The following is a 56,821-nucleotide window of genomic DNA, read 5'->3' as shown; positions in this document are numbered from 1 at the left end:
GAGTTTAATGATGAAAACACCTAATTTTATACATGAAAAAACCAGCCAGGTAAGCCTGACTGGTTAATATATTTTTATTCTAAAATCTGTCAACCTATTTTAGGACGACTCATTTGAAACAATTTATTGTTATAAGGCTAATTTCTTTTTAGTGTCTTTTAAAAGCGCATCTTTATGAACCATTACCGATATCGCTTTAAGTTTCATATAAGGAACGCTCATATACACATAACCGCCATTGGCAACTCTGCTGGCATCGGTTCCCCAGGAATTTTTTACTTTATAGTAAACAGTTCCTTTCTGATCCTTTACTTTTCCAACAATGTGCATTAAATGGTCGTCCTGGGTAGAAAGGTTTTCAAATTCTGCCTGACGGAATTCCGGAGTGATTGCTTTTTCCGGTTTGATCTCTGTTAAGATCGTTTTGTTATCCTCGCTGTTTTCCGGGATCACGGCAACACCGTATTTTCCGGAAAAGGTAGGCTCACTTACGTCACAATCCAATTCAACGGTATAACCTGTTGCCAGTGCATTGTCGATATTGCTGATAAATTCATCCAGCGGCATGTTGTAAAAACTTCCGTTAGAAAAGTTATCTGGCACATTTAAAATAAACGTACTGTAATTGGGTACATGGGTAAAAGAAGTGATGGTAACATACTCTTTAGGATTGATTTTGGTCATTGCCAAAAAGCTCTTCGGCGTATATTTTTTACCTTCATAAGTAAACTCGGTTACATTCTTACCTATATAGATGTCTAAAACGGCACTGATGGCTTTTTTCCAGTTTGGGGAAAGTTTTTTTTCCGGATTGTCAACGTAGGTTTTTAGCATGCTTTCGATAACGGCAACCATTTCGGCGTGATTATAGGTGTCTGACGTACCGTTTAATCCGGTAAATGCCTCATTCGGAACAATTCCGTATTCGGCAACACTGTTAATCACATCATGTGCTAAACCGCCTTCTCCAAATTGTGCTTTTCCCTGGCGCATTACATAGTTTTCCGCTTTTTTCGGATAGGTGTTGCGCACCTGGTACATTTCCGAAAGGTCAATTTTCTTTCCGGTCAAACGGATTACTTCCGACTCTAAAAAAGACGAAGCCGAAAAACTCCAGCAGGTTCCGCTATTGCCCTGACTGATTACCGGTAAAGCTTCTAAGTTAGTAACTGTTTGGAATTCATATTTTTGAGCCTGTGCTGAAAAAATCAACCCTAAGAACGCTACTGAAACAAAAATTTTTTTCATTACATTATAATTTTTTGGAAGTGCAAGATAATGCAAAAAATGATTTATTTTTACGGTAAAATTTAAAAATATGAATACAATAAACTGGCAGACAGTTCGGGAATTCGAAGATATAACCTATAAAAAATGCAATGGAGTAGCGCGTATCGCTTTTAATCGTCCGGATGTCCGTAATGCTTTTCGTCCTAAAACAACCAGTGAATTATACCAGGCATTTTATGATGCCCAGGAAGATACTTCCATCGGAGTAGTGCTGCTTTCTGCAGAAGGGCCATCTTCTAAAGACGGTGTTTACTCGTTTTGCAGCGGCGGTGACCAGAAAGCAAGAGGTCATCAGGGATATGTTGGCGATGACGGCATGCACCGTTTAAATATATTAGAAGTACAACGCTTAATCCGTTTTATGCCGAAAGCCGTTATCGCGGTGGTTCCGGGTTGGGCTGTTGGCGGCGGACACAGTCTGCATGTGGTTTGCGACTTAACGTTAGCCAGTAAGGAACACGCTATTTTCAAACAAACGGATGCCGATGTAACCAGCTTTGACGGTGGTTACGGTTCTGCATATCTTGCCAAAATGGTTGGTCAGAAAAAAGCCCGTGAGATCTTCTTTTTAGGCCGCAACTATTCGGCACAGGAAGCTTTCGAAATGGGAATGGTCAATGCGGTAATCCCGCATGCCGAACTGGAAGATACCGCTTATGAATGGGCACAGGAAATTTTAGCCAAATCGCCGACCTCTATAAAAATGCTGAAATTTGCGATGAACTTAACCGATGACGGTATGGTAGGACAGCAGGTTTTTGCCGGTGAAGCGACCCGTTTGGCCTATATGACAGACGAAGCTAAAGAAGGAAGAGATGCGTTCTTAGAAAAACGTAAGCCAAACTTTGAAAAGAAATGGCTGCCTTAACAGCGTGAAAAGCAATAACATTAGAATTGGCTTGTGAATTTTCATAAGCCAATTGTTTTATAACAAATACAGACCCAAGAATGGAGCAATTTACCAATACCCCTATCGATACCACCACACTGCCCAGGTTTGAAACCGTACCGTTTACCGCTTTACATCCGGATTATAAAAAGGTCATCATACTGCATATTGCCGTTTTTATACTCGTTTTAGTAGCGATAGCCGGGATATTGCTGGTGGTGAATCCGGAATTGGCTTCCCGGGAATTATTGCTGGGAACAGGAATCGGAATAGCGGTTTTCGGAGCAATTGTGACCTTCTTTTCCCTGTTGAGCTTCCGTAAAAAAGGATTTGCTTTCCGCCAGCATGATGTATTGTTCCGAAGCGGGGTTATTGCCACCAAAACAATCATCATTCCTTACAGCAGAGTGCAGCACGTTGCCTTGCATCAGGGATTCGTTTCCGGAAAACTGGGACTGGCCGCTATTGAGATCTTTACTGCCGGTGGCGGAGACAGCGACATTAATATTCCCGGAATTGAAAAAGAACATGCCGAAAACATCAAGCAACTGCTGATGACAAAACTGAATCATACCACTAAAGAAACAACTGCCATAACGCCGTCTGAAGATGAACTTTAACCAACCGCAAAGACAGTCACTTATTGGCGTGTTGGTCATGTTTACCGATTCGTTCCAAAAAATAATCAGGGGTTTATGGCCGATACTGCTTGTCTGGCTTTTTAAATTTAACGAGGTAAACAAAGTATATGTGGTGCTGGGTATTGTTGGGATTATAGCGGTGATCGGTGTTTTTGCCTACCTGCAATACCGGAACTTTACCTTTCATATTGATGAAGAAAACGAAGAGTTTATCATCAATAAAGGCGTACTGAATAAAACAAAGATTGCCATCCAGCTCAACAAAATCCAGCAGGTCAATATTAACCAGTCCTTTATACAAAAAATAATAGGCGTGCATGCGCTGGATGTGGATACTGCCGGAAGTGCCAAAAAAGAAGCAGTCATAAAAGCGGTTTCGGAAGAACTGGCACAGGCATTAAAAGCAAGATTGCTCAAAGGAGAACAAACCGCTGCAAAAACGGTACAGGAAAGTGAGGAAACCACTGTTTTGCCGGAAAAGGAACCTTTTATCAGTATCAGTTTTTTAAGCCTTGTCAAAATAGGACTGACGTCTAATTACGTTAGAAGCCTGGCATTACTGATTGCCTTCTTCGGAACGGTTTATGAAAACATTCAGAACTTCACCAAAAGCAACGAAATAGAAGGCGACCAGATCAATAACTATATTGATGAAAGTTTAGCGATGTATTCGGCAACTATTTTTATTGTCATGCTGCTTGGATTACTACTGGTTATCAACCTTGGCAGAACCATCATCAAGTATTTTGACTTTAAAATGGCCAAACAGGGACGCTCGCTTTTATTGTCTTACGGATTGCTGAATACAAAAAACACCATCATCCGGCCGGAAAAAGTACAGTTGGTTACCACCAGCAGAAATTTTCTGCAAAAGAAAATGAATGTACTGAACATAAAAATCCGTCAGGCTTCCGGTAATGCCGATGCGCATGACGAAAAAGACAAATCGGCAATTGAAATACCGGGATGTAATGAACGGGAACGCGATGAAATACTAACCTTGCTGTTCCGGGAAATTCCCCAAAAAGGAGTGGCATTACTGCCCAATTACAGACGATTGGTAGTGGCTGTGGTTCTTTATATTATACTACCGCTAACGGTTTTGTTTTTCTTAGACCGGTATACCATACTACCAATTCAGGAATATCTTATTTTTGTACCGCTATACATTACGTTTACGGGAATATTGCTGTATTTCAGCTTTAGAAACAGTCGCCTGTTTGTGACAGAAAATTTTATAATCAGTCAGCAGGGCGCCTGGGACATAGAACATCAGATTATCGAACCGCACAAAATACAGGCCATCAGTACCAGTCAGCTATTTTGGCATAAAAGTGTGAATATCGGAAGCGTTACGCTGCATACCGCCGGTGGTAATGTGTCGTTCCATCTGGGAAATTATACCCATATTAAAGAGCTGGTTAATCTCTGGCTGTACCAGGTGGAAGCATCAGATAAAAACTGGATGTAAATAAAAAGAAATTATAAGTTGTAAAAAATAAAAAATGAATGCAAAAATATGGCTTGAAGCCGCACGATTAAGAACATTACCGCTTTCCATTTCAGGAATATTAGTGGGCACTTTTTATGCTTACAAACAATATTCGGATAACACGAATTACTGGCTGATTTTCGGATTGGCATTTTTAACTACTTTGGGCTTACAGGTGCTGTCAAATTTTGCAAATGACTATGGCGACGGGGTAAAAGGTACCGATAACAAGGACAGAGTAGGACCGCAGCGTGCGATACAGAGCGGAGCGATCACGCCGGAACAGATGAAAAAAGGAATCATAATCGTTTCTGTTGCTACGCTGATTATTGCTGTAGCGCTGATTTATGCTTCTTTCGGAAAAGATAACTTTGGCTTTTCACTTTTCTTTTTTGTATTGGGATTAGCGGCGATCACGGCGGCGATCAAATATACCGTTGGAAAATCGGCTTACGGATACAGAGGATTGGGCGATTTGTTTGTTTTTATCTTCTTCGGACTGGTAAGTGTTTTAGGAACCAATTTCCTTTTTGAACAGGCGGTTGATTATAAGCTTTTGCTGCCGGCTGTTGCGATTGGCCTGTTGAGTGTTGCCGTTCTAAACCTGAACAATATGAGAGACCGGGAATCCGATATAAAAGCAGGTAAAAATACACTGGTGGTTAAAATTGGTGCTCAAAATGCCAAAAATTACCACCTGTTTATAGTGGTAACGGCCATGATTTTAGGATTGCTGTTTGCCTACCTTTCCGGTTTTGAGTGGAAACAATACCTGTTTGTACTGTCCTATATTCCCTTATTGAAACATTTAAAAACAGTAGCCGCCAATAAAGAACCCGGAGCATTGGATCCGGAACTTAAAAAGGTCGCTTTAAGCACCTTTCTTTTTGCGGTTTTATTATCTGTAGTATTAACCTTTTAACCTCACGACTATGAAAATTACTTTTTACGGACACGCTTGTTTAGGAATCGAGATTAGCGGTAAACACCTTCTTGTTGACCCGTTTATTACCGGAAACCCGAAAGCGGCACATATTGATATTAATACACTTCAGGCGGATTACATCCTGCTGACACATGCCCATAGCGATCATATCCTGGACGTGGAAGCCATTGCTAAAAGAACGAATGCGGTAATTGTATCGAACTATGAAATCGCCAGCCATTTTGGCAATAAAGGATTTTCGTATCACCCGATGAATCACGGCGGAAGCTGGAAATTTGATTTTGGTACCGTAAAATATGTAATTGCCTTACACACCAGTTCCTTCCCGGACGGCAGTTACGGCGGACAACCGGGCGGATTTGTGATTGAAGGCGAACATAAAAACATCTATATTGCCGGCGATACCGCATTGACAATGGACATGAAACTGATCCCGATGCGCACCAAACTGGATCTGGCAATCTTACCGATTGGCAGTAACTTTACGATGGATGTGGAAGATGCCATTATTGCTTCCGATTTCCTGGAATGCGATAAGGTTTTAGGCTATCATTTTGATACGTTTGGCTATATCGAAATCAACCACGAAGAATCCATCCGCAAGTTTTTCAATAAAGGAAAAGATTTGATGCTGCTGGAAATAGGGGCTTCAATTGATTTATGATATTAGAAGTTAGAAGTATCATTAATAGAGTTTGATATTTGATATATGAGGTTAGAAGTAAGTATCCTAACTTCATATATCGTATATCGTAAATCAAACCTCACAAATCATATATCGTAAATCAAACTTCGTATATCATCCCTCATAAATCATATATCGTATATCTTCCCCATGAAAGCATCTTATCAAAAATACACCCTGCAATTCAAAAGACCATCCGGGACATCCCGCGGTATACTGACTGAAAAAGAAACCTGGTTTATCCTGCTTGAAAAAGACGGTAAAAAAGGAATAGGCGAGTGTGGCATATTGCGAACGCTCAGTGTGGATGACCGGCCGGACTATGAAGAAAAACTGCGTTGGGTTTGCGGGAACATCCATTTGGGAGAAGATAAACTCTGGCAATCATTGCAGGAATTTCCGTCCATTCAGTTTGGAGTGGAAATGGCATTCCGGTCGTTAGCCGCTCAGGATCCTTTTTTATTATTCCCGTCTGATTTTACCGGATCCCGGAAAAGCATCCTGATAAACGGTCTGGTCTGGATGGGGGAAGAATCCTTTATGAAAACGCAGATCGAAGAAAAACTGGCCCAGGGATTCCATTGTATCAAGCTGAAAATTGGTGCTATTGATTTTCAGAAAGAACTGGATCTGCTGGCTTTTATCCGGAATAACTTTGATGCCGGAACGGTTGAGATCCGGGTAGATGCTAACGGTGCTTTTTCTAACGATAAGGCATTGGAGAAATTACAACAACTGTCCGAATTTGAACTGCACAGTATCGAACAGCCGGTTAAGCAGGGCAATGTTGCCGTAATGGCACAATTGTGCCGGGAAACTCCTTTTCCGATTGCGCTGGATGAGGAGTTGATAGGTATTTTTAAACCGGAAGATAAAGAAGCTTTGTTGGTACAGATAAAACCGCAGTATATTATTTTAAAACCGAGTCTGGTTGGCGGTTTCCGCGGTTCAAAGGAATGGATAGACCTTGCGGAAAAGCATAATATCGGCTGGTGGATAACCTCGGCACTGGAAAGCAATATCGGGCTGAATGCTATTGCCCAGTGGACGTTTACGTTACAAAATCCGATGCCGCAAGGATTAGGTACTGGTGCTCTATATACGAATAATTTTGAATGCCCGTTAGAAGTAGTTGACGGCCAGCTTTGGTATAACCAGGGTAAAACCGGCTGGGAAACAAGCAGCGTCTTTATTTCCGGTTAAGATATCGTTTTTTACGGATGATGAAAACAGTAATATTGGAAGCTACAATAATCAGCGTAATAATGATCGTCAGCAGTATGATTAATGTATTGAATAATTCTGTCGTAAAATCCAGATTATCAAAATAAAAATAAAGCTGCGTAAACGAATAGATAGCCATTAAAAAGTATACAACCGTTAGTCCTCTTGATTTCATTGTAAATTCGATTTTTATTAGAACAAAAATAGTGGATCACTAAAAGACAAAACAGGGGAAAAATCCCCTTTTTTTTATGGATTAGCTATTAATTTTTCATGAAAAGCAGAGAATAATAACAATTTATACTACAAATTGTTTGTTTTTAATGTTTTAGTGAATATTGAGTATACCGGCAGACAATAACAGATAATACTTTATATTTGATCCCTTTCTATAATTATATGATAAAAAAATACTTTCTGATACTATTTTTATATACATCAGGCTTATTTGCCCAGGGAGAAGCCAACAACTGGTTTTTTGGAGCCGGAGCCGGAATACATTTTGATGCCAATGGAGTGGTAACCTCTCTCACGAACGGACAGATTCAGACCAACGAAGGATGCAGTTCCATTTCTAACGCAAACGGCGATTTACTTTTTTATACCGATGGCCGTACTGTCTGGGACAGAAATCACGTGATTATGCCAAACGGGGACTACTTTGGTGGTAAAGGTTTATTTGGCGACCCGTCCAGTACACAATCGGGGATAATTGTTCCCAAACCGAATGACCCGAATACCTACTATATTTTTACGGTCGATGAGCCGCATCATGATAATGCTGCCACCTATCCGGCCCGTAATACGGGATTTACAGAAAGCCAGGACGATGGCTACAATAACGGATTCAATTATTCCACGGTTAACCTGCAGTTAACGGGAAGTAACGGAAGTATTGGTAATATTACCAACCGGAACAAGCATCTTATTACTTATGATACCAATCCTAATGGTGATGAAATAAAATACAAATGCTCCGAAAAAATTACGGCAGTAAAAGACGCTTCCGGCGGTTATTGGGTTATTACCCATTTCATAAACCGTTTTTATGCTTTCAGAGTTACCAGTACCGGAGTTTCACAAACACCGGTGGTCTCGACAGTTGATCCGTATATTACACTAAGCGGTTACAGGAGAAACGCTATCGGGTATTTAAAAGCATCGCCCAATGGTCAGAAATTAGCCATAGCCCATTCTCAAAACGGTACGGAAACAGGGGAGACAACTAATGACGGATCGGTTTATTTATACGATTTTGATAAAAATACCGGAATAGTTTCAAATCCTGTTGCCCTGATTAATTCCGTTAATGCGTATGGAATTGAATTTTCGGCAGAAACTAAAAAACTATACGCCAGTATTAGAGAAAGCAATGTTAATAGTATTGCCCAGTTTGATCTGGAAAGCGCTAATATTCCGGGTTCGATATTGAATATTTCGAATACTACGGCTACAGGAGCGTTGCAGCTGGGACCGGATAAAAAAATATACTTTACCAATTCCGCAACCATACACCTGAGCGTTATCAACAATCCGGAAGAGACGGGTAGTCTTGCCGGTTTTGTTATGAATGCCATTACGTTAAGCAGCGGACTGGCAACATTAGGGCTGCCGCCTTTTATAACCTCGGTATTTTATCCGAGTTTTCAGGTTGCCAATACCTGTTTTGGCGATACGACAACTTTCACTATGCCGGCCTCACTAACCAATCAGGCCTATACCAGTATCGAATGGAATTTTGGAGATGCTTCACCGGTTTCAAATGCCGTAGCGTCCACGCATGTGTATGCGGCACCCGGAGATTATCCGGTTTCGGTGACCGTAGTGATCAATGGTAATGCGGTAACCAATTCCGAAACGATTACCATCTATGAGGTTCCGGTGGCAAATCCGGTTGGAAACCTGCAGCTTTGTGATTCCGACAGCGACGGCCTGACCCAAATCAATTTACAGCAGCAAACCGGCAGTATTTTAGGAACGCAGTCACCAACGGTTTTTGAAGTACTGTATTTTCTGTCTCCGGCAGATGCTGCCAGTAATCAGAATGTAATAGACCCGACGAATTTTACCAATACGGTGCCGTCGTTTACGCTTTATGCCCGGGTACAGAATAGAAGTAATTCCGCTTGTTTTGCTGTGACTTCTTTCCAGGTTACGGTAACACCAAAACCGGTTGTCACAGTACTAACCGATTATGCCCTTTGTGACGACAGCAGCAGTAATGGTTTTGAAACATTTGATTTGCAGACAAAAATCGCAGGAATTTTAGGAGCCCAGAATGTCGCAGATCACGCCATTAGTTTTCATGCAACACAGGCCGATGCCGATGCCGGATCGAATGCACTGCCGTATCTGTTTACAAATACCAATGCAAACAGCCAGGAAATTTATGTGCGGATAGAAAATACCACTAATACCAATTGCTATAATACCAAAAGCTTCTTTTTAAAGGTCAATACACCTCCGGTCGTGTCACCGGCTACCTTGGTACAATGTGATTTCGGATTAAATCCGGACGGGTTTACCACTTTTAATCTGAATGAAGCCGATGCCGTACTGACGAACGGAAATGCTAACCGGATAACAACCTTCTTTTTAAACAATGCTGATGCAGTAGCGAATACGGCTCCTTTAAATCCGGTTTATACCAATATTTCCAATCCGCAGCAAATATCAGTAAGAGTTACCGATACCCAAACCGGCTGCTACAGCATTACAACGCTTTCGCTGCACGTGAATACGATAGCTACACAGGAACTGGTTATGAATGGCTGTTCGGATAATGGCTATTATACTTTTAACCTGACAGGTTTAGGACTGGAAACCAGTACCAATACCGTTAAATATTACAGCTCGGTTACGGATGCTCTGCTGGAGCAAAACGAACTGAATACAGCCTTTACCAATACAACCGTTGGCTTCCAGACGGTTTATGCCCGCGTTGAGAGTAATAACGATTGTGAAGGCGTGCATGAAATAAAATTATACATACGAAGATTGCCGGCACTGGCTGTTGATGCTTCACCAAAATTATGTACAGACCAGCCGGTAACCCCGCTAATATTAACAAGCGGTATTGCCTCGGCTAACGGTTATCAGTTTTTGTGGTCAACCGGAGCGACAACTCCAACGATCAGTGTGATCACGCCGGGTGTCTATACGGTTGCGGTGACCAATGTTTATGGCTGCTCGGCTATCAGGACATTAACGGTAGAACCGTCCAATGTGGCTACGGTAACGGCTATAGAAGTAGAAGACTTAACAGAAAATAATACCATAACGGTTTATGTAACGGGAAGCAGTAACCATTATGTTTATGGAATGGATGCACCGGACGGACCTTTCCAGGACAGCAACTTCTTTGACAATGTTGCTACCGGTATCCATACCGTTTATATCCGGGATTTTAACGGCTGCGGTACGATTGCAAAACAGGTGGCCGTATTGGGCATTCCGAAATACTTTACGCCAAACGGAGACGGTTACAACGATTTATGGCGTATTAAAGGCGCTGCAAATAGTCTGTATAAAAACAGTATTGTCAATATTTTTGACCGTTACGGTAAATTATTAAGACAGATGAAAGCTTCCGAAGGCTGGAACGGTATTTACAACAACCAGCCGCTTCCGGCAACCGATTACTGGTATGTGGTTTATTTGCAGGACGGAAGAGAAGTAAAAGGCCATTTTACGCTGAAAAGATAACTGTTTTTCAATATTCAAAACGGGTATGGTCGTAAGCTTACAGGCGGTATACCGGAATAAATTCAGAAAATGAAAAGACACATACTTGTTGACGGGGTACGCTTAAACGTGTACACGGCCACTATTGACCATACGAAACCGTATATCGTTTTTCTACACGATTCCCTGGGTTGCATCACCCTATGGCGCAACTTTCCGGATATACTGGCACAGGCAGCGCAGTGCAATGTGATGGTCTATGACCGTCAGGGTTATGGCGAATCGGATGCTTTTACAATCATTGAACGCCATAACGACTATCTTGAAAAAGAAGCCCAAACGCTGGACAGTCTTCTGGCAATGCTGGCTATTGATGTAGCAATCCTGTTCGGGCATAGCGATGGCGGTTCGATAGCTTTGCTAACGGCGGCAATGTTTCCTGAACGGATTAAAGCGGTGATTACCGAAGGAGCTCACGTGTTTGTAGAAGATATTACGCTAAACGGCATCAGGGCAGCTGTGGAAGCGTATGCAACCACCAATCTGAAAGAAAAACTGTTCAAATACCATGGCGATAACGTGGACGGACTGTTCCGCGCATGGACGGAAACCTGGCTCTCGGACCGGTTCAGAAGCTGGAACATTGAAAAATATTTACCCAATATTACCTGCCCGGTACTGGTGCTTCAGGGCGAAAACGATGAATTTGGCAGCACAAAACAAGTGAGTGCCATAGCAGAACAGGTGAGCGGCAGGGCACAGCAATGCCTTATTCCGGCTGTTGGCCATTCGCCGCACAAAGAAAATCCGGAGCAGACACTGGAACCGGTGATCCGATTCCTACAGTCGTTACAGTCTTAGAAAATCTTATACGTTTTCCGGGGTTTTCTTAATCATATTCAGATAACCCTGTAATATGGAAGACAGCACGATCGTCAGGAAAGCACCGATAATGTTCAGCCACAGGAAACTCACCACATCCAGATAATAGATGTAAAAAATAAGCAGCTGACTGGTCATAGCCGCCCAAAAAACGGCTTTTGCCTTAATAAACTTGATATAAAACGCAATCAGGAAAATACCCAATACGGTTCCGTAAAAGATGGAACCAACAATATTTACCAGCTGGATCAGGTTTTCAAATAAAGTACCCACACAGGCAAACAGGATGGCAATTAAACCCCAGAAAAGCGTAAAAAGCTGGGTAGCGTTTACAAAATGCTTTTCGGATTTCTCCGTTTTTAAATTCCTTTTGTACAGGTCAATCGTTGTCGTGGAAGCTAATGCATTTAATCCCGAAGCGGAAGAAGACATTGCTGCCGACAGGATTACGGCCAATAGCAAGCCTATAAGCCCTTTTGGAAGGTAGTTCAGGATAAAGTGGATAAATACATAATCCTTATCGTTTGTTTCGGTTTTAACATCCGCTTTTTTAATCAGTTCTTTGGCATCTTCCCGCAGGTCTTTTTCTTTACTGGATAAGGAAACCATTTTCTGCTGTAAGATAGGATTGTCAAAATCCTGCTGCAATTGCCCCACATACAGCATGCTGATCTCTTTTTTCTCTTCCTGTACCTGGTCGAGCTGTGCTTCCAGTTTTTTATATGCCGCTTTGTATGGGGAATGCTCTACTATCTTGATGTTATTCGGGTTAAAGTGCAGCGGAGCCGAGTGAAACTGGAAGAATACAAAAACCATAACTCCGGTTAACAGTATGAAAAACTGCATCGGGACTTTTAGCAACCCGTTCATGATTAAGCCCATCTGACTTTCTTTAATGGATTTTCCGGTAAGGTAACGTCCAACCTGTGACTGGTCGGTACCAAAATAGGAAAGTGCCAGGAAAAAACCGCCGGTAATACCGCTCCAGAACGTATATCGGGTTTCCGGATCAAAAGAAAAATCAACAATATTCATTTTCCCGTTGGCACCGGCTATACCCAGCGCATTACTAAAACTAAGCTCGTCCGGTAAATAGCTTAAAATGAGCACAAAGGTGATGAACATTCCGGTCATGATCACAAACATTTGCTGTTTTTGCGTGACATTCACCGCTTTCGTTCCACCGGAAAAAGTATAGACAATAATCAGTAAACCGATAATGATATTCATTAAAGTAAGGTTCCAGCCCAGCAGGGAGGATAAAATAATAGCCGGAGCATAAATGGTTAGTCCGGTTCCCAATCCACGCTGAAAAAGGAATAGAAAAGCAGCCAGCGAACGGGTTTTGACATCAAAACGCTGTTCCAGGAATTCATAAGCCGTAAAAACTTTTAAACGGTGGTATATCGGAATAAAGGTGATACAGATCACGATCATCGCGATGGGTAAACCGAAATAGAACTGTACAAATCCCATTCCGTCATGATAAGCCTGTCCGGGAGTAGAGAGGAAGGTAATCGCACTGGCCTGGGTGGCCATTACGGAAAGACCAACGGTCCACCAGGGTGTTTCGTTATTGCCGAGAATAAACTCTTCGACATTTTTACTTCCTTTGGTTTTTAAAGAACCGTAAATTACAATGAATAAAAGGGTTGCTGATAATACTATCCAGTCAATACTCTGCATGGTTTAGGCGTACATTTGCATTAAAAAATAAAACAACAGTATATAGAAAGCATTTAGTATTAATACCAAAGTGTAGCTTTTTTTCCAGGAATTCGGTTTTTCAGTCATGTTGTTTTGAATTTAATACCGGATTTCTGCGCATCCGGTATTACGATACTTGGTTTCGAAAATACGAAAAAGATTTACGCTATTTCGATTATTAACACTATTTCCCTACAGCAATGATGTTTGCCATAAGACGGAAAGCTCCCGAAACGCCTTCCGGCAGTTCTCTGAAAAAGCTCAGTCCTGTATAGACATAATATCCTTTGCCGTATTTGGCTACTAATAAAGCTCCTTTTTTAGGGGTTTCTCCTTTATCATTAGCTTCCAGTACAGGTGTAAATTCACTGCCCCATTTGTCCGGATAGTATAAGCCCTGTTCCTGAACCCAGCCTTTAAAATCATCAGCGGTTATTTTGTTCGGGAAATTAAGGACTTTGTGTTTTGGATCTAAAAAGGTAACCGTGGCATTTTCTTCCGTTACACGATCGGACGAAATTTCAAGCGGGTAGGGTGCAATATCCTGTGTTATCAGGCTTCCGGTTGTATTGTACTGGACTACCATCGTACCGCCGTTGCGAACATATTCGAACAATAAAGGCTGTTTGAACTGTAAGGCTTCCACAACATTATAAGCACGGATGCCTACCACTACCGCATCAAAAGTTTCCAGTAAACTACTGGTTATTTTTTCCGGTTTTACAATAGTCACCGTATAACCCATTTGCTGCAGGCTCTGCGGAACCTGGTCGCCGGCGCCCATAATATAGGCAATGTTTTTTCCTTTGATCTCCACATCGGCTTTGGTAAACTTCGCTTCGGCAGGCAATAAAACCTGTTGTAAGGCAATGTGCGGATAATCGATCAGGATCTGCTGTTTGTCAAAACGTTCGCCATTAACAACTGCAATGCTTTTGGCTACAGCTTCCGATGCATAATTGGGCGGTGTTACTTCAAAAGTTACTGTTTTTTCACTTCCTTTCCGGGATAACTGGAACGGAATGGTTTCGGGAACCACTTTCCAGTCGGCAGGAAGTTCCAGTTGTAAAGTACCGTTGCAATTGTCTTTTCCGGCTTTTACTTTTACCGCTACCAATTGTTTTTTCCGGTCTTTAAACAGCTGTACTTTGTTTAAAATTTCGGTAGTAACTTCCGGCACTACATCCAGTGGACGGTACACTTCTCCTTTTACAGGATCGTTGTATTTATAGATAATTTCTTTCGTAAACGGAATTTCGGTGCCTTCCACCAGTATGGAGAAGGTAATGGCAATTTTACGGATAATGTCCGGAATCCCTATTTTTTGCTGGTCGTTCACAGAGTACATTCCGGTGGTTCCCTTTTCATTCAGCCAGTAGGGCGAGGTGTAAGGAGTATCTTTAGGTATCGAAATGCTGATGGTTTCGCTTTCAAACAGGTTGTTCTTTAACGGAAAACTTTGCTCAATGGTTTGCTTGTCCGGCTGTATAACCAGGCTTAACAGCTTCATTTCAACCGTACTTCGGTTAATGGCTTCCCATTTTACTTTCAGATTGCTTCCCGGGGTAACCGATTGATTTTCGGCTACTGCTTCCAGATATAAACCGGAACATTCGGCTATAATGGCTTTTACTTCCTCCAGTTTGATGGTTTTCCAATGGTTGTCTTCTAAATTCTGAATCTGCTGGTACACTTTTACCAGGTCATATACCGAAGCGGAAGGATTTTTAAAGTCAAAGCATTTTAAGATAAAATCGATGGTTTCTCCAATGCGGGCACCGCCTTTAACGCGATTCCAGGAGGTATCAATGCCTTCAAATAAATTTTGCTGATCCGTTAACGGACTTCCTTTAATCAGTTCCAGGTATTCCATGTCTTCCCCGCGGGCACCGGTAGTACCAAATCCCTGCGATTGGTGCTTACTGCGGCTCAAAGCGGCAACTTCCTGATTGGATTTCCCCAGTGAAGGATAATAAACACCGGTTCTTAAGTTGACATATTTTGATTTGTCTGCTTTTTCAAATTTGTCTTTTCCGCCAAAAAACCACCAGGAAACATTAAAGAATAAACGTTTGGGCTGCCATGGTTTTACAAATTTCAGTTGTGAAGGCTCAAATGAAGCATCTGCCGCTAACGTGAAAAGCTCCTGCGAAAGCATGGCCGAAGAGGTGTGATGTCCGTGTGTTGTGCCCGGAGAGCGGTGGTCGAAACGATTGATGATAATGTCCGGCTGAAAATTCCGGATAATCCACGCCATGTCGCTCATAACTTTTTCCTTATCCCATATTTCCAGCGTTTCATTGGGCACTTTCGAATAGCCGAAATCGTTTGCTCTGGAAAAAAACTGTTCACCGCCGTCTGTTTTTCGGGCTTCGATTAATTCCTGAGTACGGATAACGCCTAAAAGCTCGCGTAGTTCTGTTCCGATAAGATTTTGTCCGCCGTCACCGCGTGTAAGCGAAAGATAACCGGTACGGGCTTTTTTGCTGTTGGCTAAAAATGAAATAAGACGGGTGTTTTCGTCATCGGGATGGGCTGCAATATAAAGTGCGGATCCTAAAAAGTTTAATTTTTCTATCTGGTTGTAAATCTCAGAAGGAGTTGGTTTTTTAGGCTGTTGTGCAAAAGTATGCTGGGTAAGGAAGATAAAAAATATAAAATAGAAAGGTAATTTTTTTGTCATAATATTCATTAAGGTTGGCTTTTCAAATATACTATTCCTTCTGTTAAATAATAAAAGCAAAGACGTTAAAAAAACGCCTTTGCTTTTAAATTATCTTCTTCCGTGTCCGTTTCCGCGGTCACCACCACGATCACCGCCGCCATATTCACGTCCGTTGCCGTTGTTTCCGCGGTCGCCGCTGTTGTAGTCACGTCCGTTGCCGCGTCCGTTTCCGTTGTCAAAACTTTTTCCATCGTTACGGCTGTTACCGTTGTCGGCAGTTCTGTATTCGGTTCGGAAATCGTTGTGTTTTCGTTCTCTGTAATTATTGTCCCTTCTGTCGTCTCTGTATTCGTAATCTCTTCGGGAGTCGTTAATCACGCGGTATTCTACATCTCTTGGTCTTGGATTGATGGCTACTTGTGGTGTACCTCTGTAACCTCTGTAATATTTTACTTTATGTCTTTTATAGTAAACGTATGGGTTGGGACCATAATCATGTAAGCAAACCTTATAAGCGCTGTACAAATCATAGTGTCTGTAAGGGCGCGGCAGATAAGCCGTTCTTACCCAGCCGCCATTGCTGAAATAAATGAACATCGCGGTGTTGATGTCATAATACATTTCAATATCCGGTATATAATAATAACGGATGTCGGTATACCCGGTAGGTCCCCAGGCCGGAGGTGTCCCTATATTTACATTTATAGAGACCTGGGCATTCATACTGCTTGTAAAGAATAAAATCCCTAACAATACTAATTTTATAGCTTTCATGATCTTAGTTTTTTGATTAAACAAATTATTTGGGTTGTTTAACCATTTCCAAGTATTGTGCCAAAAAATATTGAGCGGTGATTTTGCAGAATGAAAAAAGGCTTTTTTGTGTTGTAACCCTTTTAAAAACAAGGGTTTGTTGTTTTTTAAAAATTAGTCTGTAAATTCCTTTTCTTCATGATGAAGGGTGATTATCGAGATGGCTTTTTGAAGCAGCAGGTTGTTGGGATAGGTGATTCTTTCGCCTTCTTTTGTTTTTAAGAGTGCGTGAAAAGTAGTAATGTCTTCAATCTCGGCTTCAATGGGAAAATCTTTATCGTGAATTTTAATAATATCGCCAATTTTAAACGGAAAAGAAAAAAACAGGATAACCCCGGCGGTAATATTGCTTAGTATGGACCATTGGGCAAACATGGCAACGCCAATTACGGCAAACATAGAGGAAACCACAAGAAGAATATCATCAGCCTTAACACCCCAGATTACGGTTAGCGATAACACCGTCAGGGAACCTATAAGGATACTGATGTATTTTATAACCAGATTACTGCGTCGTTCCATAGTGTGGGACAACAGGGTAAACCGCTTCACAATTTTTGTAGCCAGATAACGGATAATGGCAAAGAAAAGAAGCGTAATGACGGAGCTGATGATTTGGGTAGTGTACTCGTTATTGATCATTTCAACATTGTTTATACTACAAATGTAAGCAAATGTTGGAAGACTTTGTCCACCGGAAGTCCGACCACATTATTATAGGAACCGTCAATTCGTGCAATGGCAACCAGTCCGATCCATTCCTGAATGCCGTAGGAACCTGCTTTATCAAAAGGACTGTAGTTGTCCAGGTAATATTTAATATAGGCATCCGGCAGTTCGTTAAACGTAACTCTGGTTACTTCGTGAAAAGTATCGGTTTTTGCATTGCTCCGGATGCTTACCGATGTGATTACTTCGTGGGTTTTTCCGGATAAGGACTGTAAGGTCCGGAAAGCATCGTCATAATCTTTTGGTTTACCCAATGCTTTGCCTTCGTGCCAGACAATCGTATCGCTGGTTACCAGGATATCCTTATCGGAAAGGGTTCCGTTAAAAGCATCGGCTTTTAATTCGGCTAAGAAATCCGTGATCTCTTCGGCTTTCAGGGAATCGGGATATATTTCGTCTACTTCTTTAAGACGGATTTCAAAATCCAGATCCAGTTCTTTAAAAAAGTTTTGACGTCTTGGTGATCCGGAAGCCAGAATGATCGTATGATTCTTAAAAATTTCTTTAAGCATTGTATTTCATGTTAAGGGTAATGACCACGATGGACAGTATTCCGAAAAGCAGGATAATTTTAAGAAGACTGCTTAAAAAACGGAATTCGGTTTTAGTTTTGGCACTCCATATTTTAATGATAAAATAGAGTAGTGGTCCTAATATACACAGCAGGGCATAATACAGTACAAACTGTAATCCCAGAAGGTTTTTGTTGATATAATAAATAAGGGCCAACACAGGAATAAAAGCAAGTGCAAAAACTACTTTTGTCGCTCTGGCTTTGCCCAATACGATAGGAAGCGTACTCATTCCGGCATTATAGTCGCCGTCCATGTCTTCCAGATCTTTTACGATTTCACGGATAAAATTGAAGATAAAAGCAAATAAAGCATAATCCAGCAGTATCTGAAAAAGCACACTCATCTGCGCCTGATTCCCGTCGTTGATAGCCGGGTATAAATCAAAAACACCAATGATGATCACGCTTACAGACAAAAGCAATGCAACAATGATATTGCCGATTAAAAGACTCTGCTTTAAACTGGTGGCATATAAATATAAGGTAGCCGCAATTACAATGAACAAGGTCGAAAAACTGGCTTTCCCAATAACGTTAGACAGGTAAAATCCAATGCCGACACCCAGTACGGTAACGGCAATATAGATATTATAGGCCATTGTTTCCGAAATGGATCTGCCCACAACCACCGCATCGGGTTTCGAAATACTGTCGGTTTCCTGATCCATGATGTTGTTAATCACAAATCCGCCGGCAGCGATGCAAACGGTTGCCAGAACCAGCAACAGGTATTGAAAATCGGATAAGGCCAGTGCAATGCCGGATTGTTGCTTTAAGAAGCCGTAACGAAACAACAGTTGCATTAAGGCTATCATGATCAGGTTTTGGTAGCGGATTAGTTTTAAGAAATTGAGCATGAGCGGTATGAATTGCTTTGGGTTGTTTTATAAGTGTGAATTAGTCGTATTTGGCATCAAAATGCTCCATCCATTTCCCTTGTACTTTCATAACCTGTTCGATAACATCACGCACAGCGCCTTTTCCACCGTTTTTATGGGAAATGTACTGGCAGATTTCTTTTATCTCGGGTGAAGCATCCTGCGGACACGTAGCCAGTCCTACCAGTTTCATCACGTGGTAATCCGGAATATCGTCGCCCATATAAAGTACCTGATCGGCTTTTATATTGTAGATGTCGGTAAACTCATCAAAGGTTTCCACTTTATCCGGTACCCCTAAATAAATATCGGTAATTCCTAAGTTGCGCAGCCTGACACGCACTCCTTCATTGCTTCCGCCGGAGATGATGCAAACGGTATAGCCGTTTTCGACAGCGGCTTTCATAGCATAGCCGTCACGGATGTTCATGTTGCGGAGCATTTCTCCGGTTTGGGTAACGTGAATGGTACCATCGGTTAATACCCCGTCGACATCAAAAATAAAAGTAGTGATGTCGTTCATTAATTCTTTGTAACTCTTAGACATTGTTTTTCTGTATGGATTCTGTTAGTAGTTGGTATATTGCTGTTCTGTCCGGATGGTTTTCCAGGAACGAAAGTTGCTTTTCAATTGTGTTGCGGTCGTTGCGTTTTGCCGGACCGGTTTGTGCTGCTTTTGGCGACAGGGTTTTGATTTTATCGGCGGTTTCCTGTATTAGCGGGTATAAAATTTCAAATGGGACTTCATTTTCGGTGCAGATTTCATTTCCGATCTGGTACAGGTGGTTTACAAAATTACAGGAAAAGACCGCTGCGATATGCAGGCTCTGGCGCTGCCGGGAATTAACCGCATAAACCTTCTCGGATATTGCTTTGGCAACAGCCTCCATGATGGCAAAATCGGCTTCGTTTTCACTTTCCAGGCAAAAGGGAACTTCCCTGAAATTGACCGCTTTGGTTTTTGAAAAAGTCTGCAACGGATAAAACACTCCTTTTCTGTTTTTAGGACTCAGAATATCCAGTCCGCTGCTGCCGGAAGTATGGACTACAAATTTATTCGTAAAATTCAGTTGTTCGGATACCGCGGCAATGGCATCGTCGGAAACGGCAATGATATATATGTCGGCATCTTTTAGCTCCGAATAATCTGAAATAATCTTCGTTAACGGCAGTAAATCGGATAAATTTTCAGCTTTTCGGGCAAATGCCTGCACTAAAGTTATGACTTCTGTTTTTTCAAAAACGGAAATCAGGTGCCGGGCCACATTTCCCGATCCGATAATAGCTACTTTAATCATGATGCTAAAGTAATAAAAATACTTCTTTATGTAAACAATTCCAATGAATCTCGCTGCAAGAGGGAAGTGACGATTTTGTTTGAACGGATGCTTCCGGCTTCTTTTTTATAAATATTCGCAATATGAGAATATTGTGTTTTTTGCTTTTAGGTAATTTTTGTAAGCATTTTTTAATTTTTTTTATTTTTAACAGTATTGCTTTACAGGAAATTAGATGTTTTTGTAGGAGTTTATTTGGAGTTTGCAATTTATGTGTATTTTTTTCTTGTATATTCTCAAAATGTGTAATACATTTATAAAAGTAAATAAATGTTCGCATAATATGTTTTTTATGTTTTTTGAAAGTTGATTTAATCAGTGTTAGAAAGTTCTGTTTATTTATTGTAATATTTTGTTAGAATAGATTTGTTTTGATTGTACAAAATGTATTGTATTTGAAGTGCCCCAGTGAAAGTACAATTGATTCTTTTTGAAAATCCATGTAATTATTGTAATCGCCGTTTCTGTTTCGTGAAGTTTAGGTTTAACACTTGAAAAAAACAACATAAATGAATGATTAACCAGCAGTTAGCGCCTTTGTATAAGGGAGCTTACAGTGCTATTTAATATACTGTATAAAAAAACAACCTATAAATCTATTGCTTATGAATTGGAATTTTACTCTGAAAAAATGTTTTAAAAGGCTCTACCTGCTTTTTTTAATGTTTTTTCTCTTCGTTCATGTTGATAGCAGCGCACAGGTATCGTATGTGTATGCCAATCAACTTTTGGCTAATAATAGCCATGTAGCTGCCCCCGGTAACGCGGTTTCAGTGAGTACTACCGATTATGCCACGTTGGAATCTTATGGTGGTATTGCTATTAATTTAGGTTCCTATACCGGAAGAATAGAACTGGGTTTCCCGTCTACGGTACCGGCAGGAACAACTTCCTATATCAGAATCCAGACCGATAACACCCTTTTAAACACCTTATTAGGAGGTGGTTTAGGTGGTGCTCTGGCTAATTTGACAGGAACACTGGCCCTGGGAAATCACTACTTTAATGTTAATGTCAAACAAACAGGAAATGCGACCCCGGTATTTTCTGCTTCTTCGATTAATGGTTTTGCCAATGAAAGTGCAAGACTTGTTTATGATGTCAATGGTAATTATTACATTGCAGTAACACCCAATGTGAGCTATAACAGTATTGAAATTGAGGATTTAACGAACACCTTGTTGCTGGGTACAATCAATACCATGAGAGTGTACAGTGCGTTCTATTTTTCAGGCAGTGATGTTTGTAATCCGGCATTTACCACTTCTTTCGACGGTACCGGAGGTACTGTAGATATCTTAGGGGTTGGCGGTGCAGGTGTAGCAGATCCGAAAAATGCCATTGATACGGATAACAACAGCTATTCCATGGTAAGTATGGGAGCGCTGACCGTTGCAGGAACCATAAGTCAGACAATTTATTTTGCAACGCCGTCCAGTACTACAGACCAGTTTCATTTAACCCTGCAGCTGGATGATCCTTCATTATTGAATTTAGGTGTATCAGACGGTATAAAAATAGAAGCGCTGCTCGGGCAAAATGTAGTCTATTCGACCGGATTAGGTGCATTGCTCAACGCAGATGTTTTGGGACTGCTCAGTGCCGGACAGAAAACCAATGTTTCTTTTTCTCCCGGACAGTCGTTCGACAGGGTTAAGGTGACAATCTCCTCACTGGTACAGTTAAACGTGACCAAAACGGTCAAAATATTTAATGTATATCGTTCTCCGGCTAAGCCTGATGTAACTTCTGCGAACCAGAATCTGGCCATTTGCAGCGGTCAGCCGGTATCTTTAACGGCTACTACCGCTTCCACAAATCAATTGCTCTGGTATAACAGTCTTACCAGTACCGCTCCGGTAGCGACTACGGCCTATAACGTACCTTATCTGATTTCTAACGTGTCTGCAACAGCAACCTATTATGTTGCGGCAAGACAAATAGGCTGTACCGCTGTTTCAGAAAGGGTTCCGATTACGATAACCGTTTCGTCCCTTCCGATAGCAACAGATATAACCATCAATGCAAATGTAGCCGCTTCCTGTCTGGGTGTTGCTGTTTTAGCACCCACAACAGCTTTGTCTGGCGGTACATTCAAATATTTTACAAATCAGTTAAAAACACAGGAAATTACAACCGGTTTTGCCGGTCATGCGGGAATTACCTATTTAAAAGACCCTGTTACCGGCGCCTTAACGGTTAGCGGGTTAAACGCAACCAATACACCCAGAAGTTATTTTATAGCAGTGGAACTTGCCGGAGCCTGTGAAAATGCAGCGAATACTTTAGCGGAAGTACAGGTTGGTTTGTCTGTTACAACACTTGATGTTCAGACGACCATTTCCGGCTGCGGATTTGTAAACCTTAGAAATGCCATTGTAAATTTTGATACGACCAGCAATACAACATACTCTTTTTTCGATAGCACGAACACCCCTTTAACGCCGGATCAGGCAGCCAATATAACGGTAGGAGGGACATATTATATTGAAGCTTTAAATGCGAGTAGTACCTGCCCGTCTGAAAGAAAAGCGGTAGTAGTAACGGTAAATCCGTTACCGCAGTTGCAGGTAGTGCCGTTAACCTATACGGTGAATCTTGGCGATTCGGTAACCTTACTGTCAACATCCAATGCAACCGTAACCTGGTTTGACCAAAACGGTGTTGCTTTAGCGGCTAACGTAGCCGGACCGTTTACAACAGCCGGTTATTATACTTTTACGGCTGTGGCCAATAACGGACTGTGTGCGGTTAATATCTCCGTAACGGTTAACGTTATTGATCCTTCCAACTGTCCGCCGTTTATGGATAGGGTGTATGCCAATACACAAAGTTCCGGTTCGATTATTACAGGTGGTGTTATGAATGGCGGTTCGGCAATCGATCAGAACCCGCAGTCATTCTCAACCATTACTACCGGTATCGGACTTTTGGGCATCGGGACCACCTGGCAGAATCTGCAATGGAATACGACTATTCCGGCAGGTACACCGGTTACCATTAAAGTGGGTACGGAATACAGCGGCTTAACGCTGTTGGGAGCCATTACGATTATCGGTACTAAAAAAGACGGTTTGGGCAATCCTGTAGATATCGGAACCCTGCAACCGCTTTCGGCAAGCTTGCTGAACTTATTACCGGGAGAAAACAGTTTTGAATATACTTTTGTACCGTCCAATACTACCGGACCAAAAGCGTATGACGGAATACGAATTGTTATCGGCTCTATATTGAGCGTGGCGCAAAGTGCCCGTATTTATGAGGCCTATTATGCAAAAGTTTCCAATCCGGTGGTTTGTCAGCCGGGCGATGTGGAAGACGTATTTTATGGTAATATCGATTTGGGTATCGGCGCTTTAACGAGTACCGTTGGAGTAACCAATGCCTGGAATGCCGTTGATAACAGTGAAACTACATTTGCTACGATGTCCAGCGGTGTAGGTGTTTTGGCAGCGGCAGAGATGACCGTGAAATTCAGAAGTCCGTCACAGGAAAATGATGTTATCAAAATCAGAATTTCCAAACCGGGAACCTTATTGAATGCAGGGCTTTTATCCGGTTTGAATATTCAGCGTTATATGGGGAATAACCCGGTTGGAGGAGCGTTGGATACCAGCAGTTCCGTACTGTTGGTACAGCTGCTTAACGGCGGAACAGAAGCTGTGATCATTACCAATGCACAGTCGCCGGCATACGACCGCGTTCGTATCAGAATGGGCGGTGTGGCAAGCGTATTGAATAGTTTACAGATACATTCCGTTACAAGAGAAGCAGCTGTTGACGTAGTAGACAGCGGCGGCGACAGAATAATAGAAGTATGTTATGGTGATCTTGTGAGCATTGCTCCTCAGAATTGTACCACATTTAACTGGTATGATGCGGCAACAGGAGGCAATCTGATCACCAGCGGAACGTCCTATACGGTGCCTTTCAGTTTAGCTGTGGGAACGCATGTCTTTTATCTGCAGCCTGTGAGAAGCGGTTGTGAAGTGATGGCCAGAACGGCGATAACACTGATTGTGGGACCTACCTCGCCACAGACTTCGATTACCGGTATTTTAATTAATTCCGGGAATAACACAACATTGTGCGCTCTAGGCGGTGCGGTTACCTTAACAGCACAGTTAAACAGTACTCCGGCGGTAACCAATCCGGTTTATTACTGGTATAGTTTTAACGGAACGGTTCAGACCCTGATTCCGGGACAAACAACCAGTACGCTTTCGTTAACAGGATTAACTCCGGGAACACACACCTATTATGTGGGTGTAAGCTCCGATCAGTTTTGTGAAACGCTGCCGGCAGACAGAATTTCGGTTACGTTCGTAATATTACCGCCGTCAGTAGCTACGGATATTACCGTGAGCGATGTTCAGACCTGTATGAGTAATCCGAATCCGGTTAGCATTCAGCCAACCACGACGTTAACCAATCCGGTTTTTGCCTGGTATTTTACAAATGATATTACGCAACCAATAACCAACGGAACCGTTGGCGGTGTAACCTATGCCATAGCGGCAAACGGTACTCTGACGGTAACCGGTTTAACCACAACAAACAGCCCGTATACCTATTATGTAGCGGTGTCGGGCAATACTACCTGCCCGAATTTACCGGGAACCTTACAGGATGTGGTTGTTAATATGGGCGATGCACCAACGCCAACTACCGATGATACCACTCAGGATTTTTGTAAAGTAGATAATCCGATAGTAGAATCAATCATCGTTAATGAAGCCGGCGTAATCTGGTATAGTGTACCGACAGGCGGAACGTCATTGGCTTCCACAACGCCATTGGTAACCGGAACCTATTACGGAGCCTTGCTGAATGCCGTTTCTGGTTGCGAAAGCTCGGTACGCTTAGCGGTTGCGGTTCAGGTAAACGATGCGCCAACGCCAACAACAAACGATACCACTCAGGATTTCTGTAAAGTAAATAATCCGATTGTGGAATCAATCATCGTCAATGAAGCCGGTGTGATCTGGTATACTGTGCCAACCGGCGGAACGCCATTGGCTTCGACCACGGCATTAGTAACCGGAACCTATTATGGTGTACTGGTAGATGCTGTTTCGGGTTGTGAAAGCTCGGTACGCTTAGCGGTTGCCGTTCAGGTAAACGATGCGCCAACGCCAACAACGAACGATACAACACAGGATTTCTGTAAAGTAAATAATCCGATTGTAGAATCAATCATCGTCAATGAAGCCGGCGTGATCTGGTACAATGTACCAACCGGTGGCACGCCGTTAGCTTCGACCACAGCATTAGTAACCGGTACCTATTATGGTGTATTGGTAGATGCTGCTTCCGGTTGTGAAAGCTCGGTACGTTTAGCGGTTGCCGTACAGGTAAACGATGCACCAACGCCAACAACAAACGATACGACCCAGGATTTTTGTAAAGCAAATAATCCGATAGTGGAATCAATCATTGTAAATGAAGCCGGTGTAATCTGGTACAATGTGCCGACAGGTGGAACGCCATTAGCTTCCACAACGCCATTGGTAACCGGAACCTATTACGGTGTATTAATCGATGCTGTTTCGGGCTGTGAAAGCTCGGTACGCTTGGCGGTTGCCGTTCAGGTAAACGATGCGCCAACACCAACAACGAACGATACGACTCAGGATTTCTGTAAAGTAAATAATCCAACGGTGGCTTCGATCCAGGTAAATGAAACCGGAGTGATCTGGTATACTGTACCAACCGGCGGAACGCCATTGGCTTCCACCACGGCATTGGTAACAGGAACCTATTATGGCGTATTGGTAGATGCAGCTTCCGGCTGTAAAAGCTCGGTACGCTTAGCGGTTACCGTTCAGGTAAACGATGCGCCAACGCCAACAACAAACGATACCACTCAGGATTTCTGTAAAGTAAATAATCCAACGGTGGCTTCGATCCAGGTAAATGAAACCGGAGTGATCTGGTATACTGTACCAACCGGCGGAACGCCATTGGCTTCTACCACTGCATTAGTAACGGGAACCTATTATGGTGTATTGGTAGATGCGGCTTCAGGCTGTGAAAGCTCAGTACGCTTAGCGGTTGCGGTTCAGGTAAACGATGCGCCAACGCCAACTACGAACGATACCACTCAGGATTTCTGTCAGTCGGCAAATCCAACAGTAGCGTCCATTCAGGTGAATGAAACCGGAGTGATCTGGTATACTGCGCCAACAGGAGGTAGTGTTGTAGCTTCGACTACGGCGTTAATCAGCGGAACAACCTATTATGGCGTATTGGTAGATGCCGCTTCGGGTTGTGAAAGTTCCATTCGTCTGGCTGTTACGGTTCAGGTAAATGATGCCCCAACGCCAACAACAAACGATACTACCCAGGATTTCTGTCAGTCGACCAATCCAACGGTAGCGTCCATTCAGGTAAATGAAACCGGTGTGATCTGGTATACTGCACCAACCGGCGGAACACCATTGGCTTCTACCACGGCATTAGTAACGGGAACCTATTATGGAGCATTAGTAGATGCCGCTTCGGGCTGCGAAAGCTTGGTACGTTTAGTCGTTGTGGTTCAGGTAAATGATGCCCCAACGCCAACAACAAACGACACCACTCAGGATTTCTGTAAAGTAAATAATCCAACGGTAGCGTCCATTCAGGTGAATGAAACCGGAGTGATCTGGTATACTGCACCAACAGGAGGCAGTGTAGTGGCTTCGACCACACCATTAGTAACCGGAACCTATTACGGAGCATTAGTAGATGCGGCTTCCGGCTGTGAAAGCTCAGTACGCTTAGCGGTTGCGGTTCAGGTAAGCGATGCCCCAACGCCAACAACAAATGATACAACACAAGATTTTTGTACACAAAGTAATCCAACAATAGCGTCCATCCAGGTAAACGAAACCGGTGTGATCTGGTACAATGTACCAACCGGTGGCACGCCATTAGCTTCGACCACACCGTTAATTAGCGGAATAACCTATTACGGTGTATTGGTGGATGCGGCTTCCGGATGTGAAAGTTCTATTCGTCTGGCGGTAACGGTGACTATTAACAATACCCCAACACCAACAACGAACGACACCACTCAGGATTTCTGTAAAGTAAACAATCCAACAGTAGCGTCCATCCAGGTGAATGAAACCGGAGTGATCTGGTATACTGCTCCAACAGGAGGTACTGTTGTTACGGCTGCTACGGCACTAACCAGTGGTATGACCTATTATGGAGTAATTGTAGATCCGGTAACCGGCTGTGAAAGTGCTGTTCGTCTGGATGTTACGGTTCAGGTTAATGATGCGCCAACACCAACTACTAACGATGCGGTACAGGAATTCTGTCCGACGGCTAATCCTACAGTGGCTTCCATTCAGGTAAACGAAGCCGGAGTGATCTGGTATAACGTTCCTGCAGGCGGAACGCCGTTAGCATCAAATACGCCTATAACGGCTGCCGGAACATACTATGGTGTTTTAGTGGATCCGGTTTCGGGCTGTGAAAGTTCGATTCGTTTAGCCGTTGCGGTTCAGTTCTACAGCGGATCACAGGCAACTTTGAGCGGTGGTTCGGCTACCGTATGTCTTCAGGATCAGGTGACCTACACTACAAACGCCGGTATGACCAACTATGTTTGGACGGTTGGTAACGGCGGACAGGTTGTGAGTGGCGGCGGAACCGCAGATAATACAATCACGGTTGTCTGGTCGCAGGTAGGAGCCAATTCGGTTAATGTTAGCTATAACGATGCAAATGGCTGTACCGTTCTTAGTCTGGCAACCCTGAATCTGAATGTGTCCAACTGTTCGGATATTACCATTACGAAAACGGTAGACAATCCTGCACCATTTATTGACGATAATGTTGTATTTACCATTACGGTAACCAATACAGGACAGGCACAGTTCCAGAATGTTGTGGTTAATGAAGTGATTCCGAGCGGATATTCCTTTGTGAGTATGGTCGTTTCAAACGGAACCTACAATAACAACACCGGAATCTGGACAATCCCGGCTTTAGGACCAAATCAGTCTGCAACATTAGCGATCACTGTAAAAGTTTTATTCTCAGGCGATTATTTAAATACAGTAACGATAGCAAGTTCCGACCCGGTAGATGCCGATGTTAATAATAATACGGCAAGTGCCTCTGTTGAACCGATGTGTTTGGTAGTTTATAACGAGTTTACTCCAAATGAGGATGGCTCTAACGATGTTTTCACCATTAAATGTGCCGAACATTTCCCAAATAACACATTGGAAATCTTTAACAGATATGGAAATCTGGTATACAAAACCAGAGGCTATCAAAACGACTGGAAAGGCGTTTCAAATGTAAACGGAACTTTTGACGGAACTGTTTTACCAACGGGAACTTATTATTATGTTTTTGATACAGGAGATAATTCCGGTACTGTTAAAACCGGATGGGTATATATCATGAGATAATCATGATATACCCTTCCATAAGTTTTTTATCAATTTAATAATACACAACATGAGAATAAATATAAAAGATATACTAGTAACGTGCTTTTTAGGAGGAACCATTCTATTTCCACTTACTGTAAAGGCACAGCAAAATCCGGAATATACGCAGTACATGTACAATACAATCACTGTGAATCCCGGATATACGGGATCTCCGGGAGTATTGGAAGCCAACTTGCTTTTGCGCTCGCAATGGGTGGGAATTGACGGGGCTCCGAGAACCGGAACATTCGGGATTCATTCCCCGGTATCCGATAAAATCGGTTTGGGACTTAATGTTATAGCCGATAAGATCGGACCGTCAACGGAAACCTCGGCGTCAGGAAATTTTTCCTATACGCTGAATTTCGGATATAAAACAAAACTTGCCTTCGGAGTAAAAGCCGGGGCAAGAATGTTAAATGTCGACTGGTCCAAAGGACGCTATCTGGATAATAATGATGTCTTGCTGAATAACAATATTTCGAACAGGATCATGCCGCTAATTGGAGCCGGAGCGTATTTATACGGTGAAAAATGGTATGTTGGCGCTTCCGTACCCAATTTTATCAAGCAGGATTATTATGATGACATTCAGGAATCGGTGGTTGCCGATAAACTGCACTATTACCTTATCGGAGGTTATGTTTTTGATATTTCTGAAGGCTTGAAATTCAAACCATCGGCAATGTTAAAAGCGGTAAGCGGATCACCGCTGGCAGCGGATGTTTCGGCCAACTTTCTTTTGCAGGAGAAACTAACGCTGGGAGCGTCCTATCGCTGGGACGATTCCGTAAGTGCTCTTGTGGGATTACAGTTCTTAGATAATTTCTTTATTGGGTATGCATTTGATTATTCAACAACAAAACTGAATAAATATAATGACGGAACGCACGAAATTATATTGCGTTTTCAAATGCCACACAAGTCATCAGCCATTAAATCACCTAGATTTTTCTAATACCGAAAGCATATGAAGAAATTACTATTTTTCAGTTTTTTAATTTGTATCAATTTTACTTATGCTCAGCAGAAGTTAAAAGACGCAGACAAGCTCTTTAAAGATATGTCGTATGTGGATGCTGCAAAAGCCTATGAGGAATATCTGGAAAAAGAACAAAATCCTTCGATACAAACTTTGATGAATGTAGGAGATACCTACTATTATCTTAACGATATGAGAAAAGCCGTAACCTGGTATAAGAAATTATACAGCGTGCAGGGACAGAACCTGAATGATGTATACCTGTTGCGGTATACCCAGGCTTTGAGAGGGGTCAGGGATTATGATGACGCGAATAAAATAACCAAGGAATACCTGAAAGGAAAAGGCGATCAGGATAAGATAGCAGGCTTTGCACGGCAGCAAAAGTATATGGACAGTCTGGCCGGAAAACCGTCTTTATATAAGGTGGTGCCGCTTGAGATCAATACTTCGTATTCCGATTTCGGATCGACATTCTACGGGAACCAGTTGGTTTATTCGTCCAGTAAAAAAGGAGGAAAGCTGATAAAAAGGCTTTATTCCTGGAATGAACAGCCGTTTTTATCGTTCTATGTGGCCGACAGAAATGCGGCAACCGGAGCTTTGTTTAACGAACAGCCGTTTTTTAGCGAAGTGAATTCAAATTATCACGATGCAACCTTAACCTTTTCACCGGATCTGAAAACAATTTATTTTACCACCAATGCAACCCGGAAAAACAAGAATAGATTAAAGAACGATAAAGAAGGAGTAAACAACTTTCAGATTCTTAAAGGAACGATAGAGAACGGCAAAGTGATCAATATCGAAAAATTATTCTTTAACAGCCTGGAATACAGCGTTGGCCATCCGACATTAAGTCCGGATGGAAAATGGTTGTTTTTTGTTTCCGACATGCCGGGTGGTTATGGCGAAACGGATATTTATGTGGCTGAGGTTTTTGCAGACGGCAGTATCAATTCGCCCCAAAATTTAGGACCGGTAATCAATACCGTTGGCAGGGAAATGTTTCCGTATTACAATGACGGTGTGTTGTATTTTTCTTCTGACGGACATTACGGATATGGCGGACTGGATGTTTATGAAAGCAAGCATTCCGGTAAGCTGAACTTTTCGGAACCTAAAAACGTCGGGCAGCCGGTAAATAGTAATAAAGATGATTTCTCCTATATTATTGATCTGGAATCGAAATACGGTTATGTGTCTTCAAACAGGGATGCAGGTAAAGGAGATGATGATATTTACTATTTTACCAAAGCAAAAGCAGAATGCAACCAGTTTGTATCCGGTAGGGTAACCAATTCCAAATCAAAAATACCGATTGCCGGTGCCACTGTAAAAGTATATGATTCGTTTGGCGATTTAAAAACGGAAACCACAACGGGCGAAGATGGCAGGTATCAGCTTACGGTTCCCTGCGGAGCGACCTATAAATTTGAAGCGGCAAAAGAAAACTTTGCCAGCCAGGAAAAACCAGTGGTGGCTACGGCTAAAAACGAAGAAAAACAGGTGGTTGACTTTGAATTGGCAAAACTGGAAGACTTTACGGTTAAAGACGGTGCCAATGAAAAAATTGACATTAATCCGATTTATTTCGAATACAACAAATGGAATATTACCCCGCAGGCAGTTGTGGAACTGGACAGGGTAGTGTATGTTATGAAGACCTTCCCTAAAGTAAAGATCAGAATAGAATCGCATACCGATTCGAGAGGAAGTGATTCGTACAATCTGAAATTGTCAGACAACAGAGCGAAAGCGACTGAAAAATACATACTGGAAAACGGAATTGCTCCGGATCGTATTCTAAGTGCTATCGGTTATGGCGAAACCCGGTTGAAAAACAAATGCCGCAACGGTGTAAAATGTACCGATGCAGAACATGCCATAAACCGGCGTTCTGATTTTATTATCGTAGAAAAATAAAATACGGATCGTATCCAAATTAAAAAAGGAGTTCCAAACGGAACTCCTTTTTATATCTTAACTAAAGATATCTAAAACACCTTTTATTTTCCAGATCTCATCTATTTTACTCTTTTTGATCTCATTTTTACCGGAAAAAACAGATTCTTTTCGGGAAATAAGATTTAAGATCGATTCGTCATTTTCGTTTTGAGCCACTTTGGACATGTATAATCCTTTTTCCTTGCTGATAATTACGGCGAAAGAATCGTTCGTAATATCATTAGCAGTTGCTTCTTCACAGATAACAAACGTGTTCTCTTTGATAGAAGGCTCTAATTCTGAGGTGTTCACCTGGAAAACCATAGAGTTTTTTTGCTGCAGAAAAGGGATGTTGATGGTAGGGATGTCACTTCTTTCCAGGTTCAATTCGCCTGTGGTGTACTGAAATAACATTTCCTTGGTAATGATTGGCGTGATTTTTTTCTTAAAGCTAAAACTTTCGTTTCCAAGAAAAATTTCATTCAAATCAATGTTTGCTTTGTTACACTGTTCAATTATGGATTCATAATCAAGAGTGTTTCTTTTTTTCCAGCTTGAAATAGTATTGGGTTTAATACTAAGTAATTCAGCCAGCTGGGCGTCTGTTTTTATTTTAAAGACCTTTTTAACACGCGTTAAGATACTTTTCGCGGTTTGGATATTTCCCTCTTGCATTTTTCAGGTTCTATATAATTATCAATTCATTAACTGTTCCTAAACTATTTTGTCAAAAAATATGCCATAATTACAGAAAAAATTATTCTTTAAGTAATTTGGGTGCATTTTTTTTATTCTGTTAATAAGTAGATTTAGTTTACTTATATAATAAAAAACGAATTACAATTACGGTTTTTCCACATTTTTTAATAACAGAACAAAAATAATTACTTTTTTGGTTTTTACGGATATAATTTTCACAAATTAATGCTAAAAGGTATTTTTAGTCTTTTTTTATAAGAAAAATATGTATATATAAGCATTCCTTTAAGTTTTTTGAACCTAAAGGAATGTCAAAAAAGGGGTTGAATGATTTATCGGAGTCTTTCTACCAGGATGATAGAGCGATAACTTGAAGAAACTTTACCGTTAATATTATAAGGAATATTGCCTTCGGTAATGGTAGAAAAATAAAGCGGGGTTGTTCCGGTTAAGGTGACAAAGTCGCTGAAGACGCAATCGTTTTTAACGGCGTCGCCCGCAATTCCTAATCCGAGCAAGCCGCTGGCATTAAAGGTGGAATATTGCCGGGAATATTCGACTCCGTTCACATAAAGACGAAACATCAGGTTATTTGTAGTGGTAAGGCTCAATAATCCGCTGCTGCCGTTAGCATAAGAAACTTTCATCGTTATCTTGTAGGTTCCGGCCGGCAGATTGATCAGGTCTTTATCGGTGGCAAGGTTGCCGCCTTCGGTAAAAGAAGAGCCGGTAATGGTGTTGATAAAATTGGAAGCGCCCATTTCGGTTGCATCGTTGTTGTCTTTAAAGCGAATGGCTCTTTCGGTATTGTCGTAAGCCGCGGTATTAAGGCCTATTCTCAGAATTTGTCCGGCCACGTTTTCAACTTCAGAAAGGCCGACTTCGCTGTTTGAATTGTCGCGTACCATATAGTAGGTTTTGGCACTGACGGTCTTGGTGGCTAAATTCTCAAATTTGAGGTAGTCGCTGTTGGCATTTACTTCCAGTCGTTTGGTGGGGTTGATTTTTCCGATACCGATGTTGCCGCTTGCTGTTATTCGCAATCGTTCCAGGTTTTGGGTGCCCAGTACAAAATCGGCATTGTCCTTGGTGCCTAAAAAGTCACCGTTTAATGCTGCCCCGATGGCAGCGGTGGAAGGAGAGGTGGCTTCGTTACCGGAATAATTCCAGCCGGTTACATAATTCCATTTTGTTTGTGTCTGATTCCAGAAATAAAATCCGTCCGGTTGTGCGTCGTTATTATCGGTATCATCCAGATAAACCAGTAATCCGGCAACGGTAGGTGGCGTTAAAGGAAAATTGTTTATTCTGGGAATCAGTATTCCGTCAGTATTTTTTGGGGTAAGACTATTGGAAAGGGCAATGTCAAGTGTTGATTTTGGATTCGTGGTACCAATACCAATCTGTGAGTAGGCGCTTGTAGCAGCCATTAATAGGAGGGCGAAAGGGAAGTTTTGTTTCATAATCGTATTGGTTAGATTTGGACAATAAGGGGGAATTGGTCATTTCTATTAAATTTATGCACATTTTGAACTATTTTTATGGATAACTGCCACTAATTTAAAGAAAAAAACAATACAAAAAGTGTGTTTTTGTATTAAAATAATCGCATTATTTGATTTTTTTAATTGTTTCTTTGGGAAGTTGATAATTCGGGGCGGAAGCAGAAATGCTAAATATGATTTAAATTGAAAATAGTTTCATATTTTTTATTTTATATTTGTTTCACTAAAAAAATATCTGTGAGCCAAATCAATAAGCTTAAAATTCTAAATGACCCTATTTATGGTTTTATAACCATCCCTAATACTCTTATTTACGATTTAATTCAGCATCCTTATTTCCAGCGTTTGCGCCGCATTTCGCAAATGGGAATGTCTTACCTGGTTTATCCCGGTGCACATCATACCCGTTTTCACCATGCGCTGGGCTGCATGCACATTATGCAAAAAGCGGTTCAGGTATTGCGTTTTAAAGACGTGAAAATTTCAGAGCAGGAAGAAAATGCTTTATATATTGCGATTTTATTGCACGATATCGGGCATGGTCCTTTTTCGCATGCCATGGAACACAGTATCGTGGAAGGGGTGCATCATGAAGAAATTTCGATGTTGTTTATGAACAGGCTCAATGCAGAATTTGAAGGGAAGCTCGATCTTGCCATTCAGGTTTTTAAAGGCGAATACCACCGGAAATTCATGCTGCAGCTAATTTCAAGCCAGCTGGATATGGATCGTCTGGATTACCTGAAAAGAGATAGTTTTTACAGCGGTGTTGCCGAAGGAAACATCAATTCGGAACGTTTGATCCAAATGATGAATGTGGAAAACGACCTGCTGGTTATCGAGGAAAAAGGAATTTATTCGGTAGAAAAATTTTTAGGAGCGCGCCGGTTGATGTACTGGCAGGCTTATTTGCATAAAACCAGTGTGGTTGCCGAATTAATATTGACAAAAATATTAAAGAGAGCGAAAGAGCTTACGCACAAAGGCGATTTGCCAAATTGCAGTGAGCCGTTGCAATTTTTTATGCTTCACAAAATTACCCATGATGATTTTGATGAAAAAATACTTGATAAATTCGCTCAGTTAGACGACTTTGACATCATGAGTGCGATAAAAGCATGGCAGTTCCATGACGATTTTGTACTGTCTTCTTTGAGTAAAATGCTGATCAACCGCGATTTGCTGAAAATCAGAATGGTGTCTGAAAAAGTAGAGCAGGGTGACGTGGAAGCGCTTAGAAAGAAGCTGATTGAATTACAGCCCATGTCGGAAAAAGAAGCGGATTATTTTGTGTTTAAAGGAAAAATCAAGAACCAGGCTTACAATAAAGCAGGAGAGCCTATCCGTATTTTAAAGAAAGACAAAACGGTTGAAGACGTAGTGGAAGCTTCCGATCAGATGAATCTGAAAGCCCTGTCCAAACCGGTGACGAAATATTATATCTGTTTTCCAAAAGTGCTTTTAGAAAGTTAAGATTAAATTAAATTTTATATTTTTGTCGGGATGAAATTTACAGCTGAACAAATAGCAGGTATTTTAGAAGGAGAAGTTGTTGGTAATCCTGCAGCGGAAGTCCATAAATTGGCTAAAATCGAAGAAGGTTCGGAAGGTTCTTTAACTTTTCTGGCCAATCCGAAATACCTGAATCATATATATACAACACAGGCTACGATAACAATCGTAAATAATACTTTTGAGCCTGAACAGGAATTAAGAACTACACTTATTAAAGTAGAAGATGCCTACAAATCCTTTTCAAAACTGCTGGAATATTACAACCAGGTAAAGTTGATGAAATCCGGAATTGAGCAGCCTTCGGTAATATCGGAAAACGTTGAATACGGGGAAAACCTGTATTTGGGAAGTTTTTGCTATATTGGGAACAATGTAAAAATCGGAAACAATGTAAAGATTTATCCCAACAGTTTTGTAGGTGATAATGTTACTATTGGCGACGATACCATATTGTTTGCCGGTGTACGTATTTATTCTGAAACGGAAATCGGGAAAAAATGTGTGATCCATTCCGGAACCATTATCGGTTCGGACGGATTCGGTTTTGTTCCGAATGAAGAAGGGATCTATAATAAGGTACCGCAAATTGGCAATGTCGTGATTGAAGACAATGTCGATATCGGTTCGTGCACTACTATTGACCGGGCAACATTAGGATCGACCGTTATTAAAAAAGGTGTGAAACTGGACAACCAGATTCAGATTGCTCACAATGTGGAAATCGGGGAGAACACCGTTATCGCTTCACAAACCGGAGTAGCCGGGTCAACCAAAATCGGTAAAAACTGTATGATTGGCGGACAGGTTGGTATTGTAGGGCATATCGTTATCGGTAATGGCGTTAAAATCCAGGCACAGTCCGGTGTTTCCAGAAGTGTAAAAGATAATGAAACAATTCAGGGCAGTCCGGCATTTAGTTATGGCGACTTTAGCAAATCGTATGTGAATTTTAAAAATTTACCGAAGATGGCCAGAGATATTGACGACTTGAAAAAAAGAAAATAACAGCAAACAAATATTCAAAACTAAATATTATGGTTAAGCAAACAACCATTAAAAAAGAGATTTCATTAAAAGGAGTAGGATTACATACCGGTCAGGAAGTTACCATGACCTTTAAACCTGCGCCTGTTAATAATGGTTACACATTTGTACGTGTGGATTTGGAAGGTCAGCCCATCATTGAGGCCGATGCCAATTATGTAGTGAATACACAACGCGGAACAAATCTGGAGAAAAAAGGCGTTAAGATTCAAACATCAGAGCACGTTTTGGCGGCATTGGTGGGATGTGATATCGATAATGTTATTATTGAGCTGAATGCTTCCGAACCGCCCATCATGGATGGTTCTTCCAAGTACTTTGTAGAGGCAATTGAAGAAGCAGGTGTACAGGAACAGGAAGCGGAGCGAAATGTATATGTGGTAAAAGAAGTTATTTCATATACCGATGAAGCTACCGGAAGTGAGATCATCGTAATGCCGGCTGATGATTATCAGGTAACGGCTATGGTTGATTTTGGAACTAAGGTTTTAGGAACCCAGAACGCTACGATGAAATCCATAAGCGAATTTAAAGCAGAAATTGCCGATTGCAGAACTTTCAGCTTCCTGCATGAACTGGAAAGCTTACTGGAGCACGGTTTGATTAAAGGTGGTGATCTGAACAATGCTATTGTATATGTGGATAAGGAAATTTCACAGGAAACAATGGAGCGTTTAAAAGTTGCTTTTGATAAAGAAAAGATCTCAGTAAAACCAAACGGTATTCTGGATAATCTTACCTTGCATTATCCTAATGAAGCGGCGCGTCACAAATTGTTGGACGTTGTTGGAGATCTGGCTTTGATCGGAACGAGAATTAAAGGAAAAGTAATCGCAAATAAACCCGGACATTTTGTCAATACGCAATTTGCCAAAAAAATGTCTAAAGTGATAAAAAACGAGCAACGCAATCAGGTTCCTGTTTATGATTTACATAAAGAACCGTTGATGGATGTTACTAAAATCATGTCGATGTTGCCGCATCGTCCGCCATTCCTATTGGTTGACAGAATTTTAGAAATGTCTGATTCCCATGTGGTCGGTTTGAAAAATGTAACGATGAATGAAGATTTCTTTATCGGGCATTTCCCGGGAGCACCGGTAATGCCGGGGGTGTTAATCGTGGAAGCGATGGCCCAAACCGGAGGAATCCTGATTTTGAGTTCTGTTCCGGATCCGGAAAATTACCTGACTTACTTTATGAAAATTGATAATGTGAAATTCAAAAATAAAGTACTGCCGGGTGATACCTTGGTGTTCAAACTGGATTTATTATCACCAATCCGCAGAGGAATATGCCATATGCAGGCAAGCGCATATGCTAATGGTAAATTAGTCACAGAAGCCGAATTGATGGCGCAAATCGTGAGAAAGAATTAAACAAAAAAAGTATGAATCAACCTTTAGCATACGTTCATCCCGGAGCAAAAATTGCCAAGAATGTGGTTATCGAACCTTTTACAACAATTCATAACAATGTTGAAATTGGTGAAGGAACCTGGATTGGTTCCAATGTAACCATCATGGAAGGTGCCCGAATCGGTAAAAATTGTAACATTTTTCCCGGAGCGGTTATTTCTGCGGTTCCTCAGGATTTAAAATTTGGCGGAGAAGACTCTCTTGCCATAATAGGCGATAATACAACAGTGCGGGAATGTGTAACGATAAACAGAGGTACCGTTGCTTCAGGAGTAACCAAAATTGGTAAAAACTGCCTGGTAATGGCCGCTGCCCACATTGCTCACGATTGTCATATAGGTGATAACGTTATCATCGTAAACGGTGTTTTATTAGGAGGTCACGTAACGGTTGGTGATTTTGCCATCATTGGCGGACTTTCTGCAGTACACCAGTTCATCAACATTGGTGAGCATGCCATGATATCCGGTGGATCATTATTGCGTAAAGACGTTCCTCCGTTTACAAAAGCAGCAAAAGAACCGCTGTCTTATGTAGGGATCAACTCCGTAGGATTGAGAAGAAGAGGATTTTCTACAGAAAAAATAAGAGAAATACAGGATATTTACCGAATTTTATACCAAAAGAATTACAATACCACGCAGGCATTGAGCATCATTGAAGCAGAAATGGAAGCGACTCCGGAACGTGATGAGATCATTCTTTTCATCAGAAACTCATCCAGAGGAGTAATGAAAGGGTATACCGGTATTTACTAGGAAGCAAACAGATTTAAATATAATAAACAAATAAACAAAATGGCGAGTACGGCTGATATTAGAAACGGATTATGTATTAAATACAATAATGATATCTACAAAATTGTAGAGTTCCTTCATGTTAAACCTGGAAAAGGACCTGCTTTTGTTAGAACAAAAATGAAAAGTGTAACCAATGGTAAAGTATTGGACAATACTTTTTCTGCAGGACATAAAATTGATGTGGTGCGTGTAGAAACACACAAATTTCAGTTTTTATATGCAGAAGGAAACGATTTTCATTTCATGAATGTAGAAACATACGAGCAAATTGCATTAAATAAAGATATTTTAGATGCTCCGGATTTATTGAAAGAAGGAGAAAATGTAATGGTTCAGATCAATACAGAAACGGAAGCGCCTTTATCTGTTGATATGCCTGCTTCTGTTGTTTTGGAAGTTACCTATGCAGAACCAGGAGTAAAAGGTAATACTGCAACAAATGCTACGAAGCCTGCAAAAGTAGAAACAGGCGCTTCGATTAACGTACCTTTATTCATTAATGAAGGGGACAAAATTAAAATTGACACTGCTTCCGGTTCGTATATCGAGCGTGTTAAAGAGTAGTTATTTATACAGAGGATAGTATTGTTAAAGCGGTACTATCCTTTTCATATCATTTAAAATACATATGAAATTTTCTAAAGCATATTCTTTAAGTGAGATTGCCCAAATAATTGATTGTAAATTTGTTGGTGATGCGGATTTTCCTGTACTGGGCATGAATGAAATTCATGTTGTAGAACCGGGAGATATCGTTTTTGTGGACCATCCCAAATATTACGATAAAGCGTTACAATCTGCAGCTACCATAGTGCTGATCAATAAAGAAGTGGACTGTCCGGAAGGAAAAGCACTCTTACTGTCTGACGATCCTTTTCGTGATTTCAATAAGTTATCCAAACATTTTAAACCTTTTCAGGCGGCCAATGCAGCAATTGCTCCTTCGGCAAAAATTGGTGAAGGAACGGTTATTCAGCCAAACTGTTTTATCGGCAACAATGTGGTTATCGGTAAAAACTGCCTGATTCATCCCAATGTGATTTTGTATGACGATACCGTTATTGGTGATAACGTTATCATTCATGCGGGAAGTATTTTGGGAGCGGATGCCTTTTATTACAAAAAACGTCCGGAAGGTTTTGACCAGCTGATTTCCTGTGGCCGTGTGGTGATAAAGGATAATGTTGGTATTGGTGCTTTGTGTACGATTGATAAAGGGGTTACCGGAGATACAACCATCAATGAAGGCTCCAAGATAGACAACCAGGTGCATATCGGTCACGACACCGTAATCGGGAAAAAATGCCTGATCGCGGCACAAACCGGAATTGCAGGTTGTGTGATTATTGAAGACGAAGTAACACTTTGGGGTCAGGTTGGAACTACCAGCGGTATCACTATTGGTGAAAAAGCGGTAATTCTGGCACAATCCGGTGTTTCCAAGTCACTGGAAGGCGGTAAAACGTATTTTGGTTATCCGGCAGAAGAATCACGCGAAAAGCTGAAACAATTGGCTTACGTGAAAAAAATTCCGCAGATATTAACGCAAATAAATAAAAATGACGGCTAAAGAACGGGTTCAGGAATTTTATCAGTTAAACGGTCCATTAAATAAAAGTTTAATGGAACAGTTTATTCATGACGAAATTATTTTCAACTGGCACAGTTCAAAAGGCTTTTTGCAATTAGACAAGCAGGATTTAAAGGCTTTGGCTACCGAGTTAGGAAAGTCGTATGTGGCATCAAGAATTGAGATCAGCCATATACTGGAAGAGAACAATGTGGTTTCGGTTAACTATACCCATTATGTTTCGCCCATTGAAAATCCGAATGAAGAAATGATTTTAGCCCACTTCATGGTAATCTGTGAATTGAAGGAAAATCAGCTTTACAGAGTCTATCAGATGAGCCAATTAACCTAAGCATTTTAAAAAAATAAAAATAGCAGATAAAAGTTCGAAAAAACTTTCATCTATTACGTTCAAAACCCTATTTTTGCAACACAGTTTTTAAAAATAATATAAAAAAAATATCATGAGTGTTTTAGTAAATAAAGATTCTAAAATAATTGTTCAAGGATTCACAGGTAGTGAAGGGACTTTCCATGCTACTCAAATGATTGAATATGGAAGTAACGTTGTTGGTGGAGTAACTCCGGGAAAAGGAGGAACGACTCACTTAGATCGTCCGGTTTTTAACACCGTTAAAGACGCTGTAGATCAGGCTGGTGCCGATACAACAATTATCTTCGTTCCGCCTGCATTTGCTGCTGATGCAATTATGGAAGCTGCTGACGCTGGAATTAAAGTAATTATCACAATTACAGAAGGTATTCCGGTTGCAGATATGATTAAAGCTTATGATTATATTAAACACAGAGATTGTCGTTTAGTAGGACCTAACTGTCCTGGTGTTATTACTCCGGGTGAAGCTAAAGTTGGTATCATGCCAGGTTTCGTTTTCAAAAAAGGAACAGTTGGTATCGTTTCTAAATCAGGAACATTAACGTATGAAGCTGCAGACCAGGTTGTAAAACAAGGTTTGGGTATTACTACAGCTATCGGTATTGGTGGTGACCCGATTATCGGAACAACTACTAAAGAAGCAGTAGAATTATTAATGAACGATCCGGAAACAGAATGTATCATCATGATCGGTGAGATCGGTGGACAATTGGAAGCAGATGCTGCACGTTGGATCAAAGCTGACGGTAACCGTAAGCCTGTAATTGGATTCATTGCCGGAGAAACTGCTCCTAAAGGAAGAACAATGGGACATGCCGGTGCAATTGTTGGTGGTGCTGATGATACAGCGGAAGCTAAAAAACGTATCATGAAAGAAAACGGAATTCACGTGGTAGATTCACCAGCTGAAATCGGTAAAAAAGTAAAAGAAGTATTAGGATAATTTTCTAATCTCATTATACTAAAAAAGCCTTACGAATTTTGTAAGGCTTTTTTTATAGATCTTCCTGATGGTTGTACTGTTTTAAAATACTTTCCGCCTGTTTTAAATGTCTTTCATTGTGGTAGATCACAAACTGGAACGTATCGCCCAGTTGCAGCCTGATCCATTTGGAAATACTGATCCCGGTTTTACTTTTCATGACATTCACCTGTCTGGCACTGTCAAGACATTGCAGCAGTTCTTCCTGCTGTGCAATAAAAATATCGAGAATAATTTCGTTTAAAGAAATGCCTAAAGGATCGTAAGCCCGGAATGTTTTCATTTTCTTGGTGCCGGTTTCTTTGATTGTCCGGACAAAATAACCGCCCAGTAATCCGCTTTTGTACACCGGTTCCGGTTTTTTAAATTTTGTATTGCGGATGGCGTTGTACAGCACTTTGGTGTAAAAATCACCATAACGGTTTAAATGCTCAATACATTCCAGTATGGTCCAGCTTTTGGTGAACTGCCGCCAGTTTAGCGTTTCGGTATCCAGTGTTTTAAAATGATTGGCAATCGCAATATTGTTAAGGGTTACCGCCGTAAGTTCGTCTAGTAATGCGTCTGTTTTCATGATTCAATTGTTTACTGCAAAATTCAGTGATAACAAGGAATTAAAAATTGATTCAGGTCAAGACTTTTTGATTCGTGAAAAAGTTTCGGCCGTCATCCGCAAATAGGAAGCGATGTATTTGTCCGGGATTTCCTGGAACAGCTGCGGACTTCTGTTCAGGATGCTTTTATACCGCTCGGCAGGTGAGGAGATCAGTAAATCTTTTTCCCGTTCCATTTGCTGTACAATCAAAAGGCTAAGGATGCTGTTCCATAATTTCAGCCGGCTGGCATCACTTTCGATAAATTCCAGTAAAACTTTTTTGGAAATCACTTTCACAGTGGTCTTTTTTAGCGCCTGAATGTAAAAACCGGTCGGTCTTTCGGTAAAAAAGCTGTCAATTGCCGTAATAAAGGAATCTTTATACCCAAAACGGATGGTGTTCTCTTCGTTACCGTCCAGGGTATAAATACGAAGGCTTCCGCTAATCACAAAGTATACAAAAGTGTTTACGGTGCCTTCACTGGCAAGGTATTCGTTCCGCCGGAATACGATTTCATTTTCCCAAAGTAAATTTTCGTTGAGTAGTGAATTTAATATTTCTATTGCTGTCATTGGTGTGAATATTGCCATAAAATTAATAAAAAAACGAATAATGCGAAATCCTGAGCTGCGTCTTTTAGCGTCAAATGTTGTTATTTTTTTATCAAAAAACGACTTGTTGTGAAAATAAGACAAAAAAAGAATTATATTTGCCGCCGTTATCACGAATCTCGCAAAAGAGATAGCAACCTGCAACAACGAGCAAGGTGCTAAAACGATAAGCCAATTCTGTTGGAAAAAATGTTGTTTTCACACACTACTTTCTTGACCAGTTTTGCTTGTCGTCGTGAGCTTAATTAAATTCATAAGCAATCGATGATGAAAAAATCTAAAAAAAAGGGCAATGCTTTAGCTTTGCTACCACTATTCGTATTTATTTTTACTTTTCTGGGTGCCGGAATCATTCTGAATGATTTTTATGCTTTCCCTTCACCGTTAGCTGTAGTGATTGGGATTATTGCAGCCTTTATCTTTTTTAAAAATACGACAGAAGATAAGATTGATACTTTAATTAAAGGCTGTGGCGACAGTAAAATCATGACCATGTGTCTTATTTACCTGTTGGCGGGCGGTTTTGCCAGTGTAACGCAGGCAATGGGAGCCGTGGAATCGATTGTAAACCTCGGAATCAACAACATTAATATTGAATATTTCCCGTTAGGAATTTTCCTGGTGGCTTCCTTTTTATCTACCGCTACCGGAACATCTGTAGGAGCGATAGTTGCTTTGGGCCCCATAGCGGTAAGCCTGGCCGATAAAAGCGGTGCTTCCTTACCGTTAATCTGCGGTTCGCTGTTAGGCGGTGCGATGCTGGGGGATAATCTGTCGATTATTTCCGATACCACTATTGCGGCGACGCAGTCTTTGGGTTGTGAAATGCGGGATAAATTTAAAGTCAACCTGTTTATTGCTCTGCCGGCTTCCATTATAACGGTAATTATTTTGTTGTACCTCGGTTTAACAACCGAAACCAGTGCCGTTGCCATCAACAAAGGGAATTATGAATTTATAGCGATACTGCCGTATTTTTTAGTAATCGGATTGGCGGTGATGGGAGTGAACGTTTTTGCAACCTTACTGATCGGGATATTGACTGCCGGATTTATCGGATTGGTTGGTCATGATTTTTCGGTTTTGGTTTTCGCACAGAAAATATATGAAGGATTTATCAGCATGATCGATATCTTCCTGCTGTCCATGTTAACCGGCGGTTTGGCGGCATTGGTGGCAAAAGCCGGCGGAATCGATTATGTGCTGCACAAAATAAAAGCCAGGATTAAAAGCAAGCGATCCGCACAAATGGGAATTGGTGCTTTGGTGAGCTTTACCAATCTTGCGATTGCGAACAATACGGTATCGATAGTGATTACCGGGAATATCGCCAGGGAGATTAATGACGAATACCATTTGAGTTCCCGTAAAACAGCAACCGTAATGGATATTTTCTGTTGTATTGTACAGGGCATACTGCCGTATGGTGCGCAGGTATTGCTGTTGCTGAACTATGCGGGCGGGAAACTCCATTTTACCGACCTGATCATGAATACCTGGTATGTGGTATTCCTGTTTCTGTTTACGATGATTGCAATTAATAACCGTCATTGGGACAGGTTAACCAATAAATTCTTTAAAGTTTAAAACAATAGGATAAGGATTAAAACCGAATTGTTATATTTGTCTTTCATTTCAAATAAACAAACTTTAATTTTTAATATGAAATTACTAGAAGGAAAAACCGCAATCATCACAGGAGCGAGTAGAGGAATCGGAAGAGGAATTGCCGAAGTATTTGCAAAACAAGGTGCAAATGTAGCTTTTACTTATAGTTCTTCTGCAGAAGCGGCAAAAGCTTTAGAAAATGAATTAATAGCTTTAGGAGTAAAAGCAAAAGGATACCAGTCGAATGCTGCGGATTTTAACGAAGCACAGCAGTTAGTAGACAATGTAATTGCCGAATTCGGAAACGTTGATATTTTAATTAACAATGCCGGAATTACAAAAGATAACCTTTTAATGCGTATTTCTGAAGAAGATTTCGATACGGTTATTGATGTTAACTTAAAATCGGTTTTCAACATGACAAAAGCAGTTCAGAAGATCATGCTTAAAAATCGTGCGGGATCGATTATCAATATGAGTTCTGTTGTGGGTGTTAAAGGTAATGCCGGACAGACAAACTATGCTGCTTCCAAAGCGGGTGTAATCGGTTTTTCAAAATCGGTGGCGCTTGAATTAGGTTCCCGTAACATCCGTTGTAATGTAATTGCACCGGGATTTATTGAAACGGAAATGACAGCAAAATTAAACGAAGATGTAGTTAAAGGATGGAGAGAGAACATTCCGTTGAAACGTGGCGGAACTCCTGAAGATGTGGCTAATGCCTGCGTATTCTTATCGTCAGATCTGAGCGCTTACGTTACCGGTCAGGTGTTAAACGTAGACGGCGGTATGTTAACCTAAACGTTTGTTTATTTAAGAGAACTCTTTTATAATCATCCATTTAAAACCTTAAAACAGGAATGACTACATCTACGATTGTATTACTTATATTATCCGCTATTGTAGCCTTTGGTTTAGCGTTTTATCAATACTTATACAAAGCCGGAAACAGATCGAAAGTGTATCTGTTTTTGGCTTTGCTGCGTTTTATAACGCTGTTTGCCATTTTTGTGTTGCTGATCAATCCGGTCATCTCCCGGAAAAACTACCAGGATGTTAAAACGCCTTTGCCGGTTATAGTGGACAATTCCCAATCGGTTAAAGAGCTCAGACAGGACAACCTGGCACGAATTTTAGCTAAAAAGATTGGGGAGAACAGTGCGCTTAAAGACAAATACGACGTTCAGTTATATACTTTTGATGCCGGTTTTAATGCCGATGGTAAGCTGGATTTTAAAGGAAAGCAAACCCATATTGACCAGGTAGCCCAAAACTTAAAGCAGTTTTACCGCAATCAGCAATATCCGGTTGTATTGCTGACGGATGGTAATCAGACCATCGGAAACGATTATGTGTACAGCTTTCAGCAAAACACTACCGTTTATCCGTTGGTTTTAGGGGATACAACGACCTTCCTGGATTTAAAAATCAATCAGCTGAATGTAAATAAGTATGCCTTTTTAAAAAATAAATTTCCGGTAGAAATATTTCTGCAATATAACGGAAACAAAAATGTAAATGCAGTTTTCAGTATCCAGCAGGGAAACGGAACGATTTACAAACAACAGGTTAATTTCAGTCCGGGTAAAAAAGCACAGGTAGTTTCGGTTTTACTGAATGCCGATAAAGTAGGTGTACAGAAATTTAAAGCCGTTATCACCTCGGCCGAAAAAGAAAAGAACCAGTACAACAACGTTAAGAACTTTGCGGTTGAAGTAATGGATCAGCGTTCGGAAATTGCTTTGGTTTCGGCGGTAAGCCATCCCGATTTAGGGGCGATCAAGCGTGCTGTTGAAGCTAATCAACAACGTAAAGTAACGATTGTTAATCCAAATGAAATCAGTGATTTAAAAGATTATAACGTTTTAATATTGTACCAGCCGAATGCGGAGTTTAAAAAGCTTCTGGACCTGAATAAAAATGTGCAGCTAAACAGCTGGGTGATTACCGGAATGAATACCGATTTCAATTTGCTGAATCAGTACCAATCCCAGATCCAGTTTCGAATGGGCGGACAGAAGGAAGATTATGCTGCCGACTTTAATACGCAATTCAATTTGTTTGCTTTAGAGAATATCGGCTTTGAATCGTTCCCGCCGTTGCAGCATCCTTTTGGTACGATAACGGTAACCGGAAATGCCAATACCTTGCTGCAGGCGAGAATCCGCAACATTAAATCGGAAAGTCCGCTTTTTGTATTTACTGAAAACGGAGTAAAGCGCAATGCGTATCTTTTTGGAGAGAATATCTGGAAATGGCGCGTGGAAAGTCATTTAAAAACCAAATCATTCGAACAGTTTGATATTTTTATGGATAAGACGGTACAGTTCCTGGCGTCGAATGCTTTAAAAAAATCACTGGTGGTTACTCATGAAAGTTTTTACAATTCCGGGGAAACCATTGAAATTACCGGACAGTATTTTAATAAAAACTATGAGTTTGACGAAAATGCACAGCTGACAATTCAGCTAAAGAATAAAAACACGAATGCGGTTAAGAATTATGATTTCCTGAAAGGGAATAATGAATATAAAGTCAATCTCGACGGACTGGAAGCCGGGCAGTATAGTTTTGTGGTAAAGGAAAACAGCTCCAAAACGTCTTATGCCGGAACATTTGAAGTGCTGGATTTTGAAATTGAAAAACAGTTTGTCAATCCGGATACCGCCCGATTAAACCAATTGGCGGCTAATACTAACGGAAAAGTGTTTTACCCGGATCAGGCAGATGCCTTGATCAGGATGTTACTGGAAAACCCGGAATATATACCGGTGGAAAAAGCGGTGATTACCAAATCGCCGTTAATTGACTGGAAAGGATTGCTGATCCTGCTGGGATTAACCCTGGCACTGGAATGGTTTATCAGGAAATATAACGGATTGTTGTAATGCTATCCTATAAAAATCCCGCTGCAATTGCAGCGGGATTTTTGTTTAATATAATTCGTTAAAGCTTTGCGAATACTTATTCGTTAAGTTTTATATTGTGTTTTTCGGCTATTTTTTTAAAAACTTCTTCCTTGTTTTCATTTTTTAGTTTGGAATAAAAGATGCCTATCAATTGTTCTGTGTCTTTGGCGTAATCTGATTTTTCTTCCGTATAAATGCGATGTGCCGTAAAAATATTATCAAGCGCTTTTTCATAATCATTAATCAAGAAATAATTTTTTCCGGCACCAAAATAACCTTCGGCATTATCAGGATGGTATTTTTTTAATTTTTCATAAATAATTATCGCATTTTTAAAATCAGATTTAAAACCATAAGCTACACCTATGTTCATTAATGCAAAAGTGCCTTCGGGATATATTTCCAGCGATTTTTTGTAATACCTGATCGCTTTGTCGTAATCCTTTAACTGTCTGTAACAAAGTCCTAAGTTGTCATAAGCCATAACGAATTTAGGGTCGTTTTTGATAGCATTCAATAATGATTCTATTGCTACGTCATACTTTTGTAAATCAATCATATCATCTGCAATAGTGTATGCGTTTTGCGCTTTTTCATTTTTTGAAGCAGTGTAGAATTGTTTTTCTTTTTCGATACTATTGCTTTTTTTAATACTGTCACAGGTTTTGGGTAAAATTGCTGTAATTTTTTGAAACAGATTTTGAATCCCGTCAACGGTATTGAAATGTTCCCGGTTTTTAGCATCCGGATCACTAAAAACGACAGTCGTAGTAGATGTTACGATACATTCCCGGGTGTTTTCTTCTGTTAACTTTGATTTAGAAGCCAGGCATTCGCATGATTTGATTGCAATTTTTTCTTCCAAAGTTTGTCCGCATAAAAGGTGAAAGCTGATAATGCTTATTAATGTGAAAAATTTTGTCATATCTCTTTTGAAATTTTTATTCTGGAAAATAATAGGGTTTATGATTGGGCTGAGAGTAAAGTGGGTATAAAAAATCCCGACTATTGCTAATCGGGATTTTTTATATGGTTTTTTGTAGAATGAATGCTAATCTTCGTCTTCTTCGTCCTCGTCTTCATCATCATAATCACGATCTTCATCGTCATCATCATAATCATCGTCATCTTCGTCGTCATCTTCATCATCGTCACCGTCTGCGTTTTTCTTCACTTTTGGTGCTTTGGGCTTTTTCACTTCTTCGTCATCACCGTCTTCAATGTCAAGTCCTTTGATGTCAATAGCGTCGTCTGCTGCGATATCTTCATCGTCTTCGTCGAAATTCTCGATTCTGTCAGCCAGTTTTGTACTTACTTTTACTAAGTAGATAGTATCTTCGGTACGTACTTCAACTGCTTCAACAGTTTCATTTTTAGCGTTTTTGAAACGGATAACGTCGGAGTCATCGTATCCGTCCGGGAACCTCTCAACCAAAAGGGTTAAGATTTCATTCGTTAATTTAGCGTAATCTACAATTACTCTTTTCATTCGTTGTTTTTTAATGCTTGTTGTTATTCAAATGTAATATCCTAAAACTTTATTTTCAAATAAAATTGACTATTTTTTTAGGTTGTACATTAAAAAAAATTACATATCTAAAAGGTAAGCAAAAATTAGCGGTGCTACAATTGTTGCGTCAGATTCGATTACAAATTTAGGCGTATTGATGTCTAGTTTACCCCAGGTGATCTTCTCATTCGGAACCGCTCCGGAATAGGATCCGTAACTTGTTGTAGAATCAGAAATCTGACAGAAGTAGCTCCAGAAAGGAACATCGTGTATTTCCATATCCTGATACAGCATCGGAACCACACAGATAGGGAAATCTCCTGCAATACCACCACCAATCTGGAAGAAACCAACACCTTTATTGCTGTTTTTGCTATACCAGTCTGCCAGGAAAGTCATGTATTCAATACCGGACTTCATTGTAGATGCTTTTAATTCGCCTTTGATTACATAAGAAGCAAAAATGTTACCCATTGTACTGTCTTCCCATCCCGGAACAACAATCGGCAGGTTTTTTTCTGCTGCAGCATACATCCAGCTGTCTTTTAAGTCAATTTCGTAATATTCTTCCAAACATCCTGAAAGTAACATTTTATACATGAATTCATGCGGAAAATAACGCTCACCGGCATCTTCTGCATCTTTCCAGATCTTGTGGATGTGTTTTTGCAAACGACGGAAAGCTTCGTGTTCCGGAATACAGGTATCGGTTACACGGTTTAATCCTTTTTCCAATAAATCCCACTCATCCTGTGGTGTTAAATCACGGTAGTTTGGTACACGCTCATAGTGAGAGTGTGCTACTAAATTCATGATATCTTCTTCAAGGTTAGCTCCTGTACAAGAAATTATCTGAACTTTATCCTGACGGATCATTTCAGCAAAAATCTTTCCTAGTTCAGCAGTACTCATCGCACCTGCTAATGTTACCATCATTTTTGCACCGTTCTGTAATTGTTGCTCGTATGCTTTAGCAGCATCAACTACTGTGGCAGAGTTGAAATGTAAATAATACTTTTCAATAAACTGACTGATTGGTCCTTTACTCATTACTTAAATTATTTAAAAGTTAGGGTTTGCCGGTTTGGGTAACCGTATAAACCTCCTGAATTTATTTTTCTTTTTTCTCGTATCCTAAAATCTTCAATACATCATCGGCAGTTTGCTGTTCCGAGAATACTTCGGTAGCAATGATGCCGTTTTCGTCGCGGTCAATCAAAATGTGTTTCGGCTGTGGAATCAGGCAGTGGTGTAATCCGCCGAATCCGCCGATAGTTTCCTGATATGCACCGGTGTTAAAGAAACCGATATATAATGGTTTTTCTTTGTTGTATTTAGGCAGGTACACGGCATTCATGTGTTGTTCCGAGTTGTAATAATCGTCACTGTCGCAGGTTAATCCACCCAGGAGTACTCTTTCATAGGTGTCGTTCCAGCGGTTTACGGCCATCATAACAAAACGTTTGTTGATTGCCCAGGTATCCGGCAAAGTGGTAATGAAAGACGAATCGATCATGTTCCATTTCTCTCTGTCGTTTTGCTGTTTCTGATACAATACCTGATAAATTGCTCCTCCGGATTCTCCAACAGTGAAAGAACCGAACTCGGTAAAGATGTGTGGTACCGGAACATCGGCATCATCACAGGCAATTTTGATCTGGTTTAAGATCTCACTAATCATGTATTCGTAATCATATTCGAATGCCAGTGAGTTTTTAATAGGGAAACCGCCGCCAATGTTAAGACTGTCCAGAGTAGGGCATTCTTTTTTCAGGGCGATATATACTTTCATACATTTTAAAAGCTCATTCCAGTAATAGGCCGTATCACGAATTCCGGTATTGATAAAGAAGTGTAACATTTTTAGTTCCACATTCTTGTTTTCCTGAATTTGTTTTCTGTAAAAAGGAACGATGTTTTTATAACCGATTCCTAAACGGGACGTATAGAACTCAAATTTCGGTTCTTCTTCCGCAGCAATACGGATACCGATTTTGAATTTACCGTTGATTTTTTCCTGTAATAAATCCAACTCTTCATAGTTGTCAATTACCGGAATGGTGCGCGCATGACCGTTGTTGATCAGCTTGGCGATATTGTCAATATATTGTTCGCGTTTAAAACCGTTGCAGACAACATAGGTGTTTTTGTTGATTTTCCCTTGCTCCATAAGGTTTTCTACGATGTTAACGTCGAAAGCCGAAGAAGTTTCAATGTGAATGTTGTTTTTAAACGCTTCATTCATAATGAATTCAAAGTGGGAACTTTTGGTGCAGTAGCAATAGTAGTATTTTCCTTCATACTTGTGTTTTTCCATCGCTTTTCTAAACCAGCCTTTGGCTTTGTTGATGTTGTTGGAAATCTGCGGTAAGTAGGTAAATTTTAAAGGGGTACCGTATTGTTCTACCAATTTCATCAAATCGATGTTGTGAAATTGCAGGTTGTCTTTATTTAAGGTGAATTCCTCTTGCGGGAAATAGAATGTCTGATTGATTAAGTCGTAATATTTAGTGTTCATTTTTGTGTAAATCGTTAAGTTATATTAATAAATTCTGTGACAGTATTTGTAATACAACCTGATTTTCAAACTCTAATATTAGCGTACATTATCTGCAGTTTTTCATGCAGGGGATTGGTAAAAAGGAAAATATCAAAATTTCTAACACTTTTAATCGAAAAAACAATCCGCTGCATTTTTGACAAGGACTTGTTTTTTCTGGTGTTACCATTGTTAGGGATGTGTGTATTTTGACCGTTTTTCATCGCGACAAATGTAAAAAATATTACAGCGTATTTAAAAACAATTTTATTAAAAAAATATTAGTTTTTATAATCTTCAAAAGCCTTGTAAATCAAGGGGTTTTCGACCTCCTGATTGATTTTTACATCACCAATACCGTTTAGCAATACAAAACGAACGCTGCCGAACTCATTTTTCTTATCGTGGATAAGTAAATTCAGGATCGCATTTATATCGTTTTCGGTAAACATTACAGCAGGGTAAATATCGGAAATTACTGCTTTGATTTCCTGGTATGCTGCCGTATTTATAAAACCTTTTTCAAGTGATAAAAAGGCTTCCAGTATCATACCAACGGCAATTGCTTCGCCATGTAATAAAGTGGTTTTGTCGTCGCTTTCCAGGAAATAACTTTCAATGGCATGTCCTAAAGTATGCCCGAAATTCAATGCTTTACGGATGCCTTTTTCGGTAGGATCCTGCGCTACCACATTATTTTTAATCGCAACCGATTGATGAATTAAATTATTCAAATCATTTGTATCCAAGCTGCTTAAGTCTTTAAATTGTTCCCAGTAGTTTTTATCCTGTATCAAACCGTGTTTCAGCATTTCTGCCAGTCCGGAACGCATTTGTGTCTGGGGTAAAGTTTCCAGAAAATGAGTATCGACCAGTACCGCTTTCGGGTTTTGGATAACGCCCACCTGGTTTTTAAGACTGCCCAGATCCACACCGTTTTTACCGCCCACGGAAGCATCCACCATGGCTAACAGGGTTGTCGGGACATTGATAAAATCGATCCCTCTTTTATAGGTACAGGCAACAAACCCGCCCAGGTCGGTTACGACACCGCCGCCCACATTCAGGATGATGCTTTTTCTGTCGGCACCCAGTTCTGTGAGGGCATGCCAGATCTCCACACAGGTTTCGATGGTCTTAAAAGCCTCTCCGGCATCAAATTCGATGATTTCAATAGGTACTTCTGTAGCCAGATTGGCTAAAAAGTCCGGCAGGCAATATTGAGCCGTTTCACTGTCAACTATTATAAAAATTTTGGAATACACCTCCTTTAAAAGGGTTTCCGTTAAATATTCATAACTGTTTTCGTTAAAATGAATGGCATAACCATTTGCTTGTATTGTGTGCATCGCTGAAATATTGATAATCGAACGGCAAAATTCGTGATTTTTTATGAAATATTCTTAAACTGTAGTTATATTTGCATGTATATTTTCAATACTACTAATGGAAAAGATATTCAACAATACGCAGGTTGCTTTTGCACTTAAAAGCGATACAGAGCTTGACAGAGCTTATTTTCTTTTTAAAATGATCGACAATGAACCGTTGGTTAAAATAGGAACAGCCGTTACCAATTTTGCTTTAAAGGCACATCTTCCGGTAGAAGGATTAATCCGGGCTACGGTATTTGACCATTTTTGCGGTGGAGTGAGTGAGGATGACTGTCTGAAAGTGGTGGACAGAATGTTTACCAAAGGTGTGACTTCGGTACTGGACTATTCCGTTGAAGGAAAAGAAGACGAAGCTCAGTTTGATGCCGCTTTGGAAATGACCTTAAAAACGATTGAATTTGCCAAAGAACGTCAGGCGATTCCTTTTGCAGTGTTTAAACCAACCGGATTGGGACGTTTTTACCTGTATGAGAAATTAGGTGAAAAACAAACGCTGACAGCCGATGAGCAACAGGAGTGGGACAGAGTAGTGGCACGTTTTGAAAAAGTGTGTAAAACGGCTTATGAAAAAGATGTTGTACTGCTAATTGACGGGGAAGAAAGCTGGATGCAGGATGCTGCGGATGAGTTGGTAGCAAACATGATGCGCAAATACAACAAGGAAAAAGCAATTATTTACAATACGCTGCAAATGTACCGTTGGGATCGGTTGGATTACTTAAAGAAACTGCATGCGGAAGCAAAAGCGGAAGGTTTTCATATCGGTATGAAAATCGTTCGTGGGGCGTATATGGAAAAAGAGCATAAAAGAGCAGAAGAGAAAGGCTATAAAACCCCGATCTGTGCTTCTAAAGAGGCAACCGACATTAATTATGACAGCGCAATCCAGTACATGATCGAGCATATCGATACAATGGCGATCTTTGCCGGAACGCATAACGAAAACAGTTCGTACCGTCTGATGCAGTTAATGGAGGAGCACAATATCCCGAAACATGACAGTCGCGTTTATTTCGGACAGTTGTATGGTATGAGTGATAATATCAGTTATAACCTTGCTGCAAACGAGTATAACGTATCGAAATATTTACCATTCGGACCGGTTCGTGATGTGATGCCGTACTTAATCCGTCGTGCAGAAGAAAACACTTCTGTGGCCGGACAAACCAGTAGAGAACTGACCTTACTGAAAACAGAAAGACAACGTCGAAAAATAGAAGATAATTAAAAAAAAGCCTCCAATTGGAGGCTTTTTTATATTTCAATCCGCAAGAATAAGCAATAGGCTACTGCTAACCGACAGTAAAAAGGAAAACAGGTAAGTCGACTTAAAGACGAGTTTATCAACGGCAATCCATTTTAGAGTAGCTACGATTAGAACAGCCTGGTTGGCAATAAGTAAAGGAATAGTGATGATTTCTCCTAAAATAGTTACTGCCTGAATCGTTGTGTCGGTATAGCTGTATAAAATTAAAGCTGAAAAATACAGGCAACACACGATGCTTGCGATGAATATAAATGTTCTCATATTTTAGTTTTTTACGGTTTATGATTGTGTTTTTAATCCTTGATTTACTTAGTGAGCGTTAGTCCAAAAGAAAGGTTTCGTTTTGTTTTGGGATCAACATTGTTCTCCAATACGGTATTTAAGGGCTGGAGTTTCTTTCTTCCGTCAAAAGTGTATCTTAAAAAGGTTTTGGCGGTATAATCGTTTGTTGTCCTATCGGTTAATAGAGGTCTTACGGAATTGTTATTGGCTGTTAAAGTTCCATTTACAGCAACATCGCCGATTACTTCAATACCAATAAACAGCCCGTTTTCCGATAGTTGAATATCGGAATCTGTCAGATCAAGTTCAACTTTTTCCTGCTTTAAAGAATTACGGTTATAAACGGCGCTGGTAAATATTTTATCATGAATCTGCTCCTGCTGCACCGTATATAAATTAATCCGGAACAACGTTTTGATGTCTTTTTCTGTTTTTTCAAAGCGTTTCTTTTCAAAACGCAATTCCAGTTTGGTTATCATCGCATTTGTGTTTCCGGTACCTGGAATTATTAAAGTGACCAGTTCTACCCGTGAGGATATTGGAAAACTACCGTGATTAAAGCTCTTTTTCAAAAAATCAATATGTTTGACACTATTGGCGTTTGTAATTATTATTTCATGTAGCGGCTTTGTTTTAGGCGACATTATAATGGTGTCCTTTATGAGAGCTGCTTTAATCGAATAATTGTTATAAGCAATATGGGATAGCATTACGCTATCATTGGATTTATTATTTACGGTAAAATATCCTTTTTCATCGGTATAGGTTCCGTCATTTTTATTGTACCGGACAGTTATATACGGAATTGGTTTTTGGGTTAAGGAGTCAATAACCAGTATCTTTTGGGAATGCAATTGTATTGCGGTAAACATAAACAGGAATAGAAATAGGATATGTTTTTTCATCATATTAGGTTAAAGTTGGTACCCACAATAAATCAAACCTCAAACTTCGAATATCAAATATCAAATATTGGATTAGCATCCAACAACATCACAACCGGTATTGACCCATAATACATAGTAACAACAGTTTCTGTAACAGGAATTTTCCTCAAGTGAAAAAGGAGGACCACAGGATGTTCCCCAAAATTTCATTGCGGTAGCTGGGGATGAATCTCCCTTTTCAATTTCGTTAATTAAGTCAGTTCTGACAAATGATTCAAAATGACTGTTTGTTGTAAAATTAATCAGATCAGTAGCATGCTGTATAAAATCATAGCATACAATTTCAAATAATTCTCTTTTATAATCAGCAAAGTATAAAAGTTCCTGATAATCTTTACTGGTAACAATATAGCCGGAAATACTTTTGCCGGATTCATTTAAAATTTCTGAAATAATAAGTGTTTGTTTATTGACCGTAGTTTCAAGAGATTTTCCCAGGTTATACCTGCTTGGGTAGTAATTGTCTAAAAAATCAGTAGTCTTATTTTTTATAACCGCTACTTCATTTTTTTCATTGCCTAAAAATAGGCCTGCACTTAATAAAAACAGCAATAGTGCTACTTTTAAAAATAAATTTTTCATAATAGCTAAAACTTCCCTTTGCAGATTGCTGCCATTAAGGACGATAATTTCAGGTACTTTTTCTGGATACGATACCGCCCTGTCAACTTCAATTTTCATGGATCTGCTAACGTTTCTATATTGGATTCAGAAGTAATTGTAGTTCAAAAAATCCATCCGTTTAGTAGTTCTTTAAAAATTAAGGTCAACCTTATAAAATACTGCATGCCTTGTTTTACGTTGATTTTTACGTTTTTGAAAAATAATTGTGTGCTAAATAAAGTATAATTCTGGAACATCCGGATGCCAAAATAACAATAATTCTTATTTTGAGTATAATTGCGTATATAGAGTCAGATTATACTGTATTTCGTTGTCAATAAAACCAAAAAAGCCACTCAGTGTATGGCTTTTAAATAGCATTTTTTCAGGTATCAAACCTCAAATATATTCACTTCCTCAAGGTCATTAAAAAAGGCAGCACAATCAGTTTCTAATATAACGAGCAACTGTAACAATCGTTTTATGGAAAGAGTGGTTTTTCCATTTTCAATGCGTCCGTAATAGCTTTGTGAAATATTCATCCGCAAAGCTATATATTCCTGCGAATACTTTTTTTCAAGTCGCAACAGCCGGATTTTAAGCAGTACCCTGTTAACCATAATAATCGTTTTTATTTAAAATAAATGGTGGCGGGGAAACAGCAATATAAAGAAAATATCAAAATATAAATAATATTCTAATTTATTTTATACCAAATAGGTATTATTTAGAACTATATGGTTTAGGAAAATTGCGAAAACATTTTAAAATTTGAGTTTAACTTTTCTGTAAAAATCAGGCAGAATTTAAACGCAATGCGATATG

46 protein-coding genes and 1 riboswitch are annotated in these 56,821 nt (G+C 40.4%); of the genes, 23 read left to right on the top strand and 23 right to left on the bottom strand.

What is annotated here, in order from left to right:
- Nucleotides 1-129: 129 nt before the first annotated feature.
- Entirely contained in the window at nucleotides 130-1,248 is a 1,119-nt protein-coding gene (locus tag BGO42_RS11350; protein WP_273246944.1) for a C1 family peptidase, read from the bottom strand.
- Nucleotides 1,249-1,318: 70 nt separating this feature from the next.
- Between BGO42_RS11350 and BGO42_RS11345 the strand changes: the two genes are divergently transcribed.
- The 6 genes from BGO42_RS11345 (at nucleotide 1,319) to BGO42_RS11320 (ending at nucleotide 7,146) form a co-directional block, all read left to right on the top strand.
- Nucleotides 1,319-2,158 carry a 1,4-dihydroxy-2-naphthoyl-CoA synthase gene (locus BGO42_RS11345; RefSeq protein ID WP_177734576.1) on the top strand — a complete coding sequence of 280 codons (840 nt, stop codon included), beginning with the start codon at nucleotides 1,319-1,321 and terminating at the stop codon, nucleotides 2,156-2,158.
- 80 nt (nucleotides 2,159-2,238) lie between these two features.
- Nucleotides 2,239-2,799, top strand: a complete 561-nt coding sequence (locus BGO42_RS11340; protein ID WP_273246945.1) for a PH domain-containing protein — start codon at nucleotides 2,239-2,241, stop codon at nucleotides 2,797-2,799.
- A complete protein-coding gene (locus BGO42_RS11335) occupies nucleotides 2,789-4,291 on the top strand; it encodes a PH domain-containing protein (RefSeq protein WP_273246946.1) in 1,503 nt (500 codons plus the stop codon). The genes BGO42_RS11340 and BGO42_RS11335 overlap by 11 nt, the downstream gene beginning before the upstream one ends.
- A 34-nt stretch (nucleotides 4,292-4,325) precedes the next feature.
- Complete coding sequence (gene menA / locus BGO42_RS11330) at nucleotides 4,326-5,234, top strand: 1,4-dihydroxy-2-naphthoate octaprenyltransferase (protein ID WP_273246947.1); 909 nt, start codon at nucleotides 4,326-4,328, stop codon at nucleotides 5,232-5,234.
- 10 nt (nucleotides 5,235-5,244) lie between these two features.
- The gene (locus BGO42_RS11325; RefSeq protein ID WP_177734573.1) at nucleotides 5,245-5,922 is read left to right on the top strand and encodes a metal-dependent hydrolase; all 678 of its coding nucleotides are present in this window, start codon (nucleotides 5,245-5,247) and stop codon (nucleotides 5,920-5,922) included.
- A gap of 171 nt (nucleotides 5,923-6,093) precedes the next feature.
- The gene (locus BGO42_RS11320; RefSeq protein WP_273246948.1) at nucleotides 6,094-7,146 is read left to right on the top strand and encodes an o-succinylbenzoate synthase; all 1,053 of its coding nucleotides are present in this window, start codon (nucleotides 6,094-6,096) and stop codon (nucleotides 7,144-7,146) included.
- Here the strand turns inward: BGO42_RS11320 and BGO42_RS11315 are convergent.
- Entirely contained in the window at nucleotides 7,133-7,342 is a 210-nt protein-coding gene (locus BGO42_RS11315; protein ID WP_177734571.1) for a hypothetical protein, read from the bottom strand. The genes BGO42_RS11320 and BGO42_RS11315 overlap by 14 nt on opposite strands.
- Before the next feature lie 224 nt (nucleotides 7,343-7,566).
- Between BGO42_RS11315 and BGO42_RS11310 the strand changes: the two genes are divergently transcribed.
- Nucleotides 7,567-10,872 (top strand): FIDD domain-containing protein, encoded by a 3,306-nt coding sequence (locus BGO42_RS11310; RefSeq protein ID WP_273246949.1) that lies wholly within the window; start codon nucleotides 7,567-7,569, stop codon nucleotides 10,870-10,872.
- 69 nt (nucleotides 10,873-10,941) lie between these two features.
- Complete coding sequence (locus tag BGO42_RS11305) at nucleotides 10,942-11,712, top strand: alpha/beta fold hydrolase (protein WP_273246950.1); 771 nt, start codon at nucleotides 10,942-10,944, stop codon at nucleotides 11,710-11,712.
- 6 nt (nucleotides 11,713-11,718) lie between these two features.
- Here the strand turns inward: BGO42_RS11305 and BGO42_RS11300 are convergent, their stop codons facing one another.
- The 8 genes from BGO42_RS11300 to BGO42_RS11265 all read right to left on the bottom strand — a co-directional run bounded on the left by BGO42_RS11300 (nucleotide 11,719) and on the right by BGO42_RS11265 (nucleotide 20,397).
- Nucleotides 11,719-13,419: a sodium:solute symporter family transporter gene (locus tag BGO42_RS11300; protein ID WP_177734568.1), complete on the bottom strand. Its 1,701-nt coding sequence runs from the start codon at nucleotides 13,417-13,419 to the stop codon at nucleotides 11,719-11,721.
- 205 nt (nucleotides 13,420-13,624) lie between these two features.
- Complete coding sequence (locus BGO42_RS11295) at nucleotides 13,625-16,123, bottom strand: PIG-L family deacetylase (protein ID WP_273246951.1); 2,499 nt, start codon at nucleotides 16,121-16,123, stop codon at nucleotides 13,625-13,627.
- 90 nt (nucleotides 16,124-16,213) lie between these two features.
- Nucleotides 16,214-16,879, bottom strand: coding sequence for a hypothetical protein (locus BGO42_RS11290; RefSeq protein WP_273246952.1), 666 nt, complete (start codon nucleotides 16,877-16,879; stop codon nucleotides 16,214-16,216).
- A 153-nt stretch (nucleotides 16,880-17,032) separates the two neighbouring features.
- The gene (locus tag BGO42_RS11285; protein WP_177734565.1) at nucleotides 17,033-17,560 is read right to left on the bottom strand and encodes a mechanosensitive ion channel domain-containing protein; all 528 of its coding nucleotides are present in this window, start codon (nucleotides 17,558-17,560) and stop codon (nucleotides 17,033-17,035) included.
- Between the two features lie 11 nt (nucleotides 17,561-17,571).
- The gene (locus BGO42_RS11280; RefSeq protein ID WP_273246953.1) at nucleotides 17,572-18,159 is read right to left on the bottom strand and encodes a Maf-like protein; all 588 of its coding nucleotides are present in this window, start codon (nucleotides 18,157-18,159) and stop codon (nucleotides 17,572-17,574) included.
- The gene (locus BGO42_RS11275) at nucleotides 18,152-19,078 is read right to left on the bottom strand and encodes a geranylgeranylglycerol-phosphate geranylgeranyltransferase (protein WP_273246954.1); all 927 of its coding nucleotides are present in this window, start codon (nucleotides 19,076-19,078) and stop codon (nucleotides 18,152-18,154) included. Before BGO42_RS11275 ends, BGO42_RS11280 begins: the two co-directional genes overlap by 8 nt.
- 40 nt (nucleotides 19,079-19,118) lie before the next feature.
- Entirely contained in the window at nucleotides 19,119-19,646 is a 528-nt protein-coding gene (locus BGO42_RS11270; RefSeq protein ID WP_177734562.1) for a KdsC family phosphatase, read from the bottom strand.
- Nucleotides 19,639-20,397 carry a Rossmann-like and DUF2520 domain-containing protein gene (locus BGO42_RS11265; RefSeq protein ID WP_273246955.1) on the bottom strand — a complete coding sequence of 253 codons (759 nt, stop codon included), beginning with the start codon at nucleotides 20,395-20,397 and terminating at the stop codon, nucleotides 19,639-19,641. The genes BGO42_RS11270 and BGO42_RS11265 overlap by 8 nt, the downstream gene beginning before the upstream one ends.
- Before the next feature lie 701 nt (nucleotides 20,398-21,098).
- Between BGO42_RS11265 and BGO42_RS11260 the strand changes: the two genes are divergently transcribed.
- The 3 genes from BGO42_RS11260 to BGO42_RS11250 are packed head-to-tail and all read left to right on the top strand — an operon-like array spanning nucleotide 21,099 to nucleotide 31,782.
- Nucleotides 21,099-28,850 carry an Ig-like domain-containing protein gene (locus BGO42_RS11260; RefSeq protein WP_273246956.1) on the top strand — a complete coding sequence of 2,584 codons (7,752 nt, stop codon included), beginning with the start codon at nucleotides 21,099-21,101 and terminating at the stop codon, nucleotides 28,848-28,850.
- Between the two features lie 49 nt (nucleotides 28,851-28,899).
- The gene (locus tag BGO42_RS11255; RefSeq protein WP_177734559.1) at nucleotides 28,900-29,832 is read left to right on the top strand and encodes a PorP/SprF family type IX secretion system membrane protein; all 933 of its coding nucleotides are present in this window, start codon (nucleotides 28,900-28,902) and stop codon (nucleotides 29,830-29,832) included.
- A 12-nt stretch (nucleotides 29,833-29,844) separates the two neighbouring features.
- Complete coding sequence (locus tag BGO42_RS11250) at nucleotides 29,845-31,782, top strand: OmpA family protein (protein ID WP_273246957.1); 1,938 nt, start codon at nucleotides 29,845-29,847, stop codon at nucleotides 31,780-31,782.
- 57 nt (nucleotides 31,783-31,839) lie between these two features.
- Here BGO42_RS11250 and BGO42_RS11245 read toward each other — a convergent pair whose 3' ends face one another.
- Nucleotides 31,840-32,478, bottom strand: a complete 639-nt coding sequence (locus BGO42_RS11245) for a helix-turn-helix domain-containing protein (protein ID WP_273246958.1) — start codon at nucleotides 32,476-32,478, stop codon at nucleotides 31,840-31,842.
- Nucleotides 32,479-32,834: 356 nt separating this feature from the next.
- On the bottom strand, nucleotides 32,835-33,965 hold the full coding sequence (locus tag BGO42_RS11240; protein WP_177734556.1) for a phage tail-like protein: 1,131 nt from the start codon (nucleotides 33,963-33,965) through the stop codon (nucleotides 32,835-32,837).
- A 279-nt stretch (nucleotides 33,966-34,244) separates the two neighbouring features.
- Here BGO42_RS11240 and BGO42_RS11235 point away from each other — a divergent pair, with 279 nt between their 5' ends.
- The 8 genes from BGO42_RS11235 (at nucleotide 34,245) to sucD (ending at nucleotide 41,691) form a co-directional block, all read left to right on the top strand.
- Nucleotides 34,245-35,480: an HD domain-containing protein gene (locus tag BGO42_RS11235; RefSeq protein ID WP_273246959.1), complete on the top strand. Its 1,236-nt coding sequence runs from the start codon at nucleotides 34,245-34,247 to the stop codon at nucleotides 35,478-35,480.
- Nucleotides 35,481-35,510: 30 nt separating this feature from the next.
- On the top strand, nucleotides 35,511-36,527 hold the full coding sequence (lpxD, locus tag BGO42_RS11230) for a UDP-3-O-(3-hydroxymyristoyl)glucosamine N-acyltransferase (protein ID WP_177734554.1): 1,017 nt from the start codon (nucleotides 35,511-35,513) through the stop codon (nucleotides 36,525-36,527).
- A gap of 29 nt (nucleotides 36,528-36,556) precedes the next feature.
- Nucleotides 36,557-37,945, top strand: a complete 1,389-nt coding sequence (locus tag BGO42_RS11225; RefSeq protein ID WP_177734553.1) for a bifunctional UDP-3-O-[3-hydroxymyristoyl] N-acetylglucosamine deacetylase/3-hydroxyacyl-ACP dehydratase — start codon at nucleotides 36,557-36,559, stop codon at nucleotides 37,943-37,945.
- Nucleotides 37,946-37,956: 11 nt separating this feature from the next.
- Nucleotides 37,957-38,742, top strand: a complete 786-nt coding sequence (gene lpxA, locus BGO42_RS11220; RefSeq protein ID WP_177734552.1) for an acyl-ACP--UDP-N-acetylglucosamine O-acyltransferase — start codon at nucleotides 37,957-37,959, stop codon at nucleotides 38,740-38,742.
- Between the two features lie 39 nt (nucleotides 38,743-38,781).
- Nucleotides 38,782-39,348 (top strand): elongation factor P, encoded by a 567-nt coding sequence (gene efp / locus BGO42_RS11215; protein WP_273246960.1) that lies wholly within the window; start codon nucleotides 38,782-38,784, stop codon nucleotides 39,346-39,348.
- Nucleotides 39,349-39,412: 64 nt separating this feature from the next.
- Entirely contained in the window at nucleotides 39,413-40,354 is a 942-nt protein-coding gene (locus BGO42_RS11210) for a UDP-3-O-(3-hydroxymyristoyl)glucosamine N-acyltransferase (RefSeq protein WP_273246961.1), read from the top strand.
- A complete protein-coding gene (locus tag BGO42_RS11205) occupies nucleotides 40,344-40,706 on the top strand; it encodes a nuclear transport factor 2 family protein (protein WP_286749314.1) in 363 nt (120 codons plus the stop codon). Before BGO42_RS11210 ends, BGO42_RS11205 begins: the two co-directional genes overlap by 11 nt.
- Nucleotides 40,707-40,818: 112 nt before the next feature.
- A complete protein-coding gene (gene sucD, locus BGO42_RS11200) occupies nucleotides 40,819-41,691 on the top strand; it encodes a succinate--CoA ligase subunit alpha (protein ID WP_177734548.1) in 873 nt (290 codons plus the stop codon).
- 52 nt (nucleotides 41,692-41,743) lie between these two features.
- Here sucD and BGO42_RS11195 read toward each other — a convergent pair whose 3' ends face one another.
- Together BGO42_RS11195 and BGO42_RS11190 are read right to left on the bottom strand one after the other, a co-directional pair.
- Nucleotides 41,744-42,304 carry a DinB family protein gene (locus BGO42_RS11195; protein WP_273246963.1) on the bottom strand — a complete coding sequence of 187 codons (561 nt, stop codon included), beginning with the start codon at nucleotides 42,302-42,304 and terminating at the stop codon, nucleotides 41,744-41,746.
- A 57-nt stretch (nucleotides 42,305-42,361) separates the two neighbouring features.
- Nucleotides 42,362-42,898, bottom strand: a complete 537-nt coding sequence (locus tag BGO42_RS11190; RefSeq protein ID WP_273246964.1) for a Crp/Fnr family transcriptional regulator — start codon at nucleotides 42,896-42,898, stop codon at nucleotides 42,362-42,364.
- A gap of 141 nt (nucleotides 42,899-43,039) precedes the next feature.
- A riboswitch (SAM-I-IV-variant riboswitch) is annotated at nucleotides 43,040-43,137 on the top strand.
- Nucleotides 43,138-43,204: 67 nt separating this feature from the next.
- Here BGO42_RS11190 and BGO42_RS11185 point away from each other — a divergent pair.
- The 3 genes from BGO42_RS11185 to BGO42_RS11175 all read left to right on the top strand — a co-directional run bounded on the left by BGO42_RS11185 (nucleotide 43,205) and on the right by BGO42_RS11175 (nucleotide 47,433).
- Nucleotides 43,205-44,524: a Na+/H+ antiporter NhaC family protein gene (locus BGO42_RS11185; protein WP_273246965.1), complete on the top strand. Its 1,320-nt coding sequence runs from the start codon at nucleotides 43,205-43,207 to the stop codon at nucleotides 44,522-44,524.
- Nucleotides 44,525-44,599: 75 nt separating this feature from the next.
- Nucleotides 44,600-45,346 (top strand): 3-oxoacyl-[acyl-carrier-protein] reductase, encoded by a 747-nt coding sequence (gene fabG, locus BGO42_RS11180; RefSeq protein WP_177734544.1) that lies wholly within the window; start codon nucleotides 44,600-44,602, stop codon nucleotides 45,344-45,346.
- A 59-nt stretch (nucleotides 45,347-45,405) separates the two neighbouring features.
- A complete protein-coding gene (locus BGO42_RS11175; RefSeq protein ID WP_273246966.1) occupies nucleotides 45,406-47,433 on the top strand; it encodes a hypothetical protein in 2,028 nt (675 codons plus the stop codon).
- Nucleotides 47,434-47,509: 76 nt separating this feature from the next.
- On the opposite strand, the gene BGO42_RS11170 is transcribed toward BGO42_RS11175, so the two are convergent.
- The 5 genes from BGO42_RS11170 to aroB form a co-directional block, all read right to left on the bottom strand.
- Nucleotides 47,510-48,379: a tetratricopeptide repeat protein gene (locus tag BGO42_RS11170; protein WP_273246967.1), complete on the bottom strand. Its 870-nt coding sequence runs from the start codon at nucleotides 48,377-48,379 to the stop codon at nucleotides 47,510-47,512.
- 126 nt (nucleotides 48,380-48,505) lie between these two features.
- Nucleotides 48,506-48,943: a DNA primase gene (locus tag BGO42_RS11165; protein ID WP_273246968.1), complete on the bottom strand. Its 438-nt coding sequence runs from the start codon at nucleotides 48,941-48,943 to the stop codon at nucleotides 48,506-48,508.
- A gap of 99 nt (nucleotides 48,944-49,042) precedes the next feature.
- A complete protein-coding gene (locus tag BGO42_RS11160; protein WP_273246969.1) occupies nucleotides 49,043-50,014 on the bottom strand; it encodes a deoxyhypusine synthase family protein in 972 nt (323 codons plus the stop codon).
- Between the two features lie 61 nt (nucleotides 50,015-50,075).
- A complete protein-coding gene (locus BGO42_RS11155; protein ID WP_177734539.1) occupies nucleotides 50,076-51,482 on the bottom strand; it encodes an arginine decarboxylase in 1,407 nt (468 codons plus the stop codon).
- A 302-nt stretch (nucleotides 51,483-51,784) separates the two neighbouring features.
- Nucleotides 51,785-52,852 carry a 3-dehydroquinate synthase gene (aroB, locus tag BGO42_RS11150; protein ID WP_273246970.1) on the bottom strand — a complete coding sequence of 356 codons (1,068 nt, stop codon included), beginning with the start codon at nucleotides 52,850-52,852 and terminating at the stop codon, nucleotides 51,785-51,787.
- A gap of 97 nt (nucleotides 52,853-52,949) precedes the next feature.
- On the opposite strand from aroB, the gene BGO42_RS11145 reads away from it, so the two are divergent.
- On the top strand, nucleotides 52,950-54,125 hold the full coding sequence (locus tag BGO42_RS11145) for a proline dehydrogenase family protein (protein WP_273246971.1): 1,176 nt from the start codon (nucleotides 52,950-52,952) through the stop codon (nucleotides 54,123-54,125).
- Nucleotides 54,126-54,158: 33 nt separating this feature from the next.
- Here the strand turns inward: BGO42_RS11145 and BGO42_RS11140 are convergent, their stop codons facing one another.
- From BGO42_RS11140 to BGO42_RS11125, 4 genes are all read right to left on the bottom strand, one after another.
- The gene (locus tag BGO42_RS11140) at nucleotides 54,159-54,425 is read right to left on the bottom strand and encodes a hypothetical protein (protein WP_273246972.1); all 267 of its coding nucleotides are present in this window, start codon (nucleotides 54,423-54,425) and stop codon (nucleotides 54,159-54,161) included.
- Between the two features lie 44 nt (nucleotides 54,426-54,469).
- Nucleotides 54,470-55,354, bottom strand: a complete 885-nt coding sequence (locus BGO42_RS11135) for a carboxypeptidase-like regulatory domain-containing protein (RefSeq protein ID WP_286749306.1) — start codon at nucleotides 55,352-55,354, stop codon at nucleotides 54,470-54,472.
- A gap of 69 nt (nucleotides 55,355-55,423) precedes the next feature.
- Entirely contained in the window at nucleotides 55,424-56,074 is a 651-nt protein-coding gene (locus BGO42_RS11130; RefSeq protein ID WP_273246974.1) for a hypothetical protein, read from the bottom strand.
- A 314-nt stretch (nucleotides 56,075-56,388) separates the two neighbouring features.
- Nucleotides 56,389-56,616 carry a helix-turn-helix domain-containing protein gene (locus tag BGO42_RS11125; protein ID WP_273246975.1) on the bottom strand — a complete coding sequence of 76 codons (228 nt, stop codon included), beginning with the start codon at nucleotides 56,614-56,616 and terminating at the stop codon, nucleotides 56,389-56,391.
- Between the last annotated feature and the right edge of the window lie 205 nt (nucleotides 56,617-56,821).

The organism is Flavobacterium sp. 40-81 (assembly GCF_001898245.1).
GTDB lineage: Bacteria > Bacteroidota > Bacteroidia > Flavobacteriales > Flavobacteriaceae > Flavobacterium > Flavobacterium inviolabile.
The sequence above is the reverse complement of the archived record's forward strand: the minus strand, read 5'-3'. Positions and strand labels throughout refer to the sequence as shown.

What these genes read in the sequence shown, in the direction of transcription:
- BGO42_RS11165 (WP_273246968.1), bottom strand. Translation starts at nt 48,943, where the DNA reads ATGAAAAGAGTAATTGTAGATTACGCTAAATTAACGAATGAAATCTTA.
- BGO42_RS11300 (WP_177734568.1), bottom strand. Translation starts at nt 13,419, where the DNA reads ATGCAGAGTATTGACTGGATAGTATTATCAGCAACCCTTTTATTCATT.
- BGO42_RS11145 (WP_273246971.1), top strand. Translation starts at nt 52,950, where the DNA reads ATGGAAAAGATATTCAACAATACGCAGGTTGCTTTTGCACTTAAAAGC.
- BGO42_RS11265 (WP_273246955.1), bottom strand. Translation starts at nt 20,397, where the DNA reads ATGATTAAAGTAGCTATTATCGGATCGGGAAATGTGGCCCGGCACCTG.
- BGO42_RS11345 (WP_177734576.1), top strand. Translation starts at nt 1,319, where the DNA reads ATGAATACAATAAACTGGCAGACAGTTCGGGAATTCGAAGATATAACC.
- BGO42_RS11185 (WP_273246965.1), top strand. Translation starts at nt 43,205, where the DNA reads ATGAAAAAATCTAAAAAAAAGGGCAATGCTTTAGCTTTGCTACCACTA.
- BGO42_RS11280 (WP_273246953.1), bottom strand. Translation starts at nt 18,159, where the DNA reads ATGCTTAAAGAAATTTTTAAGAATCATACGATCATTCTGGCTTCCGGA.
- BGO42_RS11310 (WP_273246949.1), top strand. Translation starts at nt 7,567, where the DNA reads ATGATAAAAAAATACTTTCTGATACTATTTTTATATACATCAGGCTTA.
- BGO42_RS11315 (WP_177734571.1), bottom strand. Translation starts at nt 7,342, where the DNA reads ATGAAATCAAGAGGACTAACGGTTGTATACTTTTTAATGGCTATCTAT.
- BGO42_RS11255 (WP_177734559.1), top strand. Translation starts at nt 28,900, where the DNA reads ATGAGAATAAATATAAAAGATATACTAGTAACGTGCTTTTTAGGAGGA.
- BGO42_RS11325 (WP_177734573.1), top strand. Translation starts at nt 5,245, where the DNA reads ATGAAAATTACTTTTTACGGACACGCTTGTTTAGGAATCGAGATTAGC.
- BGO42_RS11250 (WP_273246957.1), top strand. Translation starts at nt 29,845, where the DNA reads ATGAAGAAATTACTATTTTTCAGTTTTTTAATTTGTATCAATTTTACT.
- lpxA (WP_177734552.1), top strand. Translation starts at nt 37,957, where the DNA reads ATGAATCAACCTTTAGCATACGTTCATCCCGGAGCAAAAATTGCCAAG.
- efp (WP_273246960.1), top strand. Translation starts at nt 38,782, where the DNA reads ATGGCGAGTACGGCTGATATTAGAAACGGATTATGTATTAAATACAAT.
- BGO42_RS11350 (WP_273246944.1), bottom strand. Translation starts at nt 1,248, where the DNA reads ATGAAAAAAATTTTTGTTTCAGTAGCGTTCTTAGGGTTGATTTTTTCA.
- BGO42_RS11175 (WP_273246966.1), top strand. Translation starts at nt 45,406, where the DNA reads ATGACTACATCTACGATTGTATTACTTATATTATCCGCTATTGTAGCC.
- BGO42_RS11195 (WP_273246963.1), bottom strand. Translation starts at nt 42,304, where the DNA reads ATGAAAACAGACGCATTACTAGACGAACTTACGGCGGTAACCCTTAAC.
- BGO42_RS11340 (WP_273246945.1), top strand. Translation starts at nt 2,239, where the DNA reads ATGGAGCAATTTACCAATACCCCTATCGATACCACCACACTGCCCAGG.
- BGO42_RS11160 (WP_273246969.1), bottom strand. Translation starts at nt 50,014, where the DNA reads ATGAGTAAAGGACCAATCAGTCAGTTTATTGAAAAGTATTATTTACAT.
- BGO42_RS11135 (WP_286749306.1), bottom strand. Translation starts at nt 55,354, where the DNA reads ATGATGAAAAAACATATCCTATTTCTATTCCTGTTTATGTTTACCGCA.
- BGO42_RS11290 (WP_273246952.1), bottom strand. Translation starts at nt 16,879, where the DNA reads ATGAAAGCTATAAAATTAGTATTGTTAGGGATTTTATTCTTTACAAGC.
- BGO42_RS11320 (WP_273246948.1), top strand. Translation starts at nt 6,094, where the DNA reads ATGAAAGCATCTTATCAAAAATACACCCTGCAATTCAAAAGACCATCC.
- lpxD (WP_177734554.1), top strand. Translation starts at nt 35,511, where the DNA reads ATGAAATTTACAGCTGAACAAATAGCAGGTATTTTAGAAGGAGAAGTT.
- BGO42_RS11225 (WP_177734553.1), top strand. Translation starts at nt 36,557, where the DNA reads ATGGTTAAGCAAACAACCATTAAAAAAGAGATTTCATTAAAAGGAGTA.
- BGO42_RS11190 (WP_273246964.1), bottom strand. Translation starts at nt 42,898, where the DNA reads ATGACAGCAATAGAAATATTAAATTCACTACTCAACGAAAATTTACTT.
- BGO42_RS11275 (WP_273246954.1), bottom strand. Translation starts at nt 19,078, where the DNA reads ATGCTCAATTTCTTAAAACTAATCCGCTACCAAAACCTGATCATGATA.
- BGO42_RS11130 (WP_273246974.1), bottom strand. Translation starts at nt 56,074, where the DNA reads ATGAAAATTGAAGTTGACAGGGCGGTATCGTATCCAGAAAAAGTACCT.
- BGO42_RS11285 (WP_177734565.1), bottom strand. Translation starts at nt 17,560, where the DNA reads ATGATCAATAACGAGTACACTACCCAAATCATCAGCTCCGTCATTACG.
- aroB (WP_273246970.1), bottom strand. Translation starts at nt 52,852, where the DNA reads ATGCACACAATACAAGCAAATGGTTATGCCATTCATTTTAACGAAAAC.
- sucD (WP_177734548.1), top strand. Translation starts at nt 40,819, where the DNA reads ATGAGTGTTTTAGTAAATAAAGATTCTAAAATAATTGTTCAAGGATTC.
- BGO42_RS11295 (WP_273246951.1), bottom strand. Translation starts at nt 16,123, where the DNA reads ATGACAAAAAAATTACCTTTCTATTTTATATTTTTTATCTTCCTTACC.
- BGO42_RS11240 (WP_177734556.1), bottom strand. Translation starts at nt 33,965, where the DNA reads ATGAAACAAAACTTCCCTTTCGCCCTCCTATTAATGGCTGCTACAAGC.
- BGO42_RS11305 (WP_273246950.1), top strand. Translation starts at nt 10,942, where the DNA reads ATGAAAAGACACATACTTGTTGACGGGGTACGCTTAAACGTGTACACG.
- BGO42_RS11335 (WP_273246946.1), top strand. Translation starts at nt 2,789, where the DNA reads ATGAACTTTAACCAACCGCAAAGACAGTCACTTATTGGCGTGTTGGTC.
- BGO42_RS11170 (WP_273246967.1), bottom strand. Translation starts at nt 48,379, where the DNA reads ATGACAAAATTTTTCACATTAATAAGCATTATCAGCTTTCACCTTTTA.
- BGO42_RS11205 (WP_286749314.1), top strand. Translation starts at nt 40,344, where the DNA reads ATGACGGCTAAAGAACGGGTTCAGGAATTTTATCAGTTAAACGGTCCA.
- BGO42_RS11245 (WP_273246958.1), bottom strand. Translation starts at nt 32,478, where the DNA reads ATGCAAGAGGGAAATATCCAAACCGCGAAAAGTATCTTAACGCGTGTT.
- BGO42_RS11260 (WP_273246956.1), top strand. Translation starts at nt 21,099, where the DNA reads ATGTTTTTTCTCTTCGTTCATGTTGATAGCAGCGCACAGGTATCGTAT.
- BGO42_RS11155 (WP_177734539.1), bottom strand. Translation starts at nt 51,482, where the DNA reads ATGAACACTAAATATTACGACTTAATCAATCAGACATTCTATTTCCCG.
- BGO42_RS11270 (WP_177734562.1), bottom strand. Translation starts at nt 19,646, where the DNA reads ATGTCTAAGAGTTACAAAGAATTAATGAACGACATCACTACTTTTATT.
- BGO42_RS11140 (WP_273246972.1), bottom strand. Translation starts at nt 54,425, where the DNA reads ATGAGAACATTTATATTCATCGCAAGCATCGTGTGTTGCCTGTATTTT.
- BGO42_RS11210 (WP_273246961.1), top strand. Translation starts at nt 39,413, where the DNA reads ATGAAATTTTCTAAAGCATATTCTTTAAGTGAGATTGCCCAAATAATT.
- fabG (WP_177734544.1), top strand. Translation starts at nt 44,600, where the DNA reads ATGAAATTACTAGAAGGAAAAACCGCAATCATCACAGGAGCGAGTAGA.
- BGO42_RS11125 (WP_273246975.1), bottom strand. Translation starts at nt 56,616, where the DNA reads ATGGTTAACAGGGTACTGCTTAAAATCCGGCTGTTGCGACTTGAAAAA.
- menA (WP_273246947.1), top strand. Translation starts at nt 4,326, where the DNA reads ATGAATGCAAAAATATGGCTTGAAGCCGCACGATTAAGAACATTACCG.